Source organism: Polaribacter sp. (assembly GCF_965660385.1).
GTDB lineage: Bacteria > Bacteroidota > Bacteroidia > Flavobacteriales > Flavobacteriaceae > Polaribacter.
This window is the reverse complement of sequence record NZ_CBFHZT010000002.1, coordinates 57672-115342: the sequence shown is the minus strand read 5'-3', so window position 1 is coordinate 115342 and position 57671 is coordinate 57672. Positions and strand designations below refer to the sequence as shown.

51 protein-coding genes and 1 tRNA gene (2 of these 52 cut by a window edge) are annotated in these 57671 nt (G+C 30.9%); 36 read left to right on the top strand and 16 right to left on the bottom strand.

Annotated features, from left to right (window positions below):
• From ACTG3V_RS01390 to ACTG3V_RS01365, 6 genes are all read left to right on the top strand, one after another.
• A protein-coding gene (locus tag ACTG3V_RS01390; protein WP_439130335.1) for an RNA polymerase sigma factor crosses the window boundary here: on the top strand, window positions 1–497 show its 3' portion. 64 nt of this gene lie to the left of the window's left edge; 497 of the gene's 561 nt are visible here — the last part of the coding sequence; the start codon falls outside the window, past its left edge; the stop codon is at window positions 495–497.
• Between the two features lie 2 nt (window positions 498–499).
• Complete coding sequence (locus tag ACTG3V_RS01385) at window positions 500–1726, top strand: Nramp family divalent metal transporter (RefSeq protein WP_439130334.1); 1227 nt, start codon at window positions 500–502, stop codon at window positions 1724–1726.
• Between the two features lie 131 nt (window positions 1727–1857).
• On the top strand, window positions 1858–3390 hold the full coding sequence (pelA, locus tag ACTG3V_RS01380) for a pectate lyase (protein WP_439130333.1): 1533 nt from the start codon (window positions 1858–1860) through the stop codon (window positions 3388–3390).
• A 179-nt stretch (window positions 3391–3569) separates the two neighbouring features.
• A complete protein-coding gene (locus ACTG3V_RS01375; RefSeq protein ID WP_439130332.1) occupies window positions 3570–4250 on the top strand; it encodes a tetratricopeptide repeat protein in 681 nt (226 codons plus the stop codon).
• 1 nt (window position 4251) lies between these two features.
• On the top strand, window positions 4252–4788 hold the full coding sequence (locus tag ACTG3V_RS01370) for a YfiT family bacillithiol transferase (protein ID WP_439130331.1): 537 nt from the start codon (window positions 4252–4254) through the stop codon (window positions 4786–4788).
• 108 nt (window positions 4789–4896) lie between these two features.
• Complete coding sequence (locus ACTG3V_RS01365) at window positions 4897–5235, top strand: tRNA-binding protein (protein WP_439130330.1); 339 nt, start codon at window positions 4897–4899, stop codon at window positions 5233–5235.
• On the opposite strand, the gene ACTG3V_RS01360 is transcribed toward ACTG3V_RS01365, so the two are convergent.
• From ACTG3V_RS01360 to ACTG3V_RS01350, 3 genes are all read right to left on the bottom strand, one after another.
• Entirely contained in the window at window positions 5232–5390 is a 159-nt protein-coding gene (locus tag ACTG3V_RS01360; RefSeq protein WP_439130329.1) for a YqaE/Pmp3 family membrane protein, read from the bottom strand. The two genes, ACTG3V_RS01365 and ACTG3V_RS01360, sit on opposite strands and share 4 nt — an antisense overlap.
• An 85-nt stretch (window positions 5391–5475) precedes the next feature.
• A complete protein-coding gene (locus tag ACTG3V_RS01355; RefSeq protein WP_439130328.1) occupies window positions 5476–7719 on the bottom strand; it encodes a TonB-dependent receptor in 2244 nt (747 codons plus the stop codon).
• Window positions 7720–7794: 75 nt separating this feature from the next.
• A complete protein-coding gene (locus ACTG3V_RS01350) occupies window positions 7795–8199 on the bottom strand; it encodes an HYC_CC_PP family protein (RefSeq protein WP_439130327.1) in 405 nt (134 codons plus the stop codon).
• Window positions 8200–8250: 51 nt separating this feature from the next.
• Between ACTG3V_RS01350 and ACTG3V_RS01345 the strand changes: the two genes are divergently transcribed.
• The 9 genes from ACTG3V_RS01345 to rodA all read left to right on the top strand — a co-directional run bounded on the left by ACTG3V_RS01345 (window position 8251) and on the right by rodA (window position 18612).
• On the top strand, window positions 8251–10647 hold the full coding sequence (locus ACTG3V_RS01345) for a T9SS type A sorting domain-containing protein (RefSeq protein WP_439130326.1): 2397 nt from the start codon (window positions 8251–8253) through the stop codon (window positions 10645–10647).
• Window positions 10648–10708: 61 nt separating this feature from the next.
• A complete protein-coding gene (locus ACTG3V_RS01340; RefSeq protein ID WP_439130325.1) occupies window positions 10709–11161 on the top strand; it encodes a GAF domain-containing protein in 453 nt (150 codons plus the stop codon).
• Window positions 11162–11237: 76 nt separating this feature from the next.
• Entirely contained in the window at window positions 11238–11366 is a 129-nt protein-coding gene (locus ACTG3V_RS01335; RefSeq protein ID WP_439130324.1) for a hypothetical protein, read from the top strand.
• 126 nt (window positions 11367–11492) lie between these two features.
• Window positions 11493–13019 (top strand): bifunctional phosphoribosylaminoimidazolecarboxamide formyltransferase/IMP cyclohydrolase, encoded by a 1527-nt coding sequence (purH, locus tag ACTG3V_RS01330; RefSeq protein WP_439130323.1) that lies wholly within the window; start codon window positions 11493–11495, stop codon window positions 13017–13019.
• Window positions 13020–13091: 72 nt separating this feature from the next.
• Complete coding sequence (locus ACTG3V_RS01325; RefSeq protein ID WP_439130322.1) at window positions 13092–14120, top strand: rod shape-determining protein; 1029 nt, start codon at window positions 13092–13094, stop codon at window positions 14118–14120.
• Between the two features lie 18 nt (window positions 14121–14138).
• The gene (gene mreC, locus ACTG3V_RS01320) at window positions 14139–14966 is read left to right on the top strand and encodes a rod shape-determining protein MreC (RefSeq protein WP_439130321.1); all 828 of its coding nucleotides are present in this window, start codon (window positions 14139–14141) and stop codon (window positions 14964–14966) included.
• Window positions 14959–15462 carry a hypothetical protein gene (locus ACTG3V_RS01315; RefSeq protein ID WP_439130320.1) on the top strand — a complete coding sequence of 168 codons (504 nt, stop codon included), beginning with the start codon at window positions 14959–14961 and terminating at the stop codon, window positions 15460–15462. Before mreC ends, ACTG3V_RS01315 begins: the two co-directional genes overlap by 8 nt.
• Complete coding sequence (mrdA, locus tag ACTG3V_RS01310) at window positions 15462–17351, top strand: penicillin-binding protein 2 (protein WP_439130319.1); 1890 nt, start codon at window positions 15462–15464, stop codon at window positions 17349–17351. Before ACTG3V_RS01315 ends, mrdA begins: the two co-directional genes overlap by 1 nt.
• Window positions 17332–18612, top strand: coding sequence for a rod shape-determining protein RodA (gene rodA / locus ACTG3V_RS01305; RefSeq protein WP_439130318.1), 1281 nt, complete (start codon window positions 17332–17334; stop codon window positions 18610–18612). The genes mrdA and rodA overlap by 20 nt, the downstream gene beginning before the upstream one ends.
• An 81-nt stretch (window positions 18613–18693) precedes the next feature.
• Here the strand turns inward: rodA and rpsT are convergent, their stop codons facing one another.
• The 3 genes from rpsT to proS all read right to left on the bottom strand — a co-directional run bounded on the left by rpsT (window position 18694) and on the right by proS (window position 20613).
• Entirely contained in the window at window positions 18694–18945 is a 252-nt protein-coding gene (gene rpsT / locus ACTG3V_RS01300) for a 30S ribosomal protein S20 (protein WP_439130317.1), read from the bottom strand.
• 33 nt (window positions 18946–18978) lie between these two features.
• A tRNA-Glu gene (locus ACTG3V_RS01295) sits at window positions 18979–19050 on the bottom strand.
• A gap of 87 nt (window positions 19051–19137) precedes the next feature.
• Complete coding sequence (proS, locus tag ACTG3V_RS01290) at window positions 19138–20613, bottom strand: proline--tRNA ligase (RefSeq protein ID WP_439130316.1); 1476 nt, start codon at window positions 20611–20613, stop codon at window positions 19138–19140.
• Window positions 20614–20764: 151 nt separating this feature from the next.
• Between proS and ACTG3V_RS01285 the strand changes: the two genes are divergently transcribed.
• The 5 genes from ACTG3V_RS01285 to ACTG3V_RS01265 all read left to right on the top strand — a co-directional run bounded on the left by ACTG3V_RS01285 (window position 20765) and on the right by ACTG3V_RS01265 (window position 25843).
• On the top strand, window positions 20765–21964 hold the full coding sequence (locus ACTG3V_RS01285) for a hypothetical protein (protein WP_439130315.1): 1200 nt from the start codon (window positions 20765–20767) through the stop codon (window positions 21962–21964).
• 29 nt (window positions 21965–21993) lie between these two features.
• A complete protein-coding gene (locus ACTG3V_RS01280) occupies window positions 21994–23391 on the top strand; it encodes an OmpP1/FadL family transporter (protein WP_439130314.1) in 1398 nt (465 codons plus the stop codon).
• A 102-nt stretch (window positions 23392–23493) separates the two neighbouring features.
• Window positions 23494–24399 (top strand): NifU family protein, encoded by a 906-nt coding sequence (locus ACTG3V_RS01275; RefSeq protein WP_439130313.1) that lies wholly within the window; start codon window positions 23494–23496, stop codon window positions 24397–24399.
• A 2-nt stretch (window positions 24400–24401) separates the two neighbouring features.
• Window positions 24402–25133: a bifunctional demethylmenaquinone methyltransferase/2-methoxy-6-polyprenyl-1,4-benzoquinol methylase UbiE gene (gene ubiE / locus ACTG3V_RS01270; RefSeq protein WP_439130312.1), complete on the top strand. Its 732-nt coding sequence runs from the start codon at window positions 24402–24404 to the stop codon at window positions 25131–25133.
• Between the two features lie 2 nt (window positions 25134–25135).
• On the top strand, window positions 25136–25843 hold the full coding sequence (locus ACTG3V_RS01265; protein WP_439130311.1) for a porin family protein: 708 nt from the start codon (window positions 25136–25138) through the stop codon (window positions 25841–25843).
• 345 nt (window positions 25844–26188) lie between these two features.
• Here ACTG3V_RS01265 and ACTG3V_RS01260 read toward each other — a convergent pair whose 3' ends face one another.
• A complete protein-coding gene (locus tag ACTG3V_RS01260) occupies window positions 26189–26920 on the bottom strand; it encodes a TrmH family RNA methyltransferase (RefSeq protein ID WP_439130310.1) in 732 nt (243 codons plus the stop codon).
• A 69-nt stretch (window positions 26921–26989) separates the two neighbouring features.
• Here ACTG3V_RS01260 and ACTG3V_RS01255 point away from each other — a divergent pair, with 69 nt between their 5' ends.
• From ACTG3V_RS01255 to folK, 6 genes are all read left to right on the top strand, one after another.
• The gene (locus tag ACTG3V_RS01255; RefSeq protein WP_439130309.1) at window positions 26990–29485 is read left to right on the top strand and encodes a BamA/TamA family outer membrane protein; all 2496 of its coding nucleotides are present in this window, start codon (window positions 26990–26992) and stop codon (window positions 29483–29485) included.
• 97 nt (window positions 29486–29582) lie between these two features.
• Window positions 29583–30650, top strand: coding sequence for a class II fructose-bisphosphate aldolase (gene fbaA / locus ACTG3V_RS01250; protein ID WP_439130308.1), 1068 nt, complete (start codon window positions 29583–29585; stop codon window positions 30648–30650).
• A gap of 156 nt (window positions 30651–30806) precedes the next feature.
• The gene (gene accD, locus ACTG3V_RS01245; RefSeq protein WP_439130307.1) at window positions 30807–31679 is read left to right on the top strand and encodes an acetyl-CoA carboxylase, carboxyltransferase subunit beta; all 873 of its coding nucleotides are present in this window, start codon (window positions 30807–30809) and stop codon (window positions 31677–31679) included.
• Between the two features lie 137 nt (window positions 31680–31816).
• Window positions 31817–32086 carry a 30S ribosomal protein S15 gene (rpsO, locus tag ACTG3V_RS01240; protein ID WP_439130306.1) on the top strand — a complete coding sequence of 90 codons (270 nt, stop codon included), beginning with the start codon at window positions 31817–31819 and terminating at the stop codon, window positions 32084–32086.
• Between the two features lie 222 nt (window positions 32087–32308).
• Window positions 32309–34567: a polyribonucleotide nucleotidyltransferase gene (locus tag ACTG3V_RS01235; RefSeq protein ID WP_439130305.1), complete on the top strand. Its 2259-nt coding sequence runs from the start codon at window positions 32309–32311 to the stop codon at window positions 34565–34567.
• Window positions 34568–34715: 148 nt separating this feature from the next.
• Window positions 34716–35840: a 2-amino-4-hydroxy-6-hydroxymethyldihydropteridine diphosphokinase gene (folK, locus tag ACTG3V_RS01230; protein WP_439130304.1), complete on the top strand. Its 1125-nt coding sequence runs from the start codon at window positions 34716–34718 to the stop codon at window positions 35838–35840.
• Between the two features lies 1 nt (window position 35841).
• On the opposite strand, the gene gldC is transcribed toward folK, so the two are convergent.
• A complete protein-coding gene (gene gldC, locus ACTG3V_RS01225; RefSeq protein WP_439130303.1) occupies window positions 35842–36177 on the bottom strand; it encodes a gliding motility protein GldC in 336 nt (111 codons plus the stop codon).
• Window positions 36177–37136, bottom strand: coding sequence for a gliding motility lipoprotein GldB (gene gldB, locus ACTG3V_RS01220; RefSeq protein ID WP_439130302.1), 960 nt, complete (start codon window positions 37134–37136; stop codon window positions 36177–36179). The genes gldC and gldB overlap by 1 nt, the downstream gene beginning before the upstream one ends.
• A gap of 59 nt (window positions 37137–37195) precedes the next feature.
• Between gldB and nadE the strand changes: the two genes are divergently transcribed.
• Window positions 37196–37984, top strand: a complete 789-nt coding sequence (nadE, locus tag ACTG3V_RS01215; protein ID WP_439130301.1) for an NAD(+) synthase — start codon at window positions 37196–37198, stop codon at window positions 37982–37984.
• Window positions 37985–38074: 90 nt separating this feature from the next.
• Here the strand turns inward: nadE and ACTG3V_RS01210 are convergent, their stop codons facing one another.
• From ACTG3V_RS01210 to ACTG3V_RS01200, 3 genes are all read right to left on the bottom strand, one after another.
• Complete coding sequence (locus ACTG3V_RS01210) at window positions 38075–38206, bottom strand: hypothetical protein (RefSeq protein WP_439130300.1); 132 nt, start codon at window positions 38204–38206, stop codon at window positions 38075–38077.
• Window positions 38207–38502: 296 nt separating this feature from the next.
• Window positions 38503–40515, bottom strand: coding sequence for a DNA primase (dnaG, locus tag ACTG3V_RS01205; protein WP_439130299.1), 2013 nt, complete (start codon window positions 40513–40515; stop codon window positions 38503–38505).
• A 286-nt stretch (window positions 40516–40801) separates the two neighbouring features.
• Complete coding sequence (locus tag ACTG3V_RS01200; protein WP_439130298.1) at window positions 40802–42985, bottom strand: glutamine synthetase III family protein; 2184 nt, start codon at window positions 42983–42985, stop codon at window positions 40802–40804.
• A 168-nt stretch (window positions 42986–43153) separates the two neighbouring features.
• Here ACTG3V_RS01200 and ACTG3V_RS01195 point away from each other — a divergent pair, with 168 nt between their 5' ends.
• Window positions 43154–44176 (top strand): glutamine synthetase beta-grasp domain-containing protein, encoded by a 1023-nt coding sequence (locus ACTG3V_RS01195; RefSeq protein ID WP_439130297.1) that lies wholly within the window; start codon window positions 43154–43156, stop codon window positions 44174–44176.
• An 83-nt stretch (window positions 44177–44259) separates the two neighbouring features.
• On the opposite strand, the gene ACTG3V_RS01190 is transcribed toward ACTG3V_RS01195, so the two are convergent.
• Window positions 44260–44808: a DUF4136 domain-containing protein gene (locus ACTG3V_RS01190; protein WP_439130296.1), complete on the bottom strand. Its 549-nt coding sequence runs from the start codon at window positions 44806–44808 to the stop codon at window positions 44260–44262.
• Between the two features lie 258 nt (window positions 44809–45066).
• Here ACTG3V_RS01190 and ACTG3V_RS01185 point away from each other — a divergent pair, with 258 nt between their 5' ends.
• Together ACTG3V_RS01185 and ACTG3V_RS01180 are read left to right on the top strand one after the other, a co-directional pair.
• Window positions 45067–48612 carry a methylmalonyl-CoA mutase family protein gene (locus ACTG3V_RS01185; protein WP_439130295.1) on the top strand — a complete coding sequence of 1182 codons (3546 nt, stop codon included), beginning with the start codon at window positions 45067–45069 and terminating at the stop codon, window positions 48610–48612.
• A gap of 32 nt (window positions 48613–48644) precedes the next feature.
• Window positions 48645–49256, top strand: a complete 612-nt coding sequence (locus ACTG3V_RS01180) for a TonB-dependent receptor plug domain-containing protein (protein ID WP_439130294.1) — start codon at window positions 48645–48647, stop codon at window positions 49254–49256.
• A gap of 150 nt (window positions 49257–49406) precedes the next feature.
• Here the strand turns inward: ACTG3V_RS01180 and ACTG3V_RS01175 are convergent, their stop codons facing one another.
• Both ACTG3V_RS01175 and ACTG3V_RS01170 read right to left on the bottom strand, forming a co-directional pair.
• Entirely contained in the window at window positions 49407–49658 is a 252-nt protein-coding gene (locus tag ACTG3V_RS01175) for a hypothetical protein (protein ID WP_439130293.1), read from the bottom strand.
• A 17-nt stretch (window positions 49659–49675) separates the two neighbouring features.
• Window positions 49676–49969: a hypothetical protein gene (locus ACTG3V_RS01170; RefSeq protein WP_439130292.1), complete on the bottom strand. Its 294-nt coding sequence runs from the start codon at window positions 49967–49969 to the stop codon at window positions 49676–49678.
• A gap of 718 nt (window positions 49970–50687) precedes the next feature.
• Between ACTG3V_RS01170 and ACTG3V_RS01165 the strand changes: the two genes are divergently transcribed.
• From ACTG3V_RS01165 to ACTG3V_RS01145, 5 genes are all read left to right on the top strand, one after another.
• Window positions 50688–51131, top strand: coding sequence for an FKBP-type peptidyl-prolyl cis-trans isomerase (locus tag ACTG3V_RS01165; RefSeq protein ID WP_439130291.1), 444 nt, complete (start codon window positions 50688–50690; stop codon window positions 51129–51131).
• A 52-nt stretch (window positions 51132–51183) separates the two neighbouring features.
• The gene (locus tag ACTG3V_RS01160; RefSeq protein ID WP_439130290.1) at window positions 51184–51711 is read left to right on the top strand and encodes a hypothetical protein; all 528 of its coding nucleotides are present in this window, start codon (window positions 51184–51186) and stop codon (window positions 51709–51711) included.
• Between the two features lie 679 nt (window positions 51712–52390).
• Window positions 52391–52930, top strand: coding sequence for a sigma-70 family RNA polymerase sigma factor (locus tag ACTG3V_RS01155; protein ID WP_439130289.1), 540 nt, complete (start codon window positions 52391–52393; stop codon window positions 52928–52930).
• A gap of 60 nt (window positions 52931–52990) precedes the next feature.
• Complete coding sequence (locus ACTG3V_RS01150) at window positions 52991–53878, top strand: dienelactone hydrolase family protein (protein ID WP_439130288.1); 888 nt, start codon at window positions 52991–52993, stop codon at window positions 53876–53878.
• A gap of 202 nt (window positions 53879–54080) precedes the next feature.
• The gene (locus ACTG3V_RS01145; RefSeq protein ID WP_439130287.1) at window positions 54081–54557 is read left to right on the top strand and encodes an Hsp20/alpha crystallin family protein; all 477 of its coding nucleotides are present in this window, start codon (window positions 54081–54083) and stop codon (window positions 54555–54557) included.
• A gap of 66 nt (window positions 54558–54623) precedes the next feature.
• Here the strand turns inward: ACTG3V_RS01145 and ACTG3V_RS01140 are convergent, their stop codons facing one another.
• On the bottom strand, window positions 54624–57155 hold the full coding sequence (locus ACTG3V_RS01140; RefSeq protein ID WP_439130286.1) for a M14 family zinc carboxypeptidase: 2532 nt from the start codon (window positions 57153–57155) through the stop codon (window positions 54624–54626).
• Between the two features lie 120 nt (window positions 57156–57275).
• Here ACTG3V_RS01140 and ACTG3V_RS01135 point away from each other — a divergent pair, with 120 nt between their 5' ends.
• Window positions 57276–57671: the 5' end (the start) of a class I SAM-dependent methyltransferase gene (locus ACTG3V_RS01135; protein WP_439130285.1), read on the top strand. 435 nt of this gene lie beyond the right edge of the window; 396 of the gene's 831 nt are visible here — the first part of the coding sequence; the start codon lies at window positions 57276–57278; its stop codon lies beyond the right edge, outside the window.

The following is a 57671-nucleotide window of genomic DNA, read 5'->3' as shown; positions in this document are numbered from 1 at the left end:
TTCGATTTTTGCTGGATACGTTTTGGGGAGATGTATTTACTTATCAACTTAAAAGAACAAAAAGCGAAAATGATGCTGAAGATATTGCTATGCAAACTTTCGCAAAAGCTTTTGATAAAATTCATACTTTCGATGATTCTTACGGTTTTAAAACTTGGTTAATTACCATTTCTAAAAATGTACATATTGATTTATTACGTAAAAAGAAAGTATCTATCAATACAGAAACTACCAAAGAACAAGAAGAAAAAGTATATTTAGTGGTAGATGAAAACCCTACCCCAGAAGATAAAATTATTAGAGAACAGAATTTAGCGAAATTATTAAGAGACATTAAACAATTAAAACCTAAATACCAAGAGGTTATTCAATTGCGTTATTTTCAAGAATTGAGCTATAAAGAAATTGCCAAACAAATAAACGAACCCATGAATAATGTTAAAGTTAAATTATTACGTGCAAAAAAGTTGCTAGCTGCTATTATTGAAAAAACATAAAAATGAATAAAAAATCGTTTTTACAATCCATAGGCCCAGGTTTACTATTTGCTGGTGCAGCTATTGGAGTTTCACACTTGGTGCAATCCACAAAAGCAGGTGCTGAGTTTGGTTTTGGATTACTTTGGGCGTTATTGTTGGTTCATATTTTTAAGTATCCATTTTTTCAGTTTGGCCCAAGATATGCAGCTGCAACTGGAGAAACCTTATTAGATGGTTATAAAAAATTAGGCAAAGGTGTTTTGGCTATTTACTATGTCATTAATTTTGCAACAATGTTTACCATTCAAGCAGCAGTAACCATTGTTACAGCTGGTTTAGCTGCTAAATTGTTTGGTTTTACAGACAATTTGGTTATTTGGTCTACTATTTTAATGTGTATTAGTTTGTTTTTTTTAGTAGTAGGTAAATACAAATTATTAGATAATTTAATGAAATACATTATCATTATTTTATCCATTAGTACTATTGTTGCTTTAGCTGTAGCTTTATTTAACTCTAAAGAAGCATTTGATGTTTCCCAAATTTTTCCTTCAGGCACTGTTGAAGTTACCTTTTTAATCGCTTTTTTAGGATGGATGCCTGCACCTTTAGATGTTTCTATTTGGCATTCTATTTGGTCTGTAGAAAAAAGTAAAAGTACATTTGTAAAAATACAACCTAAAGACGCTATTTTCGATTTTAATGTCGGTTATATTGGTACATTAATTCTTGGTATTTGCTTTGTGCTTTTAGGAGCTTTAGTAATGTATAAATCTGGAGAAACCTTTTCAAATAAAGGGGTGGTTTTTGCTAGCCAATTAATTAATTTATACACCAAAAACTTAGGGAGTTTTTCATATATATTTATTGCTATTGCTGCATTTACAACCATGTTTAGCACAACGATTACTACTTTAGATGCGTCTCCAAGAGCCATGAATAGAACCTCAAAATTATTATTTCATAAAGAATTTAAATATGGCTATTGGTTTTGGATTCTCTTTCTTTTTGTGGGTACTTTTATCATCTTACAACTTTATTTAGATGATATGGGAAATTTGGTTAAAATAGCTACGATTTTATCATTTTTAACAGCTCCTTTTTATGCAATTCTTAACTTTATATTAGTAACTGGTAAAAACATGCCAAAAGAACATCAGCCTAATTTATTTACTCGTATTTTAAGTTTTGTAGGTATGTTTTTTTTAATAGGATTTAGCATTTGGTTTTTATTAAATATTTTATAAAAAAAGATATTTTTTGTAATCAAAATCAAATAAAAAATATACTTTTGGAGTAAATTACTAAAATCATGCAATCGATTACAAATATTATCATAAATAAGAGCACTCAAATATTTAAAATATTTTTTATAGCATTGCTTACCTTAAACTTAGGTTGTTCTAGCGAAAGTACAATTGATGATTTACCTGAAAATATATTGGTAGAATCTTTAGCCATTTATGGAGGAAATATTACTAATGGCCTTAGCTCTCAATTAAGTGTTGGTATATTACCTAACAATGCAACAAATAAAGAGGTAACTTGGAGTGTTTTAGAAAATCCTGTAGCTCAAATATCAGAAACAGGTTTGCTAACTGCATTATCTAATGGAGATGTAATTGTAAAAGTAAGCGCAGACGATGATTCAGGAGTTTATGCAGAAAAAAAGTTTACGGTTTCAGGGGTTAAAGGCCCTCCAATTTTAGTAGAAAAAATCACCATAAACGGAAATGATATTACAGATGGGAATCCATTACAATTAACAGTAACTGTTTTACCTAGTGATACAGATAACCCATCAGTTACATGGACTGTATCTGACGAAAGTATAGCCACAATTGATAACGAAGGTTTACTAACACCAATTAAAAACGGAACCATAACTGTAACAGCAACTGCTGAAGATGGTAGTAATGTTAAAGATGAACTTAATATAACTATTTCTGGTATTGCTGTTGTATACCAAACTATTTTAGAAGCTGAAAACATGCTTTTATGGCAAAGAAATAATGGTGGATGGCCAAAAGAACCTTACAATGATTTTTCTGGTTATAAACGCACGCAAACAGCAAGTGAAATTAATACCGCAAACAACACTAAAAACAGAACAGATACAACTATAGATAACGACCATACTGTTGGTGAACTTAGAACATTGTTAAACGCTTATAAAACAACAAATAACCCTAATTATTTAGATGCAGTTTTAAGAGCCTTAGATTATCTTTTTGAAGCACAATATGATAATGGTGGTTGGCCTCAATTTTATCCTGATGATAGTGGTTATAGAGGTTTAATTACTTATAATGACAATGCCATGGTAAATGTTATGAATTTAATGTGGGATATCACCAAAGGAAGAAACAATACAGATCTTATAGACAACAGCTACATTCAAAAAGCAAAAACTGCTTTTGATAAAGGAATTGATGTGATGTTAAAAACACAAAATATTGTAAACGGAAAAAAAACAGCTTGGTGTGCACAACATGATGAGGTTACTTTTAAAGCAGAAAAAGCTAGATCTTATGAGCTTGCATCAAATAGTGGTTCTGAATCTGTTGGGGTAATTAGAACTCTTATGCTTGTAGAAAATCCGTCTCAAGAAATTATAGATGCTGTTACAAGTGCAATAAAATGGTTTAATGATGTTAAACTGCTTGACATTGCAACTGAAAAAACATCAGATGATGTGATTGTAGTTTCTTCACCAGGAAACGTAATTTGGGCTAGATTTTATGATTTAAATACTAACTTACCTTTTTTCTGTGGAAGAGATGGGGTTAAAAAAGCCACTTTAGCAGAAATAGAAAGAGAAAGAAGAACAGGATATTCTTGGTACGGAAACTGGCCAAAAAATATAATTAGCTCTGAATATGCTGCTTGGAAAAATAAACATGGTATTTAATAAAGATATTGATATTGCTTTAGTAATCGTATAAAATTAAAAATATCATCTATTAATCTTTACTCATTGTAAGCTTTTCTCTATAACATAATTATAGAAAAATTCAAAAATCAGAGAAATTATGTAACAAAAACTATAAATTAGTCGTCTAAAATAGTGTATCATTTTAGCTAATCAATATGAAAAAACATATATTTCTTTTAGGCCTAATTGTAGTATTCGTGAGCTGTACCTCACAAAAAAATTCTGAAGATTTTATTAATGCAACCTCTGGTCGCTACTTATTTAATGCAAACGAAATTTTAGAAATTTATTTTGAAGATGCAGAAATGCATGCAAAATGGCGTGGAAATGATAATGTAGAGTTATTAAAAATAAATGACAGCTCTTTTTATATGAAAGCCTTAAACGAAAAAATGTTGTTCGTTAGCAAACCCAAAATGCATATAGAACTTGCTCCTAAAACCGAACATAAAGGGGTAGTTTATCACTTTAAAAAATTAAAAGCTGATGAAAAAACAGCAAGTGAGTATTTTAAGGCAAAAGAATTTGATAAGGCCTTAGCTGCTTTTAAAGAGATACAAGCAAAAGATTCCTTGAATGCTTCAATTCGTGAAAGAAGCTTGAACAGATTAGGCTATGATTTTATTAGAAATAAAGATTATGAATCAGCTTTAGAGATATTTAAAATCAATACCCATTTATATCCTAAAAGTTCAAATGTTTTTAATAGTTTGGGTGAAGCGTATCTTTTAAAGAAAGATACTGCAAGTGCAGTTTTAAATTTTAAAAAATCTTTAAGTATAAATCCTGAAAATAGAAGTTCTAAGCACCTTTTAGAAAGATTAACCAAAAACTAAAATGACTTCAGAAAAATTAAAATATCCAATTGGTTTAGCCAATATTCCAGAAAAAATCACCAAAAAAAATATTGAAAGCTGGATTTCTGATATTGAACGTTTTCCTCACGAACTAGAATTTTTAGTCAGAGATTTATCCGAAAATCAACTTGAAACGAGATATAGAGAAGGTGGTTGGAGTGTAAGGCAAGTAATTCATCATTGTTATGACAGCCATCACAATTCTTATATGCGTTTTAAATGGGCATTGACAGAAGAACAACCAGTTATAAAAGCGTATTATGAAGAACGATGGGCAGAATTGCTAGATGCAAAACATAGTCCTATTTTACTTACTATTGATGCTTTAAAAGGATTACATGCAAAGTGGGTATATTTATTGCGAATGTTAACCGATAAAGATTTAGAGAAATCTTTCATTCATCCTGATGGAAAGCAACCTGTAAGTTTGAAAAAAAATATTGGTATTTATGCTTGGCATTGTCAGCATCATTATGCACATATAGAGCAGTTGATGATTCGAAAAGGTTGGAAATAAAATATTTTATATTTTCAAATTTAACTACTAACAAAATATGATGTCAATTTTATAATTTAAACAAATTACGTGTTGATAAATTCTTCTAATTAATTGAGAATATTATAGATGAAAAAAGAAATAACCTTCGAAAATTTTTTAACTGTTGATATAAGAATAGGCACAATTATCGAAGTGAATAGTTTCCCAAAGGCAAAAAAACCAGCTTATCAACTTAAAATTGATTTTGGTGATCTAGGCATTAAAAAATCGAGTGCACAAATCACAGATTTATATACCAAAGAAGAACTTTTACACAAGCAAGTTACAGCAGTTGTAAATTTTAAACCTCGTCAAATTGCTAATTTCTTAAGTGAAGTTTTGGTTTTAGGGGTGTACAATAAAAGCAATCAAGTAGTTTTATTGCAAGCCTCGAAGCAAATTAAAAACGGAGAACAAATAAGTTAACTTTTAGGGTTATTCAAAATTACCAAGGCTCCAATTACACCAGGAATCCAGCCACAAAGTGTCAATAAAAAAATAATAAGAAAAGAGCCACAACCTTTATCAATCACAGCAAGTGGTGGAAAGATTATGGCAAATAATACTCTAAAAAAACTCATTTACGTATTTTAATTTGATTACATAAATAAGACGTTTTACCATTGATTTTGTTACATATTTCTTAAAATTAGATTTGTTTTAACGCTACAGTATTTTAAATCGTAATCCCGTATAAATTGATCTTCCAAAAATAGGTGCATACACAATTGTGCTGTCAAAATTTGGCCCAAAAGGTGCATCACTTGCCAAAATAGGCCTATTCTGTTGAAGATTGGTAAGGTTTTCACCTCCCAAATAAATTTCAAATGTGTTCGAAAAAACTTTAGTTATTTGTGCGTTAAACAACTGAAATGGTTTTGAAAACTCAGGCAATTGATATTGAACTGGATTTGCACTTGTATTCGGCAAACGTTGTGCCCCTATGTTGTTAAATGTTAAATCAAATTTCCATTGCGCGCCTTTTGTTTTTGCATCTGTTTCGTAAGAAAGGTTTGCAAAAAACCGATCTTGAGGTTGTATGGTTTTTTGTAAATTTCCACTTTTATAGTCTGTAGCAATATCAAAATATTTATACGCTGCTCTAACATTTAAATTTTTTGCTAAGGTGTAATTTACTTCTACTTGAAAACTATTGGCAACACTTTTCCCCTCTAAATCGTAAAAAGATATTTCATTAGGATTTTCCCAATCTACCACAACTTGATTTTGAAAATTAGTTTGATAAAAATCGAAAGTAATATCACCTTTTTTGTCAAATACATTAAATTTTTGCAAATAAGAAACTCCATAATTCCATGCAATTTCAGGATTCAATCCATAGATATTTCCACCTACATCATCAATATCAATTTGTCTTGCGCTTGCAAATAATTGTTGATTTTCTGCAAAGATATTTGCACTTCGTTTTCCTCTACCAAAAGAAGCTCTAAACACTCCTTTTTCCCAAGGTACATAACGTAAGTGCAATCTTGGTGTAATAAATGTTCCTAATAAATTGTGGGTATCTATTCGCAAACCTGCGGTTGCACTAAAATCGTCTAAATTATCAAAAGCATATTCAAAAAAGCCTCCAAAGGAGTTTTCATTTCTATTAAAATTGGTGGTATTTACCAATTCGTTATACTTGTCATAGGTAAAACTAATACCTGTTTTAAACTTGCTTCGAGTATCGCCTATAATTGAATTGAATATGACATTAGAATATAGACTTTCGTGTTGTATATCGTACTTATTTAAACCAAAATAAGAATCTTGTTGATGATTGCTATAAGCCATTTGAAAACCAATACTTTGATAAGGTAACTCAGGAAAAACATACCCTAATTTAGCAGAAGTATCAAATCGTTTGGTATCTATTTCACTACCCCAATTGTTCGTTAAACCTTTATCAATATTAGGATTAAAATTAGTTTCTCCTGTTTGTTTTTCGTCATTTAAAAAACGAACATTTATAAAACTTACCCAACCTTTTTCGGCATCTGTAAACTGCCATCTGTTCATCACATTTATTTGATTCGATAATGGCATGTCTAAAAATCCGTCTTTATTTCTATCAAATTTTTGTCCTCTATAATTTCCATGAACATACAAACCTGTTTGCCATTTTTCAGATACTTTAGTATTAAAATGTGTATTGGCTTCAAAACGTCCCATTTGAGATCCGTAAACATTTACAAACAGTTTATTATCGGTTAAAGGTTTTACCAACTCTGCATTTATTTGCCCAGAAATACTTTCAAATCCGTTTACAACTGAGCCTGCTCCTTTTGTAATTTGAATACTTTCTACCCAAGTTCCTGGAGTAAATGTGAGCCCAAAAACCTGACTTGCGCCTCTAACTGACGGAATATTTTCTTGCGTTATTAACAAATACGGACTTGTTAAGCCCAACATTTCGATTTGTTTTGTACCTGTTAATGCATCAGAAAAACTAACATCTATAGAAGGATTTGTTTCAAAACTCTCTGCTAAATTACAACAGGCAGCTTTTAGCAGTTCTTCTTGATTTACGGTAAACACATTTACTGTTGATAAAAACGACCTTTGTATTGGTTTACGTTCGCTTGTAATAATAACTTCATCTAAATTATTTTGCGGGGTTATAAAATGATGAATGGGTTGTAAACTCGTTATGGTTAACGTATCTGTTTTATACCCTAAATAACTTACTACTAATTTTTTATATTCTTTTTTATAAGCAATGGTAAACCAGCCTTTTGCATTGGTTATAGCACTTACATTTGTGTTTAACCAATGTACAGTAACATCAGCAACACCTAAATTATTTTTAGGATTATCTTTGTCCATAATCATCCCTTTTAAACTGGTTTGAGAGAAAATTATGCATGGTATGAATAGCAATACGCTATTTAAAAAATATTTTTTCATGATGATTTTTAATTTTATAAATTGATGTAAAAGGTTTCATAGCTAGAAACCTAGTTTTAAAAGTCAACTATAAAATCAAATTAAGAAAGATTGGTAAGCTACTTGATAATCAAGTGGAATATCGGGTGGAGAAAAATCTTTATAAAACTGAGTATTTGCTTCATTTACATCAAATTTAAATTGATAAGAAATTGCAAATGCAGTTACAATACATTGTGTATGAAAAGTAATCTTTTCGATATCTTGCAACTGTAATTCGTCTTGTCCTTCTATTTGATGTACCTCATCTTTACAGCAATTTTTCTTTTGGGTTGCTATGGTTTTATTCATTTCCATTCCACAACCCTCTGTTTCCCCAGTAAAGGAAACATCTACTAAAAAATCTCCACAAAAATGTTTTTCTACCGTAAACGAAAATGTAGAAAATAGCATTACAAATGCTAATAATGTAGATGATATTTTTAAGAAAAGATTATTCATTTGTGGCTACAAATTTACATAATTTTGTTTTCATAATTTTTTAAATTTATAATGTTTAGGTATTTATTAACTTTCTTTTTATTTACTTCATTTTCTATAACTGCTCAAACAGAAACATTTTCTGAAAAAAATGTGGGAAGCACAGGCGATTTTACCAATCAACCTGTTAGTTTACAGTCAGAGTTTTCACATTCTCAAACCATTTATTATCAAAAAGATTTAGAGTTTAAAGGCAAGATCAACGAAATACGATTTAGAGCTGCTTTTTCTGAAACAAAAAGAGAAAATATTGGCAACTGGATTGTAAGAATTGGGATTACTGATAAAGAAGAGTTTGCAGTTGGTGAGCCTTTTGTAAACGTAGAAACGTTAACTGAGGTTTTTAATGGAGGCTATGACAGAGATGGTTTTGATGTAATTGTTCGTTTTCAAACTCCTTTTTATTATGATGGCACTCAACATATCATTTTAGATGTTCAAGATACAGATGCTAGTTTTACAACGAGAGCAACTGCTGGCTTTAAAGGAGAAGAAAATTTTAACAATCCGCCTACAAGATCAAAAATGACATTTACACATCAAGGAAAAACAACAGGTGTGTATGAAAATTCGTTTGCAAATACTCGATTTATTGGTAATTTAGAAAGATGCCCAACTCATTTTTCTATTGATAAAGATGTAATTGGAGCAACTACTGCTTCATTTAGTATTGATAACCCTAACAACATCAACGGTTTTAATTATAAAACCGGACTTTTAAATGAACCTGAACCTTCAGATTTTCAAATTACTAACACAAATAATTTCACTTTCAACAACTTAATACCTGGAAAAGATTATATACTGTACTATAAATCAAATTGTGAAATTGCACCTACAGCTTACAAAAAAATATACTTTCATACGCAGCCATTGGCACTAAGTATTCCTGTATTGATTGACTTTGAAACAGAAAGCAACAATTATTATATAGAAAATAATAGTGCTGGTTTTATTAAAGTTTCTGAGGATGCAGGTTTAAATGCGTCAAAAAAAGGTTTACTTTTAAATGGCTCTACAGATTTTTCTGTTTACAACTGGTGGGATGATACTAATAATTTGTGGAGTGATAATGCTGAATTTATAAGTACACTTAATCTTATAATTGATTTGACTGAAAATTCGATTCAACCTGTTTTTAAATTTAACTTACAACAAACCGTTTATGCCTCTAAATTGCATTTAAAAATTGATGGACAAGTTCAAGATTTTGAATATTCAAATACCGATGTTGAGTTTAATACAACCAGAACAATTTCCATCGATTTATCTGACTTTATAGGAAAAAAAGTAACATTACAAATTGAACATTTAGGAAAAAGCCATTTACATAAATCTTATATTGATGATATCTCTTTAATTGAGGCAAGTTGTACAACTCCAAAAAATATGAATTTTTCCACTACAGAAAATAGCATCGCTTTACATTGGGAATCTGACGCAAAGCTTTGGGAAATTGCGTTAACAAAATATGATGAAAGCTTTGACAATACAGGGGAAACCATACATACAGCATCACACAAATTTGATGGTTTAGAAAAAGCAAAACCCTATATTATTTTTTTACGATGTAAATGTGATAATTCTTATTCTCCCTGGATTAAACTCTATAAATCTACCAAATCTGAAGTTTTACAAGTTCCCTATGAAAAGAATTTTCGCACCTCTGATGCTCTGAACAATACAGAATTTGTAATTAATCACAGCAAATACTCTAAAATTTATCAAGACTTTAATAAGTTACTTTTTTTAGATCAAAAATCAAACAACTATGGTTGGGTAGGAAAATTTGAGACCACTGAAAATGAAGCTTGGAACGCAAATAAAAACTTTATAAGCAGTATTTCTTTTTATGTTGATGCTACCAATTTAAAAGATTTAACTGCAGAAATTAATTTTAAACAACATTATTATTTTTCTCCTAATACATCTTGGTTTAGAATTAAAGTTAATGGAGTACAAATAGAAAACAGTTACAATCCTAATTCTGTAAGGTTTGATCCATATACTGAATTGACTTTAGATTTAACCCAATATGTTGGAAACATTATAGAAATTACCCTAGAACAAGTTGGTTTACATGGCCCAACCCATAAAAATTCGACAGCAAACGCTGGCGATTTTACAATACTTAGGTCAATTCATTTTACCAGTGCTACTTTAAGTGTATTAGAACCTCCTTTAACAAAAAGTATGGTTTATCCTAATCCTGTAACCAAAAAGCTATTTGTAAAAACTGAACAAGAAGTAGATGAAGTTTTGATTTATGATATCAACGGAAAATTGCTTAGGACTCACAAAATAAATAAATATCCAATAGATGTTTCCAATATTAAAAAAGGTATTTATTTTTTAAAAATTAAGTTTAAAAATCATACGTTTTTACACCAAAAAATTATGAAAAGATAACGTACTTTTGCAAATCAATAGGTACCTTTAAAAGGTTTTTTTTAATTTATCGAACAAAAAAATGAATATAACTTATTTACAGGAAGAAATTGACAAGATAGTAGCTTCTTCAACTAAAATTGATGAGAAATTACAAGCTATTTGTGATTTTTTAGAAGCTGAAATCTCTTATTACGATTGGGTTGGTTTTTATTTTAAAAATGGTGATAAAGAGGAGTTAAAATTAGCACAATTTACAGGTGAACCAACAGAACACACTATTATTCCATTTGGTAAAGGAATTTGCGGACAAGTTGCAGTAAGTAATGAAAATTTTGTAGTACAAGATGTTTCTGAACAAGATAATTATATTTCTTGCGGATGGAAAGTAAAATCAGAAATCGTAATTCCTATATTTGTAAATGGTGAAAATATTGGTCAAATCGACATCGATTCACATACTGCAAATACATTTTCTGCAAAAGACGAGGAGCTTTTAATGTATATCTGTAAAAAATTATCAGTAATTCTTTAATTTTATTGATTTTTATTTGTTTTTTACTTAGATTTGGTGAGATTAACGCAATTACCTAAACATCAAACTTATAAAAATGAAAAAACAAGAGTCCACAACTGCTCTGGCTACAGGCAATTTATCACAAAATTACAACACTAAAAAAGAGTCCATAGTAGATCAATTTGTAAATTGGTTTAGAGATTTTTTAGAAAACGCTGAGTAAAACTGGTTGTTATCTCCCTAAAATCAATTATTTTTTTTGTTAACTACCCCCCTATTTTGTTATTATTTTTTATTGTAAATTCTTTTATGATTGTGTAGTTTTGCACCCTTAACAACACAACACAAAATGAGCACTTCAAAAACAATTAAATCTGCATTAATTTCTGTATTTCATAAAGATGGTTTAGCACCAATTGTTCAGAAATTAAATGACTTAGGCGTAACAATATACTCAACAGGAGGTACAGAGAAATTTATCAAAGAATTAGGAATTGATGTAGTACCTGTAGAAGATGTAACTTCTTACCCATCTATTTTAGGTGGTAGAGTAAAAACATTACACCCAAAAGTTTTTGGAGGAATTTTAAACAGACAAGACCATGAAGGAGATGTTGCAGAAATGCAAGAATATGAAATTCCGCAAATAGATTTGGTTATTGTAGATTTATATCCGTTTGAAAAAACAGTAGCTTCAGGAGCACCTGAACAAGATATTGTAGAAAAAATTGATATTGGAGGTATTTCTTTAATCAGAGCATCTGCTAAAAACTTTAAAGATACATTTACAGTATCTTCTATGGAACAATATGATGAGTTTTTATCAATCTTATCTGAAAATAATGGTGCAACAACCATTGACCAAAGAAAAAAGTTCGCTGCAAAATCATTTAATATTTCTTCGCATTATGATACTGCTATTTTCAATTACTTTAATGAAGACGAAATAGTTTATAAAGCAAGTGAGCAAACCTCTAAAGTATTACGCTATGGAGAAAACCCACATCAAAAAGGATATTTCTTTGGCGATTTAGATGCCATGTTCGACAAATTACATGGTAAAGAATTAAGTTATAATAATTTACTAGATGTTGATGCTGCTGTAAACTTAATGAATGAATTTATTGGGGAAGCCCCAACTTTTGCAGTTCTTAAACATAACAATGCGTGTGGTTTTGCACAAAGAGACAGTATAAAACAAGCCTATGTAGATGCTTTAGCAGGAGACCCTGTTTCTGCTTTTGGTGGTGTATTAATTGCAAATACAACTATTGATGCAGAAACTGCCGAAGAAATTCATAAATTATTTTGTGAAGTTGTCATTGCACCAAGTTATACTGATGAAGCATTAGCAATTTTAAAAGGAAAGAAAAATAGAGTAATTTTAGTTCAAAAAATTACTGAACTACCAATTCAAAATGTAAGAACTGCCTTAAATGGTTTATTAGTTCAAGATAAAGACGCTAAGACTGACACTTTACATGATTTAAAATACGTTACCAATACGCAACCTACAGAAAATGAAATAAAAGATTTATTGTTTGCTTCTAAAATTTGTAAGCACACCAAATCGAATACTATTGTTTTTACAAAGAACAATCAATTGTTGGCAAGTGGTACAGGACAAACAAGTAGAGTTGATGCATTAAAACAGGCTATTGAAAAAGCAACTGGCTTTGGTTTTGATTTACAAGGAGCAGTTATGGCAAGTGATGCTTTTTTTCCTTTTCCAGACTGTGTTGAAATAGCAGGAAAAGCAGGAATTAAAAGTGTTATTCAACCTGGTGGATCCATTAAAGACCAATTAAGTATCGATTATTGTAATGCCAATAATATTGCTATGGTAATGACTGGAACAAGACATTTTAAACATTAATAAAATTAACAATTTTACAGATTAATTTCACTAAATTTGTAGAAGTACACACTTTAAATAATAAAGTAATTTATGGGTTTTTTTGATTTTATGACGGAAGATATTGCGATTGATCTTGGAACCGCAAATACGTTGATAATTCACAATGGAAAAGTGGTTATTGACAGTCCTTCTATAGTTGCTAGAAATAGAATTTCTGGTAAAATAATTGCAATTGGTCAAGAAGCCAATTTAATGCAAGGAAAAACACATGAAAACATTAAAACCATTCGTCCTTTAAAAGACGGGGTTATTGCAGATTTCCAAGCATCAGAAGAAATGATTAAGGAGTTTGTAAAGAAAATTCCATCAATTAAAAAGAAATTATTTCCACCTGCGTTACGTATGGTTATTTGCATTCCTTCTGGAATAACAGAAGTTGAAAAACGAGCTGTACGTGATTCTGCTAAACACATGAATGCCAAAGAAATCTATTTAATATACGAACCAATGGCTGCTGCTATTGGTGTAGGTATTGATATTATGGAACCGAAAGGAAATATGATTATTGATATAGGTGGTGGTACAACAGAAATTGCTGTAATTGCTTTAGGTGGTATTGTTTGCGATCAATCTGTAAAAGTTGCTGGAGATTTATTTACGAGTGATATTATGTATTACATGCGTACACAACATAATTTACATGTTGGTGAAACTACAGCAGAAAAAATAAAAATTACTATAGGTGCTGCTACTGAAGATTTAGACTCTCCTCCAGAGGAAATGTTGGTACAGGGTAGAGATTTATTGAGCGGTAAACCAAAACAAGTTCAGGTTTCTTTTAGAGAAATTGCGAAAGCTTTAGATAAATCTATTTTAAGAATAGAAGATGCTGTTATGGAAACTTTATCAAAAACTCCACCAGAATTAGCTGCAGATATTTACAATACTGGTATTTATTTAGCTGGTGGTGGCTCTATGCTTAGAGGTTTAGACAAGCGTTTATCTCGTAAAACAGATTTACCTGTTTATGTTACTGAAGATCCATTAAGGGCTGTTGTTCGTGGAACAGGAATTGCTTTAAAAGAACTCAACAAATACAAAAATGTGTTAATGAATTAGCATTATTAAGTCTTAACAATGCAGCAACTTATCTATTTTTTTCAGAGGTTTAAAAATTTTCTGTTTTTTTTATTGTTAGCATTTGTTTCGCTTGTATTAACATTTAATAACCTTAACTTTCATAAAAGTAAGTTTGTAAATTCTGCAAACTACATTACTGGTGGTTTATACTCTAAAGCATCAAGTATTTCTGAATATTGGAATTTAAAATCTGAGAACAAACGGCTTGCTGAAGAGAATACTCGTTTAAAAAACATTATTGAAAAAAATAATTCTATTGTTTTTAATATCGATTCTATTCAAATTGATTCACTAAAATACCATCAAAAATATACTTTTACCTCTGCTAAAATCATCAACAACAATTATAATAAAGATTTTAATTTTTTAACTATAAATAAAGGTGAAAACCAAGGTATAGCAAAAGAAATGGCAGTAATAAATAGTAAAGGTATTATTGGGTTTACTGAGCAAACAACTAGCGAATATGCCAGAGTACAATCTATCTTAAACAGAAATAGTAAAATTAATGCACGTTTAAAAAATAGCAACTATTTTGGCACATTAGTTTGGGATGGTAGAGATTACAATACAGTACAACTTTCAGACATTGCAAGGCAGGCACCTTTAAAAATTGGAGACACTATTGAAACTGGTGGTATGTCAACTATTTTTCCAGAAGGAATTTTAATTGGTACAATTACTAAAATTAATAAAGGAAATACTGCAGATAATACAGTAGATGTAAAATTGTTTAATGATATGAGCAACTTGGGCTACGTAAATGTGATAAAGAATTTAGACAAACTAGAAATAAAATCTTTAGAATTACTGCAAGATGAATAAGCCTTTAGATTTACTTACTTTATTTTTTAGTTTGCTTTTATTACAAGTTTTTGTTTTAAATAACATTCTTTTTCTAGGCTTTATAAACCCATACTTATATATTGTTTTTGTTTTTTTATATCCATTAAAAGAAAATAGAATTCCTTTTTTATTTTACTGTTTTCTTTTAGGTATTTCTGTTGATTTCTTTTCAGATTCTGGAGGAATTCATGCCTTTTCTATAATTACTATTGCCTATTTACGATTATTTTTCGTGAAATTGTATTTCAGAAAAGTAGCTGCAGATTTTCAATTTTTTAGATTAAAGTCAGAATCCTTTGGTAAAATTTTTAATTTTACTGCCACACTAACAGTAATACATCACTTTATTTATTTCTCTTTTGCAAATTTTAGTTTCAATAATTTTTCTAATGTATTGCTAAATACACTTTATTCAAGTATTTTTACACTACTACTATATTTTTTAGGAACAACTATTTTTACTACAAAAGAATAATGCAAAGAAGTTTTTTACTCTATTTTTTAATTAGTGCAGTTGGCCTTATTTTTATTGGGCGTTTGTTTCAATTACAAATAATAAAACATGAAAGCTATGACCCCATTCATAATGCTGCTGTAAAAATTGTTTATGACTATCCTGAACGTGGATATGTATATGATAGAAATGGGAAATTGTTGGTTGCTAATCAACTTTCTTATGATGTTATGGTTCAGCCTAATCAAGTAAAACCACTCGATACTTTAGAGTTTTGTAAATTACTAAAAATAAATAAAGAAGATTTTTTAAAGCGATTTAAAAAAGCTGAAAATTACGCCTCTTATTTACCATCTGTATTTTTAAAACAACTAGCCAAAGAAGACTTTGCTTTTTTGCAAGAAAAATTACACAAATACACAGGTTTTTTTATTCAAAAAAGAATTATTAGAGATTATCCTATAAAAGCAGCAGCAAATGTTTTAGGCTATATTGGTGAAGTAAATGAAGAAAAAGCGCGTAAAAGTGATTATTATCAACAAGGAGAACTAGAAGGAAAAGATGGTATTGAAAGACAATATGAGAATGTATTAAGGGGTAGAAAAGGAAAAAAATACCTGCATAGAAATCGTTTTAATAAAGTTACAGGCTCTTACAAAGATGGTAAATATGACACTTTAGCAAAAAACGGAAAGGACTTAATGTTAACTTTAGATATTGATTTACAAGTTTATGCACAAAAATTAATGAAAGGAAAACGTGGAGGTATTGTAGCTTTAGAACCTTCTACAGGCGAAATTTTAGCATTAGTAACAGCCCCTTCTTACGATCCAAATATGTTGGTAGGCAGAAAACGTTCACAAAATTCTGTTTTATTATTTAACGATACCATAAGTAAACCTAGTTACGATAGAGGATTGTTAGCTGCATATGCTCCAGGATCTCCTTTTAAAATGATGAATGCCTTGGTTGCATTACAAGAAAATGTTATCAATGAACAAACTTCATTTCGTTGTTATGGAGGTTATAGATATGGAAACAGAGCCAATGAGTTTATGAAATGTCACTGCGATATTTATGGTATACCAATTAAACTAAAAACAGCCATAGCAAAATCTTGCAACAGCTATTTTTCGAACACTTATAAACTTATTGTAGAAAAAAACAATATGCCAACTCAAGGATTAAACGAATGGCATAAACATGTTACAAGTTTTGGTTTAGGTAATTATTTAGGTTATGATTTACCTGCTGGTCAAAAAGGATTAATTCCTGATGGCAATTATTATGATAAAAGGTTAAACTATCGTTGGAATGGTTCTTCCATTATATCAAACGCTATAGGTCAAGGAGAAATTCTAACTACACCAATTCAATTAGCCAATTTTACAGCAACAATAGCGAATAGAGGTTATTTTTATACACCCCATATTGTAAAAAAAATTGATTCTAGTTTTATAACCAACCCAAAATATACAAAACCAAAAAAAACTACTATAGATAAAGAACATTTTACACCTGTTGTAGAGGCAATGCACGAAGTATTTAAATCGGGTACAGGTAAATGGAGTCAAGTTAAAGGAATTGAAATTTGTGGAAAAACAGGTACTGCAGAAAACTTTATTATTGTTGATGGCGTAAAAAAACAATTAGATGACCACTCAATTTTAGTAGCTTTTGCTCCAAAAGATAATCCTAAAATTGCTTTGGCTGTTTTTGTAGAAAATGGCGGTTACGGTTCTACAATTGCTGCTCCAATAACAAGTTTGTTAGTTGAAAAATATATCAACGGAAAAATATCTAAAAGAAATAAATATCGAGAACTAAATATGCTCAATAAAAGTTTACAAGATATTTACGACATTCAATTCAAAAAAACAGAAGAACAACTTGCGTCAAGAACAAAATAACATTTTTGCTGGTATAGATTGGCTTTTAGTAATTCTTTACATTATTTTAGTGGGTTTTGGTTGGGTAAATATTTTTGCAGCCTCAAAAACTGAAAACAATATTGAACTATTGAGTTTTTCTACCAAATATGGTAAACAGCTCATTTTTATTTGCTGCACGATTCCATTAATTGTTACAATCCTATTCTTTAATTCAAAATTTTACGAAAAATATGCGAGTATATTTTATTTACTTTCAATTTTTTCCCTGCTTCTCTTATTTCCCTTTGGAAAAGAAATAAATGGAGCAAAATCTTGGTTTAATTTTGGTGTTTTAGGTTTACAGCCTTCTGAATTCGTAAAAGCTTGTACAGCCTTAGCTGTAGCAAAATTATTAAGTGATAGACAATATAATTTTAAATTGATAAAAAATCAGATTAAAGCATTTATCATTGTATTCTTTCCTGCTTTTTTAATTTTTTTACAGCCAGATGCCGGTTCCGCAGTTATTTACTTGGCATTCTTTTTTGTACTAAACAGAGAAGGTTTAACCTTAAACTATATTTTACTTGGTTCGGGTTTTATCATATTATTTATTTTAACGATTTTTTTCGGATTTAAATGGGTATTATTAACCACCTTTTTATTACTTACCATTCTAGTCATTTATTTTTTATATAGAGGAGGTAAAAACTTTTTACGTTTCAATTGGCATAAAATCATTAGTATCTATCTAATTTTAGGAATATTTATAGCGGGTACAGGTTACATTTACAAGAATCTTTTACCCTCTCATCAAAAAGATAGATTTGATATATTACTCGGTAAAAAAGTTGATAAACAAGGTATAGGGTATAACTCTTATCAATCTGAATTAACCATAAGTTCTGGAGGTTTAAAAGGAAAAGGCTTTTTAAAAGGAGATTTGACACAAGGTGATTTTGTACCCGAACAACATACTGATTATATTTTTAGTACAGTTGGTGAAGAATGGGGCTTCTTAGGCTCTAGTTTTGTGATTATTGTTTTTATGATTTTACTTTATAGAATAATTTATCTGGCAGAAACACATACTAACAAATTCGGACGAATTTATGGCTATGGATTAGCCTCAATACTGTTTTTTCACGTCATTGTTAACATAGGTATGGTTATAGGTTTGTTGCCAACTATAGGAATACCCCTACCCTTTTTCAGCTATGGAGGTTCTTCTCTTTGGGGATTTACTATCTTGCTTTTTATTTTTATACGCTTAGATGCTCATAAAAATTATGATTTTTAATAAACGCTAAAAACTTAAACATAAAAAAACTCTGAATGTAAATTCAGAGTCTTTATAATGTTGTATTTAATGTAAATCTTGTTACAAAGTAGCTACGTGCTTAGTTAATTTAGATTTTAAATTAGCAGCCTTATTCTTGTGAATAATATTGTTTTTTGCTAATTTATCTAACATTGAAATTACGTTTCCTAGTTTTCCTTCTGCTTCAGTTTTATCTTCAACTGCACGTAAATCTCTTACAGCATTTCTTGTAGTTTTATGCTGGTACTTGTTACGTAATCTTTTAGATTCGTTACTTCTGATTCTTTTTAATGCTGACTTATGATTTGCCATAATTTCTTTACTTCTTGTTTTATTAAAACTTTGTAGTCCGTACGGGAATCGAACCCGTGTTACCAGGATGAAAACCTGGCGTCCTAACCCCTAGACGAACGGACCATTGTAATTAAGTATCTCTCAATTGCGGATGCAAATATACAACGTTTTTGAAACTCTGCAATCTTTTTTTAAAAAATTTTAAAAAAATTAATATGCTTTCGCAAAAAGTACTCTTTTTGACGAAGGTTTTCCTGTTAATACACACTCACCTGCTTCTTCTAAAGCATCATTTGGTATGCATCTAATCGTTGCTTTTGTATACTCTTTAATTCTATCTTCTGTTTCTTCTGTTCCATCCCAGTGAGCAGAAACAAAGCCTCCTTTTTTAATTGCTTTCTTAAATTCTTTAAAATCGTTTACAACTGTAGTATACTCAGTTCTAAAGTCTTTTGCCTTGGTAAATAAATTATCCTGTATTTCCTCTAAAAGATGCTCTATAAATTCAACAGCATCTTCTTGGGCTACAGTTTGTTTTTTAAAAGTATCTCTTCTAGCTATTTCTAAAGTTTTATTTTCTAAATCACGGTTACCTATAGCAATTCTTACAGGGACTCCTTTTAACTCATATTCTGCAAATTTAGCTCCAGGTCTAAATGTATCTCTATTATCAAACTTTACGGAAATTTGTTTTCTACGCAAATCTTGTACAATCTCATTTACCTTTTCTGATATCGCTTCTAACTGTTCATCGTTCTTATAAATAGGCACAATAACTACTTGTATTGGAGCTAATTTAGGAGGCAACACCAAACCATTATCATCTGAATGTGTCATAATCAATCCTCCAATCAAACGAGTAGAAACACCCCAAGAAGTAGCCCAAACATATTCTTGTTTTCCTTCTTTAGAAGTATATTTCACGTCAAAAGCTTGGGCAAAATTTTGTCCCAAAAAATGACTTGTTCCTGCCTGTAAAGCTTTACCATCTTGCATTAATGCCTCTATGGTATAGGTATCTTCTGCACCTGCAAAACGCTCACTATCAGACTTTACTCCTTTAACAACTGGCATTGCCATAAAGGTTTCTGCGAATTCAGCATATACATCTTGCATTTGTTTTGCTTCAGTTATAGCTTCATTTTTTGTAGCATGTGCAGTATGGCCTTCCTGCCATAAAAATTCGGCAGTTCTTAAAAACAAGCGTGTTCTCATCTCCCAACGCACAACATTTGCCCATTGATTAATCAATAAAGGTAAATCTCTGTAAGACTGTATCCATCCTTTATAAGTATTCCAAATAATTGCTTCAGATGTTGGTCTAACCACCAACTCTTCTTCTAACTTAGCTTCTGGATCTACTCTTAGTTTCCCGATATTATCTGGATCATTTTGCAAACGATAATGAGTAACTACAGCACATTCTTTTGCAAAACCTTCTGCATTTTTCTCTTCTGCTTCAAATAAACTTTTGGGCACAAATAATGGAAAATATGCATTCTGATGACCAGTTTCTTTAAACATCCTGTCTAACTCAGCTTGCATTTTTTCCCAAATTGCAAAACCATAAGGCTTGATTACCATACATCCTCTTACAGCAGAGTTTTCTGCTAAATCAGCTTTAACAACTAATTCGTTATACCACTTAGAATAATCGTCAGCTCGTTTTGTTAAATGTTTACCCATACTTTTTACTTTGGCACAAATATTGTTATATTTAAAGTGAAATTTGTGTTAAATACTTTATTTTTTTACAAAGTGATACAAAACTACTATAATTTAGAGTTTTTAAAGCAAAATTTCATCAATAAAAATAGAACCGCAAAAACATATAATTATGAAACTACATTATAAAAACATCAACTTTATTCAACTGATATTATTTGTAACAGCAAATGTATTATTAGTTTCTTGCGGAACATATCAAAGCGTATATAATAATGATGGAATTTATGGCGACACTCCCTCTTCAGAACAGCAAGAGAGGAAAGTAGTTGTTGTAAATGAAAGGGAATATAATGATTATGAAGAAAATTATTTTTCAAGAAAATTAGATGAATTGCAAAATATTGAAGATGAAGAAATCTTTACAAATGTAGACGACTACAATTCAAACAATATTTATGAAGATGAAGTTGATGAAAACTTGAATTATGATGCCAATCAACCTTGGGGATATGAAGATAATGATGTTGTTGTAAATGTAAACGTATTGAATGATCCGTTTTGGGGTAACAGGTTCAATAATTGGGGCTGGGGCTTTAACAATGGCTGGGGCTTCAATAATGGTTGGGCTTATGGTGGTTGGAATTATTGGGCGGATCCTTTTTGGGGTGGTTCATTCTATGGAAATCGATGGGGAGTCAACCGTTTTTGGGGAGGCAACCCTTATTGGCACCCATATCATAATAACTGGGCTTGGAACAGAGGTTTCTTTGGAAATCGTTGGAATAATCAATTTTGGAATAATAATAGATTCTACAGAAATAACTACTCAAGAAGAGGCATTGCACATTATTCTAGAAACAGTGGTTTAAGCACTAGAAGAAGTTTAACTACAAGTAGACGTAATAGTTATTTAACCAGAAAATCAATTTCTACTAGTAGAAGAGGTAGCAGCACAATCAACAGAAGACTATCTACTACAAATAGAAGAAGTCGTGTTACCACTAACCCATCAAGAAGAAGTTCTACTACAACCCGAAGTTCGTCTACAGTAAGGAGAAGCAATACACCAATTAGAAGAAGTTCTTCAACTAGAAGCACTAGTTCTAGGTCAAGAAATTACGAGCCTAATGCAAGAAGATCATCTACAACAAGCAGAAGTAGAAGTACAACACCTACAAGAAGATCTTCCTCAACCAGTAGAAGACGAAGTGCTACACCTACAAGAAATTCGTCTTCAAGTAGCAGAGCTAAATCTTCTAGTACTAGTAGCTCTAGATCTTCATCAACGAGAAGTAGCAGCAGTAGATCATCCAGAAGTTCAAGTACCTCAAGAAGCAGTTCATCTTCTAGTAGAAGAAGAGGAAATTAATATTACGTTCTTTAGAAAATTCAACAAATATGAAAAAAATATTTATCACAGCGATTTTATTCGCAGTAGGGTTTACGTCTTTTTCTCAAAATTTGAGATACCAAGATTTAGGAGTTTTATTCTCTCAAGACGATGCAAATGGTACTGCTCGTTTTACAGCAATGAGCGGTGCTTTTGGAGCTTTAGGAGGTGATGTTTCTGCCATAAACATTAACCCTGCTGGTTTATCTGTCTTTAATTACAGCATGTTTACAGGTACTTTTAATTCAAGAAGTCAAGATATAACAGCTTCTTTTGGTGATGCCGCTTTTAATGATAGAAGAACTTTAATAACGAACAATGAATCTTTAAATTTATCTCAAGCAGGGGCAGTGCTTGTTTTTGATAGTGCTTTTAGTAAGCAATGGAGCAAATTTGCAATAGGTTTTAACTATAGAATTACCCAAGATTTTTCGGGAAGTTTCTCTGCTGGAGGAAATGAAGCGGTTACCAGATTTGATAGTAGTCCAAGAGATGAATATATATATAATTTTACTGAAGGTCAATTCTTTGACAATACCTATGGTGGCGAAATTTCTGAATTAAACTTTGCATTTTCTGCTTTACATCAACAAAGATTACATATAGGTCTTGGATTAAATTTTTATGATTTAAATTTCACACAACAATCTGTACTTACAGAATTAAATAGTGATGTTGATTTTAATATTTTAGATGTTGAACTATTTCAAGATAACATTACCACAGGTACTGGTTTTTCAGCAAATGCGGGCTTTATTTACAAAGCAAATCAAGCATTTAGATTCGGAGTTTCTTACCAAACCCCAACTTGGTACACAGAAATTATTCAAGATTCCAACTACAACCAAGATAGTAACGTAGATATTGGTGAAACTACTTTCTTTCCAGGAAATGGTGAATCTTTCTCAGAATTTAATGATTTTCAATTAATTTCTTACAGATTAAGAACACCTAGTAAGTTAACAGGAAGCGCTGCTTTTGTTTTTGGAAAAAACGGATTATTGAGTTTAGACTATATCAACAGAAATTACAGTGGTATCAGACTATCTAATGGAGTTTTTACCAATGAAAATCAATTTTACCAACAAAATCTTAGAAATACACATAGTTATAATGTTGGAACTGAATGGCGTTTTGATAATTTTAGTATAAGAGGTGGTTATAATTACGAACAATCTCCGTTTATAAATACTAGCTTAACGAATAACACCATTAGTAACTTTTCAGATATTGAAGGATATTCTTTTGGGGCAGGTTATAATTTCGGAAACTTTAAAGTAGATTTTGCTTTTACTGATAATAACAGAACTGCTGCTTACAACTTTTACCCAGGACTTACTGTGAATCCTGCTAGTTTAAACATTGATAATAGAGTTTTTACAGCTACAGTTTCGTTAAGTTTATAATCGAAAATATTTATAGTAGAGACCTTGTATTTGCAAAACATACAAGGTCTTTTTTATTGCAATTCAGTTTTTTGCTGTAATTTTGCAACTCATTTTAAGATTATGCAAGCCACACAAATTACCATACAAGAAACCACAAACAATACCATACTAAAATTTAACAGTACAAAAATTTTAATTAATGGTGGTAGTTATGAATTTTCGAATATAGACGAAGCTAAAAACTCACCTTTAGCTCAGCAATTATTTTATTTACCTTTTGTAAAAAAGGTGTTTATTACTGCCAATTTTATTGCCATTCAACGTTTTGATATTGTGGAATGGGCAGATGTTCAGGATGAAGTTGCAGAACAAATTCAAGCTTATATTGCTGATGGAAATACTGTTGTAAATGAAGAAGTTTCATTAACAAAAAAAGAAGGTATTGAAGTATATGCAGAAGTTACTCCAAACCCTGCTGTTATGAAATTTGGCACCAACAAAGCATTAACACAAACTGATGTTGAGTTTAAAAATATTGAAGAAGCAAGTAAATCATCGCCTTTAGCGCAAGCTATTTTCAACTTTCCGTTTGTAAAAGAAGTTTTTATTTCTGACAACTACATTTCAGTAACCAAATACGACATGGTAGATTGGAACGAGGTTTTCTCTGAAGTTCGTTCTTTTATACGTGAATATTTGGTAGATGGTAAAACCATTATTAAAGCGTTACCAAGCCAAACTCTTAGCACTAAAGAAGAAAAGGCAACACCAGAAATAACATTAGAAGGTGTACCTGCGCAAATTGCAGATATTTTAGACGAATATATTAAACCTGCGGTTGCTGGTGATGGAGGAAATATTGCCTTTAGATCTTATGACGAACAAAACAAGGTAGTAAGTGTAATTTTACAAGGTGCCTGTAGTGGTTGCCCTTCTTCTACTGCTACTTTAAAAAACGGAATTGAAACCTTATTAAAAGAAATGTTACCAAATCAAATTAACGAAGTGGTAGCTATTAACGGATAAAAATGTCAGCAGAAAAAATAAATCCTTATAAAGATTCTAATCTCAGTAAAAAAGAACAAGTTGCCCAAATGTTTGATAACATTTCTGGAAATTACGATGGCTTAAACCGAGTAATTTCTTTAGGAATTGATGTAAAATGGCGTAAAAAAGTAGTTAAAATTGTTGGTAAAAATAACCCAAAACAAATTTTAGATATTGCTACAGGTACTGGAGATTTGGCTTTAATGATGGCTGATTTGAATCCTGATAGAATTGTGGGTTTAGATATTTCTGCAGGAATGTTGGAAGTTGGTAAGCATAAAATTGCAAAAGCCAATTTAAGTGATAAAATAGAAATGATTGTTGGAGACTCTGAAGCAATGCCTTTTAAAAATGCTACTTTTGATGCAATTACAGTTTCATTTGGCGTTCGTAATTTCGCAAATTTAGACAAAGGCTTAAAAGAAATTGCAAGGGTTTTAAAACCAACAGGAGTTTTAGTAATTTTAGAAACATCAAATCCTGTAAAATTTCCTTTTAAACAAGGGTATAAACTATACACGAATCTTTTTTTACCAACAGTTGGCAAACTGTTCTCTAAAGACAAAGCTGCTTATTCATATTTATCTGAATCAGCAAATTCTTTTCCTTTTGGTAAAGCTTTCAACAATATTTTACAAAAAAATGGGTTTACCCATACAAAAGATACTCCTGTAACCTTTGGAGTTGCCACAATTTATACAGCAAGTAAATAAAAATGATTAAAAAAACATTTCTTTTTGGTTTTTTATTGATGATATCTGTAACGTTTTTTGCTCAAAGAGAACGTGTAGAAAATTTACCAACGTTTGATGATCGAAAAATTCACTATGGTTTTTATTTAGGTTTAAATCAAAATGATTTTAAATTAAACATTAGAAATAGTAATATTTTTGATGCGGGTTATACTGTAGAACCTACATATGGTTTTAATGTTGGGCTTATTGCAGAATTACGATTACACAAAAATTTAAGTATTCGTTTAGAACCTGGTTTAATGACCAATTCTAAAAACATAATTTTTAATCATCTTACAAATGCTAGTAATCCAAGAGATAGTATTCGAGAGGTAAGTTCCACATATTTACATGTTCCTGTTATTTTAAAATTTAGTACAGATCGTTATAAAAATATTCGCCCTTATGTTTTGGCTGGTGTTTCTTACGATCATAATTTTTCGAGTAACGAAGCCAATCAAGATGATAATTCTGCAGGTCAATTTAGAATGAAAACCAGCAATTTTATGTACGAAGTTGGTATGGGTATTGATATTTACTTATCATTCTTTAAATTTTCACCATCAATTCGAGGTGTTTTTGCCATCAATAATGAAATTAAATATGATAATGACCCCAATAGCCAATGGACATCTCCTGTAAATTTTATGGGTACTCGTGGCTTATTTCTAAATTTAGCTTTTGAGTAGGGGTAGTTTTAAAGTTGTAAAGTGAAAAGTTGGAGAATTTTTTACTGATTCTTAACGTAATAAAATAAATTTATTTGTTTTTGCGCCAAGTTTATTATTTTCTTTAAATAAGCTACTCAACACAAAAGCTAAAGACAAAATAGCTGAATAAAATATCTCTTCACTGGTAATAATAAACTTATGACCAGTTCCCTTTTTAATAGAAAGTAAAAAAACCAAGCAAAAACCATTACTATTTGATAAATTATCAAATGTAATTATTAAGTTAGATTATTAATTTTTAGAATTATTTTACTCATTAAATATATCTACGCAAAATAGCTCACTGAAAACTGCTACTGATTACTAAAAACTGCGTTTAAACTCACTCAATAAAATAGCAGTTGCAGTAGCCACATTCAAACTTTCGGTTTCTTGTGTGTTCCCAAATCTAGGAATTGAAATTTTGTTTTTCACTAGCTTTTTTATGGTTTCTGATACACCATTTGCCTCATTCCCCATAATTAAAATAGCTTCTTTTGGCAACTTGGCTTGGTATACATTTTCACCATTCATATCAGCTATAAAAGTAGAAATTCTTGTTGCCGCTAAAAAAGATTCTAAATCCAAATATTTTATAGAAACTCGAGTTAAAGACCCCATACTTGCTTGTACTACTTTTGCATTGTAACAATCTACAGTATCTTTTGAACAAATTAATTCTGTTACCCCAAACCAATCACATAAACGAATAATTGTTCCTAAATTTCCAGGATCGTTTATCGCATCTAAAGCAATAATTAAACCTTTATTGTGCAAAGGCTTTTCATTAGGTATTTTAAATAAACCTAAAACTTTATTTGGAGATTTTAAATTGCTAATTTTTTGCAATTCTTTAACTGATATTCTTACAATGCTATCTTCAGAAAGCGAAGTTTTAAAATCATCAATAGCAAAAAGCGTATCCACCTCAAAAGGAGAGTTTAAAAATTCGTTTACCACTTTTACACCTTCAGCCATAAATAATTGATGCTTTTGTCGATACTTTTTTTGCGATAAACTTGTTATGACTTTAAGTTGATTTTTTGAGAGACTCATTAATTGCTGCTAAATGAAAATAAACCGTTGAAAAATACTATTTTTGATTTCCTTTGGAGTGCTAAAATAATGAAAAAACTTACTTCCTTTTTTTTATTTATTGTGTTTTTAGTTGCATGTAATTCTACAAAACATGTAACTGATGGCGAACATTTACTTACCAAAAATTATATTTTTATTGATAGCATAAAAACCAATGGCGCAGATTTGCAAAAATACATTCTTCAAAAACCCAATCCTCGTTTTATGGGATTGCCATTAGGACTGTATTTTCATAATTTAGGAAATCATAACAAACCCAAAACACCAATTGAATGGGCAAAAAAAAATCCAAATTCTTATAATATTGTAAAAAAGATATTTTCCGAAAAACAAAGTATTGCTTACGCCAATTCTTTCATCAATCTAAATAAATGGTTTTTAAATTTTCAAACCCCAGAGATTGTAAAAGAACTAAAAGTTACCAGAACAGCAGATAATTTAGCTGCGTTTTATAAAACACAAGGTTTTTTCAAATCTTCTGTAAGTTCACAAATCAAAAGAGATTCTATACATAAAAAGGCAACAGTAACCTATTACATCAATAAAGGCAAGCCAACTATTTTAGATACTATTAACATAAAAATAGAATCTAAGGTGTTAGATTCTATTTATCAAAATTCTGATTTAGAAAGCTTATTAAAAACTGGTAAACAATACAAAGAACAAATCTTTAGAAATGAAGCGGCTAAAGTAGTAAAGCTATTTAGAAACAACGGAATTGATAATTTTACAGAATCAGCTTTAGGTTTTTATGTTGATTCTTCAAGAACAGATTACAAAACTAATATAGATTTTATAATTTCTGGAAATCGATTGATTGAAGAAAATGGTCAATACAAAGAAAAGCCTTATAAAATTAGAAAAATTAAAGAGGTAAATGTTTATACAGATTATTCTTTTACAAAAAAAGGCGAAGCTATTAAAGACACTTTAACTTATAAAGGCATTAAGTTTCTGGCTCATAATAAGGTAAAATACAATACTAAATATTTATCGCAATCTTTATTTTTAAAGCCTAACGATATTTATAAAGATACCTTAATCAATTTAACAAGAAAACATTTAAAATCATTACAAAATTTTAAATCTACCAACATTAATTTTTCTTTAATTGATGGTTCTGATGATGAGTTAAAAATGGATATTTTGTTATCTCCTTTAGAAAAATATACACTGGGTTTAGAGACAGAATTAACACACTCTAATATTAGAAATATTGGAACTTCTGCAAAATTTTCACTCACAAACAGAAATACATTTAAAGGTACAGAACTGTTAAAGTTATCGTTTTTAGGTTCCTGGTTTAACTCTAATACTGGACCAGGTTGGGAAATTGGTGCAGATGCTTCTGTAGAAATTCCCAGATTTGTAGCTCCATTCGGTTTAACCAAATTAGTACCCAAAGAAATGTCTCCAAGAACTTATTTTTCTTTAGGTTCTAGTTTTCAAAAAAACATTGGTTTAGATAGGCAAACATTTACTTTTTTAACCGACTACAAATGGCAATTCAACCCTAAAAAAACAATTCAGTTAGAGGTGTTAAATACCCAATACGTACAAAACCTAAATGTAAGTAGTTACTTTAGCATATATAACTCAGAATATCAAAGCTTAAATCAGGTTGCTCAAAGTTTTGATAATTTCAATTATAATAATTCTAATAGAGAATTAGATTTACCAAATGAAGCATTACGTTTTATGAATGCTGTTGCAAATGACCCTAATTTTAGAAACTCAAACCCTGAAGAATTTAATAACACTTTAAATATTTTAGATCGTTACAACATCATTACATCAGATTTCTTAATTCCAACAATTGCTTACACCTACATCTATAATGGACAGCTAGATTTTAGAGATAATGACTTTTCTTTTTTTAGAATAAGACTTGCCAACTCTGGAAATATTTTAGGATTATTATCAGATAAAACAAACACTAAAAACAAAAAAACATTTTTAGAAATTCCACTTGCACAATATTTTAAAACCGATATTGAATATAAAAAGTTTTGGACAATTGGTTCAGGGAATTCAGTTTTTGGTTTTCGTTCTTCTATTGGTGCAATTTTTACGTATGATAATTCAGATATTCCATTTACAAAAAGCTATTTTGCTGGGGGTTCTAATGATATCAGAGCTTGGCAAACCTATGAATTAGGTCCTGGAAGCAGAAAAACAGGTTTAGAATTTAACATCGGTAGTTTAAAATTTTTAACCAGTGCAGAATATCGTTTTGATGTGGTAAGCATGCTAAAAGGAGCATTATTTATTGACGCAGGAAATATATGGGACATTTCTAGTTCTGATTTTGTAGAGGAGGATGCCAAATTTAAAGGGTTGTCATCATTAAAAAATATTGCTGTAGGGTCTGGCATTGGTGCAAGACTCGATTTCAATTTTCTAATAGTACGTTTAGATGTTGGTTTTAAAACCTACGAACCTTATTTAGATGGTAACAAATGGTTTAGAAACTATAATTTTAATAGTGCAGTTTACAATATAGGAATCAACTATCCTTTTTAAGACGGTAACGTTTTCGTTATTTTATAACATCTCTTTACTGTTAAAACTACATTTTTTATTATTTTTACATCTATAAATAATTATTAAATATAATATAATGAGTCATAATATTAAACCTGGTGTAGCAACTGGAAAAGAAGTTCAAGAAATTTTTAATTACGCAAAAGAAAAAGGATTTGCTTTACCAGCAGTTAATGTAATTGGTTCTAATACAATAAATAGTGTTTTAGAAACTGCAAAAGAATTAAATTCTCCTGTAATTATACAATTTTCTAACGGAGGTGCACAATTTAATGCAGGTAAAGGATTATCTAACGAAAATCAAAAAGCAGCTATTGCTGGAGGTATTGCTGGTGCAAAACATGTAAATGAATTAGCTGTAGCTTATGGTGTACCTGTAATTTTACATACAGATCACTGTGCTAAAAAATTATTACCTTGGATTGACGGATTATTAGATGCTTCTGAAAAACATTTTGAAGAAACAGGTAAACCTTTGTATAGTTCTCATATGATTGATTTATCAGAAGAACCTATTGAAGAAAATATTGCCATTTGTAAAGAATACTTAGCTAGAATGAGTAAAATGGGTATGACTTTAGAAATTGAATTAGGTATTACAGGTGGTGAAGAAGATGGTGTTGATAACTCTGATGTTGATGCATCTAAATTATACACACAACCTGAAGAGGTTGCTTATGCTTACGAAGAATTATTAAAGGTTTCTCCTCAATTTACAATTGCTGCAGCTTTTGGTAACGTACATGGTGTATATAAACCAGGTAATGTAAAATTAACTCCAAAAATTTTAAAGAACTCTCAAGAATTTATTACCAAGAAATATGGTGTTGAAGAAAATCATATTGATTTTGTATTTCATGGAGGTTCTGGCTCTACTTTAGAAGAAATTAGAGAATCTATTGGCTATGGTGTTATTAAAATGAATATTGATACCGATTTACAATTTGCGTTTACAGAAGGTATTCGTGATTACATGCAAGGTAAAGCAGATTATTTAGCAACACAAATTGGTAATCCTGATGGTGCAGACCAACCTAATAAAAAATATTACGATCCAAGAAAATGGTTACGTTTAGGTGAGGAAACTTTTAAAGCTCGTTTAAAGCAAGCGTTTGCAGATTTAAACAATGTAGATACTTTATAATTTTATAAATAAAATTACTAAAAAAGCATTTTGATACTTTCAAAATGCTTTTTTTTTATTTGCTACAAATACTTCATAAAAAATCTTTTACATTTGTACTGCGTTTCTTTTTTGCAGAAACGTTTTAAACAAACATAATTTTAAACAATCGAATCTATGAGTGCTTGGTTTAAAAGAACTGATAAAGGAATACAGACTGCCACAGAAGACAAGAAAGACACTCCCAAAGGTCTTTGGTATAAAACACCTAGTGGTAAAATTATAGATACAGAAGAACTTAAGAAAAATTTATACGTAAGTCCTGAAGATGGTTATCACGTAAGAATCGGTAGTAAAGAATATTTTGAGCTGTTTTTTGACGAAAATAAATTCGAAGAATTAAATGAAAAACTAACTTCTAAAGATCCTTTAAAGTTCGAAGACACTAAAAAATATCCAGACAGATTAAAAGCTGCACAAGAAAAAACAAAATTAAAAGATGCTGTAAGAACAGCTGTTGGTAAATCTTTAGGTAAAGATTTGGTAATTGCTGCTATGGATTTTGCCTTTATTGGTGGCTCTATGGGTTCTGTGGTTGGTGAAAAAATAGCAAGAGCAATTAATTATTCCATCGAAAATAAGATTCCTTTTTTAATGATTTCTAAATCTGGAGGAGCAAGAATGATGGAAGCATCACTTTCTTTAATGCAATTGGTAAAAACATCTGCTAAACTAGCACAATTAGCAGAAGTTAAAATTCCGTATATTTCTTTATGTACAGACCCTACAACAGGAGGTACAACAGCTTCTTACGCAATGTTAGGTGATATTAATATAGCAGAACCAAATGCACTAATTGCATTTGCAGGACCAAGAGTTGTTAAAGATACAACTGGTAAAGAATTACCAGAAGGATTCCAAAAATCTGAATTTGTTTTAGAACACGGTTTTTTAGATGCCATTTACGAACGTAAACAACTAAAAAAACAAGTAAATTTATATATTGATTTAATTCAAAATTTACCAGTTAGAAAAGAATCACAAGCATAAAAATATACAATTTCTCAAAAATTTAAAACCTATAAAAGAAAATCTTTTATAGGTTTTCTTTTAAAAAATAATTCTATCTTTGCAGCTGCAAAGCAAACAGCTATGCAATACATAAAAATCATTTAAATAATATTGGCATGTACTTAACTAAAGAAGTAAAAGAAAGCATCTTCGAAAAACACGGTAAAGGAAAAAATGACACGGGTTCTTCAGAAGGTCAAATTGCGTTATTTACGCACAGAATCAACCATTTAACTGAGCATTTAAAAAACAATCGTAAAGATTTTAATACAGAGCGTTCTTTAGTAATGATGGTAGGTAAACGTAGAAGTTTATTAGATTATCTAAAGAAAACAGATATCACAAGATATCGTGCAATTATCAAAGAATTAGGAATTAGAAAATAATTTCTTAAAAAGAGGCACTATAAACGTGCCTCTTTTTTATTTAAACTACTACATTAGCATACTCTTTTTCATAAGAGAGCTCAAATTTTCTTCGAGATTAACAAACTCATAGAAAAAGAAAAATCAAAAGAACTAACAATCCTTTTGAATTTCCATTGGAAAAAAACATACAACTGCAACACAACAACAAACAAAGTAAACATTAAGAATTTTTAAAAATTTATGATTCCAAAAGTATTTAGAGAGGTCATTGACCTTGGAGATGGAAGAACCATCTCATTAGAAACCGGTAAATTAGCGAAACAAGCGCACGGTTCAGTTGTTGTTCAATCAGGTAAATGTATGTTGTTATGTACAGTTGTATCAAATTATCATCAAGCAGATGTAGATTTTTTACCATTGACTGTAGATTATAGAGAAAAATTTGCTGCTGCAGGACGTTATCCTGGAGGTTTCTTTAAAAGAGAAGCAAGACCAAGTGATGGAGAAGTATTAACCATGCGTTTAGTAGACCGTGTTTTACGTCCTTTATTCCCAAAAGATTATCATTCAGAAACTCAGGTTATGATTCAGATGATGTCTCATGATGATGATGTTATGCCAGATGCCATGGCTGGTTTAGCGGCTTCTGCTGCTATTCAGTTGTCAGATTTACCATTCGAATGCCCAATCTCTGAAGTAAGAGTAGCAAGAGTAAATGGTGAATTCGTTATTAACCCAACAAGAGCACAATTAGCAGAAGCTGATATTGACATGATGGTTGGTGCTTCTGCAGATTCTGTAATGATGGTAGAAGGTGAAATGGATGAATGTTCTGAAGAAGAAATGGCAGAAGCAATTAAAGTTGCGCACGAAGCTATTAAAATTCAGTGTGCTGCACAGGTTGCATTAGCAGAAGCTTTCGGAAAGAAAGAAGTTCGTGAATACGAGCCAGCAGTAGAAAATGAAGAATTAGAAGCCAAAATAAAAGAATTAGTGTACGATAAAACGTACGCAATTGCAAAAGCGGGTTCTGCAAAGCACGAAAGAAGTGCTGCATTTAGCGAAATTAAAGAAGAAGTTGTGAATTCTTTCTCTGAAGAAGAGCAAGCTGAATTCGGAAAACTAATTGGTAAATACGTTGCAAAAGCACAAAAAACTGCCATTCGTGATTTAACTTTAAAAGAAGGTTTGCGTTTAGACGGACGTAAAACTACAGATATTAGACCAATTTGGTGTGAGGTAGATTATTTACCATCAACCCATGGTTCATCAATTTTTACAAGAGGTGAAACTCAAGCTTTGGCTACAGTAACTTTAGGTACTTCTAGAGAGGCAAATCAAATAGATATGCCATCTTTTGAAGGTGAAGAAACATTTTACTTACACTATAACTTCCCTCCTTTTTCAACGGGTGAAGCTCGTCCAATTAGAGGAACATCAAGAAGAGAAGTTGGTCATGGTAATTTAGCACAAAGAGCATTAAAAGGAATGATACCTGCTGATTGTCCTTATACAGTAAGAGTTGTTTCTGAAGTTTTAGAATCTAATGGATCTTCTTCTATGGCAACAGTTTGTTCTGGTACAATGGCATTAATGGATGCTGGTGTACAGTTAAAGAAACCTGTTTCTGGTATTGCTATGGGATTAATCTCTGATGGTGAAAACTACGCAGTTTTATCTGATATTTTAGGTGACGAAGATCACTTAGGTGATATGGATTTTAAAGTAACAGGTACTGCTGATGGAATCACTGCTTGCCAAATGGATATTAAAATCAAAGGATTAAGTTACGAGATTTTAGTAAATGCATTAAAGCAGGCAAGAGATGGTCGTTTGCATATTCTAGGAAAATTAACAGATACTATTCAAGCTCCAAATGCTGATGTAAAAGCACACGCTCCAAAAATGATTACCAGACGTATTCCTAATGATATGATTGGTGCATTTATTGGCCCAGGTGGAAAACATATACAAGAATTACAGAAAGAAACTGGAACTACAATTGTAATTACTGAAGACGCTGTAACTGAAGAAGGCATCATTGAAATTTTAGGAACGAAACCAGAAGGTATTGAGCAAGTAATTGCAAGAATAGAATCGATGTTGTTTAAACCAGAAGTTGGTAGTGTTTACGAAGTTAAAGTAATTAAAATGTTAGATTTTGGTGCTGTTGTAGAATATACAGAAGCTCCAGGAAACGAAGTTTTATTGCATGTAAGCGAATTGGCTTGGGAACGTACAGACAATGTTTCTGATGTAGTAAATATGGGTGATATTTTAGATGTAAAATATTTTGGAATAGACCCAAGAACTCGTAAAGAAAAAGTATCTCGTAAAGCTATTTTGCCAAAACCAGAAGGTTATGTTGCAAGACCACCAAGAGATAACAATCGCAGCAGAGACAATAATAGAGGAAGAGACAATAGAGGCAGAGATAATCGAGGACGTGATAACAGACGTGATGATCGTAAACCTAGACAGGATAAAAAAGAGGATTAAGTGAGTATTGAACTTGTTTCAGTATCTTAATCAGAATGTTTATAAATCGCCAATTAATTTTGGCGATTTTTTTATGCTTTTTTGTTTCTTTGTAAAACAAATAAACCTCTCAAATTTTATATGAATGTGAGGTTTTTTAAACTCATTTTTGAAAAATCACAACATCACATATCTCTCATTAGGCACAAATCAAGGTAATAAACTTGACAATCTGCAGAACGCAATTTATAAGATTACAGATGACGTTGGTACTGTTTTAAAAATTTCATCTGTGTACAAAACGGCCTCTTGGGGTTTTGATAGTAATGATTTTTTTAACATTTGTATTCAAGTAACTACAAATCATCAACCTAAAAAATTACTTGAAATTTTACTGGCTATTGAGTCTGATTTAGGAAGAAAACGTAAAGAAACGCAAAGTTATACTGACAGAAATATCGATATTGATATATTGTTATATGATGATGAAATTATCGCTACTGAAAAATTAACAGTACCTCATCCAAAAATGTTAGAACGTAAATTTGTTTTGGTTCCTTTGGCTGAAATTGCAAACACTATTATTCATCCTATTGAAAAAAAAAACATAGGCACTTGTTTACAAAATTGTACTGATGATTCAGAAATTAATAGGATTGATAAAAAATTAGAAAAACCAATTCCGCTTTCAGAGAAATTCAATTATATTGCTATTGAAGGTAATATTGGTGCAGGGAAAACATCTTTAGCGAACATGATGGCTAACGATTTTAATACCAAATTGGTTTTAGAGCGTTTTGCAGATAACCCTTTTTTACCAAAATTTTATATTGATAAAGAGCGTTATGCTTTTCCTTTAGAAATGAGTTTTTTAGCTGATCGTTACCAACAACTCTCTGACGATTTAGCACAATTAGACTTGTTTAAAAATTTTGTAATTTCTGATTACTACATTTTTAAATCCTTAATATTTGCTCAAATCACTTTACAAAAAGAAGAGTACAAACTCTACAGAAAAATGTTTGATTTGATGTATAAAGAAATTACAAAACCAGATTTGTATGTGTATTTATATCAAAATACAGAACGTCTTTTAGAAAATATCAAAAAAAGAGGCAGAGCTTACGAACAAAATATTGAAGCCAATTATTTACAGAAAATTCATGATGGCTATAAAAGTTTTATAAGCACACAACAAAAATTAAATACACTAATAATTGATGTATCAGAAATGGATTTTGTAAATAATGCAGAAGATTATCAATCGATCATTAAGCAGATTAAAGAGGCTTAAACTACTTTTTTAATTCTAATTTATCCGCAAAATATTCACAAAAATCGCGCATAGTAGCACTCATCTTAGTATCGTCTGTAGCCCTTTCAAAAGTATCTGCCATAGATACTAATGTTTGATGGTAAAATTGTTTCATTTCATCAACAGGCATATCTTTGGTCCACAAATCCATTCGTAAAGTATCTTTTTGTTTATGATCCCAAACAGAAATCATTACTGCTTTGGAAGCTTCATTATCAATTCCACCATCTTTTGCAGACCAAGAAATTGCTTCTGGAACCTTATTTTCATCTAAACCTATGTTGAATTTTACCTCAGAATTGTGTTTAACAGCCATTACTTTTTGGGTTTATATTTCGATTTATTGAAGATTTCATCTTCATCCGTTTTTAATAATTCTTGCAAAGATACATCATTATGTTTCATATATGCCCTAACAATTTGCCAACCTAACCACACCCCAATTCTGCCTGGCGATAAATTATCTTGCTCCATATAAAACTTAGAAAATGGGGCATTTTCTAAAAAACGTTTGTTCAATTCTGTAGCTGTACTAAACAGTAACTTTTTATCGATAAAATACATCCAAACTTGTTCTTCATTTGCAACTGCCCAATTTAATTTTTCGGCTGTATACCCAATTTTTTCTTGATCGGATAAAGTTGGCAAATACCTATCTAATACATACATCTTTTTTCCTTCATAAATCATTTTATCAATAAACCTTCTTTTGTTTAAAAGTGGCAGTTGTTTACCAATAATAGCCTCAGCAACGTCTACTATAAAATGTTCGTTGGTATTATTTTCTTTGATGTATTTGGGGAAATCTGCATAAAATTGATGGTCTTCCCCTAAATAAACATCTAAAGAAACGAGCAATAAACTGTCTGCATAAATTACTCTACTTTCATAATCTATATTACTTAATATGGTAACCACATTGGGCGCTTCAAATTTTGGGTCATAGTATTTGATATGTTTAAAAAGTGATTCAAGTCGATTTTCTTGTTCTGAAAAATCTTTATATATTCTTTGAGTTTCAGCAAATAATTTTTGTTCGTCTTTATTATTAATTTTAGCCAAAGACAAACTATCTGTAAACTGTTTTGGAAATAAATAAGGATATTTTTCTTTTATTTTAGGTAAGGTTTTTTGATTTGCATTGTAAAAATCAACATCATATCTTTTTATAGAAAAATCTACTTTTATTTTAGAAACATCTATTTTAGGCTGCTTTTTATCAATACATGAAAAAAATAGACACAAAACCATTAAAACTGCAAAAAAAAATCTCATATTCTTTGTATCTTAGTAACTCCAATTAAGAACGATAAAAATACTAAAATAGTTTATTAATGAATACCGAAAAAGTAGCTGAATATATTATAAATTGGTTAAAAGACTATGCAACCAATGCTAAAGTAAAAGGATTTGTAGTTGGAGTTTCTGGCGGAATTGATTCTGCATTAACCTCTACTTTATGTGCTAAAACTGGCTTACCAACTTTATGTGTAGAAATGCCAATTCATCAAGCACCAAGCCAAGTTTCTAGAGCAGAAGAACACATTAAACAATTAAAAGAAAGATTTGACAATGTTACCGAAGTTCGGGTAGATTTAACCAAAACTTTTGAAGATTTTAAAAGTAGTGTACCTACTGATGATAATGAAGAAAGAGTAAATTTAACTTTAGGAAATACAAGAGCACGTTTAAGAATGACCACTTTGTATTATTTAGCTGGTATTCACAGTGCTTTGGTGGCTGGTACAGGAAATAAAGTTGAAGATTTTGGTGTTGGTTTTTACACAAAATATGGTGATGGTGGTGTTGATGTGAGCCCAATTGCAGATTTAATGAAATCTGAAGTATATAGTTTGGCTGCTTATTTAGGGGTACCCAACTCTATACAAATTGCGCAACCAACTGATGGTTTGTGGGGTGATAATAGAACTGATGAAGATCAAATTGGTGCTTCTTATGACGAACTAGAGTGGGCAATGCAAATGCAAGATGCAGGTAAAACAGCAGATGATTTTTCTGGAAGAGAACAAGAAGTATTTAAAATTTATATCCGATTAAATACAATCAATCAACATAAAATGCAACCAATACCTGTTTGTGAAATTCCAGGAGAAATAAAATAGTTAGCAATTATTTATTTTAAATATACATCAAAAAAAAACACCTTTAACTTTATAAAGCTTAGGTGTTTTTTTTAGTTTTTGGTTAAATCTTTATAAAAGATTTGCAGCAATCATCATTTTCTTTATTCTTTGTTGTGCTCTTCTTTTTGATCCTTTAGAAATCTCAAATGGTAGAGAAATAAACATCATAATGATTTTTAAAATTTGTACTAGTTTTTTCATAATCTACTTTTTTGTTCTTTTTCTTGGGTCAAATGTACATAAAAAGAATTAAATCTGTCAAATTAATTTACAGGAAAAACCCTTACTTTTTAAATTTAAAACAAATATTAATAATTGAAAATCAGTCTATTTTACTAAAAACCCCAACTAAACAAAGGGTTTTGCAAACATAAAATTTGTTACGAAAACATGTTTTTTTGTTACCAAGAATTTCCCTTTTTATGAATATCGTAAATAAAATTGAAAAAATTGAAAATTTAATATCACTATATTAATCTAATACTTTTCTAAATTTACTAGACTACCCTATTTAGTTTTTCAAAAAGTCTTATTTTTAAATCTGTATAGTTTTTTATTACCTCTAAGTCTATATTTTTCGATGTATTTTCTGAAGCTTCTTTCATTAAATCAGTAATTTTTTCACCAATTAAAATTCTTCTTAAATTAAAAATAGCATCATTTACTGCTTTTTTTAATACCTCTACAGCTTTTGTTACAAAGATATTTTTACTCTCCCAATTACTCAATTGATGCTTTTCCTCATCCATTAAAATAGAAGTAACTGTTTTTGCAATTTCAGTATTGTTGTGGTTGATTAATTGTTCTATTTCAACTTTTTCAGACTGATTTAACTGATGAATAATTTCGGTATAAATTTCTTGAAAAATGGTATTGGAAAATTCAATTTCATCATCTTGTAAATGCAAGTAAATTTCTGCAGAAACCGTATTTTGATATTTTCTAACCTCAATAGTTTCTTTACCATCTTCATCTACAGTAATAATTTCTTCAGCAAACTCAACCTCTTCATTCCCAAATAATAATAAAATTCTAATAATTTCATTTTCTAAAATAGATAACTGATTTACTTTTTGAGAAGCAACATTTGTAGCCTTTACTACACCCATTTGTGCTTGCTCTTGCTCTATAAAATATTCTGGTGGTGGCTGATTAGGGTCTTGTTGTGGTTGATTTTGACTTTTTTTTGTTTTGCTTTTTTCTTGAATATTCTTTTTAAGTAATTGTGCCAATTCACTAAATAAAACACGTTCTGAAATTTCCATAATTCTAGAACATTCTTGTACATACACTTCTCGCTGAATAGAATCTGGTATTTTAGATATGCTTGTTACAATATCTCTAATAACACTTGCTTTTTTTACAGGGTCGTTGTCTGAATCTTTTAAAAGTAGTGAAACTTTAAAGTTGATAAAATCTTGCGCTGAATTTTCTAAGTAGGCTTTTAGCTCGGCATCTGAATGTGATTTTGCAAAACTATCAGGATCTTCACCATCAGGAAATTGAACTACTTTTACATTCATACCTTGCTCTAAAATCAAGTCTATACCACGAATTGAAGCTCTAATTCCTGCTGCATCACCATCAAATAAAACTGTAATATTTTTAGTGAGCCTATTGATTAAACGAATTTGATCTGAAGTTAATGCAGTACCAGAAGAAGCCACTACGTTTTCTACTCCAGACTGATGAAAAGAAATAACATCTGTATAACCTTCTACCAAAAAACAATTGTCTTGTTTGGCTATTTCTTTTTTGGCTTGATAAATTCCGTAAAGGATTTTACTTTTATGATAAATTTCACTCTCAGGCGAGTTTAAATACTTGGCAGCTTTTTTATCTGATGTTAAAATTCTACCACCAAAACCTAAAATTCTACCAGACATTGAGTGAATAGGAAACATAACTCTACCTTTAAAACGATCGAATTGTTTGTTTTCTTTAACAATGGTTAATCCTGTAGCCGCTAAATATTTAAGATCGTACCCTTTACTTAAAGCTGCATTTGTAAAATTATCCCACTCATCAATACAATATCCTAAATCGAATTTTTTTATGGTTTCATCTCTAAAACCGCGTTCTTTAAAATAACTTAAACCAATTGCTTTGCCTTTATTAGAGTTGAGCATGATATCATGAAAGTAGTCTTTGGCAAAATTTGAGACCAAAAACATACTTTCTCTTTCATTCATTTGTGCTTTTTCTTCGGATGTTTGCTCGGTTTCTTCAATTTCTATATTGTACTTTTTAGCCAACCATCTTAAAGCTTCTGGGTAGGTATAATGTTCATGCTCCATTAAAAATGAAATGGCATTACCACCTTTTCCTGTCGAAAAATCTTTCCAGATTTGTTTTACAGGTGACACCATAAAAGAGGGTGATTTTTCATCTGCAAACGGACTTAATCCTTTAAAGTTACTTCCTGCTTTTTTGAGTTGTACAAATTCACCAATTACCTCCTCTACTCTTGCAGATTCAAAAACTCGGTCTATAGTACTTCTTGATATCATTATTTAGTTTATTGGAAAGTGCTACAAAGATAAGAAAGAAGTAAACTTTATAAAAAAGAATCATTTCTCTAGTTTTTAAAAAAACGATTGGTTTACTTTTTAAACTTCATAGGCTGTTTTGCAAGATGCGTTAGGGATTGAATGGCCTGTTTGAGCTCTTTTTTTATGTTAATTTAAATTCATTTTTTTATAGAAAATAAACTACACAAAATTAAGATAGCTGTTACAATACATTTACCAAAAAAAAAGCGAGTAATGAAAGCCCGTTAAAACGCCCAAATACAAATTATCTTGTAAATAACAACTCTCTATATTTGGTTAATGGCCATAAATTATCATCTACCATGGTTTCTAGTTTATCACAATGATATCGAATTTGTTCAAAAAACGGTTGTACTTTATTGCAGTAAGCTTTTGCAGATTGTAAGCCTTTTAACTTGTTTGCATTTCTACGTTCATTAATCATTTTTAAAGTTAAGCCATTAATTTCAGTGATGTGTTTAGAAATAATCATGATTAATTCAATTTGTTCTTTGGCTATAGTTTTGTACTCTTCTCCAAAAATTTCTTTTAAATTCTTGGTATTTTCTAACAATGTGTTTTGGTAATTAACTGCTGTAGGCACAATATGATTTCTAGCCATATCTCCTAAAACACGACTTTCAATTTGTAAACGCATAGTATACTCTTCTAAGCCAATTTCATAACGTGCTTGTAACTCTACCTTATTCATTACTTTCATTTCTTTAAACAAGTCAATTGCTTGTTTAGAAACTTTTACTTGTAAAGCTTCTGGGGTTGTTTTATGATTACTTAAACCACGTTTTTTAGCTTCCTTTTCCCAAGCTTCTCCATAACCATCTCCCTCAAAACGAATATTTTTAGAGGCTTTAATATATTCTCTTAAAACATTAAAAATTGCCTCATCTTTTTTAAGGTTTTTATCATCAATTAAGGTATCAACTTCTTTTTTAAACTCTTTTAATTGCTTGGCTACAATAGTGTTTAAAACCGTCATTGGCTTTGCACAATTTGACCAAGAACCTACTGCTCTAAACTCGAATTTATTACCCGTAAAAGCAAATGCTGATGTTCTATTTCTATCTGTATTATCTAATAAAATTTCAGGAATTTTACCAATAATATTCAATTTTAAATCTGTTTTTTCTTTAGGTGATAACTTTCCTTTAGTAACATTTTCTAACTCATCTAAAACTCTTGACAATTGGCTACCAATAAAAACCGAAATAATAGCTGGTGGTGCTTCATTTGCACCTAATCTATGATCGTTACTTGCAGATGCTATTGAGGCTCTTAACAATGCTTCGTTTTCATAAACTGCTTTTATGGTATTTACAAAAAAGGTTAAGAACTGTAAGTTTTTCATAGGTGTTTTACCAGGGCTTAGTAAATTTAACCCTTCTGAATTGCTCAATGACCAGTTGTTGTGTTTACCAGAACCATTGATACCAACAAATGGTTTTTCGTGAAACAAAACTTTAAAGTGATGACGTTTGGATACTTTTTCCATCACATCCATCAACAAAGAATTATGGTCTACAGCCAAGTTGGCTTCCTCAAAAATAGGCGCCAATTCAAACTGATTTGGTGCCACTTCATTATGTCTTGTTTTAACAGGAATACCTAGCAACATACATTCTTGTTCTAAATCTTGAATAAAACTCATGGCTCTAGCTGGTATACTACCAAAATAATGATCGTCTAATTGTTGCCCTTTTGCGGGTGTGTGCCCCATTAAAGTTCTGCCTGTCATTAAAATATCTGGCCTAGATAAAGCTAGTGCATCATCAATTAAAAAATATTCTTGTTCCCAACCTAAAGTAGCATTTACTTTCGAGGCATTTTTATCAAAATATCTGCAAACCGCTGTTGCATGTGTATCTATAGCTTGCAAGGCTCTTAATAAAGGCGTTTTATTATCTAAAGCTTCGCCTGTATACGCCACAAAAATTGTTGGAATACATAAGGTGGTTTCATAAATAAATGCTGGTGATGTAGGATCCCAAGCTGTATAGCCTCTTGCTTCGAAGGTATTTCTAATTCCCCCATTTGGAAAACTTGAAGCATCAGGTTCTTGTTGAGCCAATTGTTCGCCATCAAATTTTTCCATAGCTAAACTACCATTTATCGACTCAAAAAAAGCATCGTGTTTTTCTGCTGTTGCTCCTGTAAGTGGTTGAAACCAATGTGTATAATGAGTTGCCCCTTTAGCAATTGCCCAATCTTTCATGCTTACAGCAACTTGATCTGCAATTTTACGATCAATTTTAGTACCTTTTTCAATAGCATTTGTAACACTTTGGTAAGCAGCTCTAGTAAGATACTGCTGCATTGCATGCTTATTAAAAACATTTTTGCCAAATAAAACTGATCTTTTTTCATCTTCAGTTACTTTCACGGGTTGCCTATGTAAGGTTTCTTGCAAAGCAGAAAATCTAATTGTTGACATATTGGTAAAATATTTAAATTATTTTTAATTTTAAACAAATATACCCCTTAAAAATTAGGGATAAAATTATTTTTTAGTGCTTTTTAATATTTAACCCTTCATTTTTTTGATATCTTATTAAAATATTTGATTTTTGTAACACAAACATCACGTAAACAATTATTTATTATGGCAAAAATTAAATTAGAATATCTTTGGTTAGATGGATATTATCCTACGCAAAACCTTAGAAGTAAAACCAAAGTTGAAGAACATGAGAATTTCCAAGGAACAATTGAAGAATTAGACAATTGGTCTTTTGATGGATCTTCTACAAGACAAGCTGAAGGTGGATCTTCTGACTGTTTATTGAAACCTGTAGCTATTTACCCAGACCCTGATAGAAGAAATGGTTATTTAGTGATGACAGAAGTATTAAATGCTGATGGTACACCTCACGTTTCTAACGGAAGAGCTACTATTGATGATGAAGATGATGATTTCTGGTTTGGTTTTGAGCAAGAGTATTTTATAATGGATACAAAAACTCAATTACCTTTAGGTTTCCCTGTTGGTGGGTATCCTGCACCTCAAGGAATGTATTACTGTTCTGTTGGAGGTAGAAATACTCATGGTAGAGGTTTAGTAGAAGAGCATGCTGATTTATGTATTGATGCTGGTTTAAACTTTGAAGGTATTAACCAAGAGGTTGCTTCAGGTCAATGGGAATTCCAATTATTTGCTAAAGGAGCAAAAAAAGCTGGTGATGAAATTTGGGTGGCTAGATACTTATTACAAAGGTTAACTGAAAAATACGGATACTATATTGAATATCACCCTAAACCATTAGGAAAAGATATGGATTGGAATGGTTCTGGTATGCACGCAAACTTCTCTAATTCAACTTTAAGAACTTGTGGATCTAAAGAAACTTATGAGAAAATTTGTGAAGCATTTAGACCAGTTGTAAAAGAGCATATTGAAGTTTACGGAGAGTTTAATGACCAACGTTTAACTGGAGATCACGAAACTGCTGCAATAACAGATTTCTCTTATGGAGTTTCTGATAGAGGAGCATCAATTAGAATTCCGATTATTACTGTAGAGAAAGGTTGGAAAGGTTGGTTAGAAGATAGAAGACCAGCTTCTAATGGTGATCCATACAAGATTGCAGGTAGAATTATTAAAACTGTAAAATCTGCTGATGTATAGTTAGCAATTTTTTAAGATAATTAAAAACTCCGAAACGTTAAACGTTTCGGAGTTTTTTTATCTATGATTAAATTGATATTGATTTATTTGTCATCTTTTTCTGGAGGAAATTTAGAAACAATTTCTTTTACAAATAGTTGAATTCTTTCCTCTTTCTTTTCAACATTATCTATTTTTAAAGCTCCTGTTCCAATTCCTTGCCAAATTAATTCTTTTTTGTCTTTATCAATAAAATCAACAAACAATGTGCCCTCTGTATATTCATTTATATTAATATTGTTGTTATTGAGTCCACCCCACATCCAAGGATTCCAACCCCAACCCCAGCCCCAGCCAAAATTGTTATTCTGATTCACATTTACCTTTCTTCTCGATTTTGTAAAAAAGCTTACCAACATATCAGGATTATTAGATTTTGTAAACCCTTGTGCCACAAGTTCTGCTTCAAGAGCCCTTAAAACCCTCTTTTTATCTAGGGTAGAAATGGCTGCCTTGTCTATTCCTGTTTTATAAAAGGCAAACGTTTTGTATTGATTAAAATCTATAGCCGTATCATAATCTGTAACAACTTTTACGGTATTACAAGAGGCAAATACAATTATACTCCAAGTTAAAATGATTACTTTTTTCATAATATGTAGTTATTTTTTAATAAAGATGCTTAATATATAGCAATTTATTTATAATAATATCAATAAGTATGCCACATACAGTAATAAAACTCAAAATCTTAATTAGACTTTAAATGATTAAATATGCATTGAAATATAGTTAAATTTTTTATAAAAAACATAAATTACTAGAGATTCACTTTTTAAAACCTTTAAAGATTTATAGTTTTTTTTAAGATTTTCGTAAATTGCATGCATAAAATCAAACAAATATTACGAATGAAACAAACACCACCCTACAAACCCAAACATAAAGTACGTATCGTAACAGCAGCTTCTCTCTTTGATGGGCATGATGCCGCTATAAATATTATGCGAAGAATTATACAATCTACTGGTGTTGAAGTGATTCACCTAGGGCATGATAGAAGTGTTGATGAAGTAGTTAATTGTGCCATTCAAGAAGATGTAAATGCAATTGCTATGACCTCTTATCAAGGTGGGCATAATGAATATTTTAAATATATGTATGATTTGTTACAAGAAAAAGGAGCAAGTCATATTAAAATATTTGGTGGTGGTGGTGGTGTAATTCTTCCTGAAGAAATTACAGCATTAATGAATTATGGAATTACGCGTATTTACTCTCCAGATGATGGACGTGAATTGGGTTTGCAAGGAATGATTAATGATTTGGTACAACAAAGCGAACAAGCCCATCCTACCCTTCCAAAAGGGAAGGAACTCAAATCTGACTCAAGTAATTTTGGAAAAGTTTGTAATGAAGATGGTGATTGGTTGTTAGAATTAGGAAATGAAAAGGTTTTAGAAAATCTTAAAAATAAAGACGTAAATACAATCGCAAGATTGATATCTCTTGCAGAGAACAATCACAAAGATTTCGAACAGATTTTCAACAAAGATTGGAGTTGTTCCACTTTAGGCAAGTTAGATGGGGCTTGTCCTGTTCTCGGAATTACTGGAACTGGTGGTGCAGGTAAATCGTCTTTAGTTGATGAACTTGTAAGACGATTTTTAATTGATTTTCCAGAAAAAACTATTGGTATCGTTTCTGTTGATCCGTCTAAAAGAAAAACTGGTGGCGCTTTATTGGGCGATCGAATTAGGATGAACGCTATAAATAACGAGCGTGTTTACATGCGCTCTTTGGCTACAAGACAATCTAACTTGGCATTATCGAAAAATGTAAATGAAGCAGTACAAGTTTTAAAAGCAGCTGAATTCGATTTAATTATTTTAGAAACCTCTGGAATTGGACAATCAGACACAGAAATTATTGAACACTCTGATGCTTCCTTATATGTAATGACACCAGAATTTGGTGCTGCAACGCAATTAGAAAAAATTGACATGCTAGATTTTGCTGATTTGGTTGCCATCAATAAATTTGATAAAAGAGGTGCCTTAGATGCCATACGTGATGTTAAAAAGCAATACATGCGCAATAACAATTTATGGGATGTTCATATGGATGACATGCCCGTTTTTGGAACCATTGCTTCTCAATTTAATGATCCAGGAATGAATTCGTTGTATAAAGCAATTATGGATAAATTGGTTGAAAAAACTGGAGCAGATTTAGTTTCTAAAATGGAAATATCTTCTGCAATGTCCGAAAAGATCTATGTGATTCCGCCAAAAAGAGTACGTTATTTATCTGAAATTGCGGAAAACAATCGTAGTTATGATGATAAAGTTGATGCACAAGTTGTTGTTGCACAAAAATTATATGGAATTTATCAAACGATATTATCGTTAACTGATGTCATTTCGACTGAAATGGAGAAATCTCTTTTAACAAAAACTGGACTTAATGAAGACGAGATCCTGAAACGAGTTCAGGATGACGAAAATCAATTTTTACAGTTGCTTTTCGCGCAATTCGAAAAAGTAAAACTCAACTTAGATCCTTACAATTGGGAAATCATTTTAAACTGGCAAGAGAAGGTTCAGCAATATAAAAACCCTATTTATACGTTTAAAGTGCGTGATAAAGAGATTAAAATTGAAACACACAGCAAGTCGCTTTCTCACTCAAAAATACCAAAAGTGAGTTTGCCAAAGTACAAAGCTTGGGGAGATTTATTGCGTTGGAATTTACAAGAAAACGTTCCAGGTGAATTTCCTTATACTTCAGGATTGTATCCTTTTAAAAGAACAGGAGAAGACCCAACAAGAATGTTTGCAGGCGAAGGTGGCCCAGAAAGAACCAACAGACGTTTTCATTACGTAAGTTTGGGTATGGATGCCAAACGTTTATCCACTGCTTTTGATTCTGTTACTTTATATGGAAATGACCCAGAACATAGACCTGATATTTATGGTAAAATTGGTAATGCAGGGGTTTCTATTTGTTGTTTAGATGATGCCAAAAAATTGTATTCTGGTTTCGATTTAAGTCATCATATGACTTCTGTTTCTATGACAATTAATGGTCCTGCACCCATGCTGTTAGGCTTTTTTATGAATGCTGCTATTGATCAGAATTGTGAGAAATATATCAAAGAAAATAATCTTGAAGCTGATGTTGAAGCAAAATTCAAGGAAATTTATGACGATAAAGGTTTAGAAAGACCAAAATATCAAGGAAATTTACCAGAAGGAAACAATGGTTTAGGTCTGATGCTTTTGGGTTTAACTGGTGATTTGGTTTTACCTGCTGATGTTTATCATCAAATAAAAAAAGATACTTTAGCACAAGTTAGAGGTACTGTACAGGCAGATATTTTAAAAGAAGACCAAGCACAAAATACCTGTATTTTTTCCACAGAATTTGCCTTGCGTTTAATGGGTGATGTGCAAGAATATTTCATTGAAAAGCAGGTTCGTAATTTCTATTCGGTTTCTATTTCTGGTTATCATATTGCAGAAGCTGGTGCTAACCCAATTACTCAATTAGCACTAACATTATCAAACGGATTTACCTACGTAGAGTATTATTTAAGCCGTGGAATGGACATCAATAAATTTGGACCAAACTTATCGTTTTTCTTTTCAAACGGAATAGATCCAGAGTATGCAGTGATAGGTAGAGTAGCTCGTAAGATTTGGGCAAAAGCGATGAAGTATAAATACGGTGCAAACCCAAGAGCACAAATGTTAAAGTATCATATACAAACTTCAGGGCGTTCTTTGCACGCACAAGAAATTGATTTTAATGATATAAGAACTACACTACAGGCCTTATATGCAATTTACGACAATTGTAATTCGTTACACACCAATGCGTATGATGAAGCGATTACAACACCTACTGAAGAATCTGTACGTAGAGCCATGGCCATTCAGTTAATCATTAATAAAGAGTTAGGTTTAACTAAAAATGAAAACCCGATTCAAGGTGCATTTATTATTGAAGAATTAACAGATTTAGTAGAAGAAGCTGTATTAAAAGAATTCGACAGAATTACAGAAAGAGGTGGCGTTTTAGGCGCTATGGAAACCATGTACCAACGTTCTAAAATACAAGAAGAGAGTTTGTATTACGAGACTTTAAAACACAATGGAAAATTTCCAATTATTGGTGTAAATACTTTTTTAAGCTCTAAAGGATCACCAACTGTGCAACCTGCAGAAGTCATTCGTGCCACAGAAGCCGAAAAGCAACAGCAAATTAAAACTAAAGAATTGTTGAACAAAGCGAATCCTAAACGAGTGTCCAATCAAATTACAATTTTACAAGAAGCTGCCATACAAAATGAAAATTTATTTGATAAATTGATGGAAGCTACCAAAGTGTGTACTTTAGGACAAATTACAGAAGCATTGTTTAAAGTTGGTGGTCAGTATCGTAGAAATATGTAACTTTACTTTTATTATAAATTCAATCTATAAACATGGGAAAAAAAATTATCATTTTAATTGGTTTTTTGTTTTTAAACATCAGCATCAATGCGCAATCTAATAAAATTGTTATTAAGGTTAAAGATGAAAAAAACAGATCTGTTGCTGGTGCAACAATTTTACTAGATAATAAAAAACAAAACGCTGTCACAAATTTAAATGGAGTTTTTAAAACTACCTTAAAATTTACCCCAAAAACCATCAGCGCTTTTCATCCAGCAATAGGTATTGTTAAAGTTAAATACGAGGGTGAAAAAAAGTTAGTTATAATGATTCGTAAAGGAAAAAATATAGCTTTAAACAATGACTCCTCAAATCAAATATCTGGAGAAACCATTCAAATCAACTCGATATATGACTATGTTAGAGGAAGAGTTTCTGGAGTTAATGTAACTTCTGACAATGTAATAACCATTAGGGGTTACAATAGCTTACAAGGTAATATGACTCCTCTTTTTATTCTAAATGGTACTCAAATAACGCAAGACGTTTTTGGTAGAATAATACCTCAAGAAATAAAAAGAATAACTGTTTTAAAAGGAAACGATACCGCAATTTATGGCATTAGAGGTGCTAACGGTGTTATTGTTGTTGAAACGAAATAAAATGATGTTTGATTTAAGACTGCGCTAATTTCGGTTTTTTTTCTTTTAGCCTTTTATACTAGTGTTTCATAAAAAATAAAAGTAAACAAACAAAGCCCTCAATAATGTTGAGGGCTTTGTTTATTTAGCAAATTGAGTGTTATTTTGGTCTTAACTTTTAACTAATTTACCTAAAGATTCTAACAATTGAGGTTCGCCCTCAAGCGCAATTTTTGCAACCGCATAAAAATTACTCATCCATTTTTCTAATTGTTTAAAAGCATTGTTTTTTGTTTTTGTTGCGTTTTGGGCATTTCCTTTAGTTTGTATATATGCTGCTCGCAAATCTTCTAATGTTTGTATTGCTTCGAGTTGTGCTGTTACATGCGCTGCTGTAATGAGTAAGCTAGCTAATTTTGCCAATACTTCTGGTTGTGTATTTAGGTATTGTAAAACGAATTAATGGTTTCTAACCATTTTACATAGGTTCTTGGTAAACTACCTTTTAAGCCTAATTCTTTAAAAACAACAGGGTCTGATTTAAAAATAATTTTTGCCTTTTTACGATCTGTACTATAGGTAGCATCTATATTTTTACGTTGGTCTTCAAAAGCTTGGTAGGCTTTAATTTTTGTATCTTCTATTTCTTGATTTTGGTTGTACAAGTTTCTAGCATTATTTAGTAGTGCTTTACCCTCATCTACCTTAGCAGTATTGTAACCCAAAGCCTCCATAAGTGGCTTAATTATAGGTTGGTTTCTACATTGGTTAATGCGATTCTTGTAATTTCTAAAATTTCGATTTGTGAACGTGTGTTTTTAAGTGCCATAGCAATTTATTTAAGTTAATGTTTATAATTCTTTTTCTAGGTAAGCTTACAATTGCATTTAATTAGCTTATAAATGAATTGCGTGTGGTTTCTTACCCTATAAATTTATTTACATTTTACCAAAATTAAAACACATTGTTAATAAGATAGGTTACATTGTTAATAAAACCATTTACATTTTTGTTGAGTAGTATTACATTTTAATAAAGTTGTTTTACAATTACTTAAAACACTAATACAATTTATAATATTAACCCTACAATTAGTACAAACTTTATTGCAATAACATTAAACCATATTGCAATACTATAGTTTTATAACAATATTAATTATTTTTTAGAGCACTGTAGTTTACAAAGTAAAGTTGTTATATTCGTTGGTGAAAAATAGATATAATTACAAAAAATAAATATGAAGAAATATTTTGACGATTTTGACAAAAAATATAACCACATAGAATTTATTAATTCTATTTCTTTTGTAAAATATGGCTTTATCTTCACTATACATAAATACTAAACATAAATAAACACTTTGCCATTGCTCAAAATTTTTGTTTAAAAATGAACATATCAAATTTAAAAGAAGTTTTAGTTCATCTATATTTGCAAAAAACATAATCAATGAAAAAAATACTCTTATTTTTTATTTTAGCGATGTCAATTTCATGTTCCAATGATGAAATTACAGACTACACAGCACAAAACGAAGCAGATATTCAGGCGTATATCAAAGAGAGTCCGTTAAACTTTAAAAAAACAACTTCTGGTTTGTATTATGCCATAGGTGCTACTGGCAGTGGAGTTTCACCAACCTTTAACTCTGATGTTACTGTTGGGTACAAAGGTTATTTTTTAAATGAAAGTATTTTTGACCAATCTACAGAGGCTACTTTTAATGTGGGTGGTGTTGTACCTGGTTTTGGTGAAGCTGTACAAATGTTAAAACCTGGTGGAAAAGGTACGTTTATTTTGCCTTCTAATTTAGGGTATGGCACAAGAGGCCAGGGAAGCATAAAACCTGGTGACGTTATTGTTTTTGATATCAACTTAATTCGAATTAACTAAACTTTTTTAATACCAAAATCGGTATTATCTTAAGTCTTAAAAATTAATTAAAATGAAAATTTTAGGAATAGGCTCTAGAATACAACATGCAACTTTTGGTTTGGGTGTAGTTACAAATGTTACCAGCAAACACTATTGGGTAACTTTTATTGAAAACGGATTAGAAACTATAGCTATAGATAGCGAATTTGAAATTATTGAGGCTGTTGAAGATGAAGTAGATACCATTAGTTTTTATGAGGTTGAAAAATCGTTAAAGCATCTTTTACAAAAATGGTCTGATGTTACTGAAATTGCCCCTATTGCAGATCGATGGAAAAAAGGAACGTTAATTTTAAGACCAGCAGACAGTAATTTGGCAGATAAGGAAATTCCTATTGATACGTTTTTTCATAAAATAGTGATGGTAAGAGATCGTATTCGAGTGATGGAACAAAAAATAAATGCTAGTAAAACTTTAGACGATCAAGATAAAATTGATTTACAGCAATACATAACTAGAATTTATGGTAGCTTAACTACATTTAATGTGCTGTTTAAATTAAAGTCGGATAATTTTGTAGGTTCTCGATCTAAATAGTTTTGTCACTTTTGATGAAAATAAATCTGTACATCTGTACTATTGAGATTTCTCCACAAGGTTGAAATGACAAAGCCTTATGTCATTCCGATTGGAGCAATATCGGAATAGAGGAATCTCGTACTGAATCATGAGATTTCTCCACAAGGTTGAAATGACAAAGCCTTATGTCATTCCGATTGGAGCAACAGCGGAACAGAGGAATCTCGTACTGAATCATGAGATTTCTCCACAAGGTCGAAATGACAAAGCCGTATGTCATTCCGATTGAAGCGACAGCGGAATAGAGGAATCTTGTACTGAATCATGAGATTTCTCCACAAGGTCGAAATGACAAAGCCTTATGTTATTCCGATTGAAGCGACAGCGGAACAGAGGAATCTCGTACTGAATCATGAGATTTCTCCACAAGGTTGAAATGACAACAAAAAAAAGTTTTCACATAATATTGCATCTTTTTTAAAGTTTTATGGTCTATTATACGAACATTAAAACCAATATTATGAAATATAAAAACGAATGTACTTGTAATTGCCAAGGTTGTAAAACTGGAGATTGTAAAAATTGTACTTGCACAAACTGTACTTGTACTGATTGTAACTGTTAGTGCTTTTCTTGTTTCAGTCTCTTATCAAAAGAAACTGAAGCAAGTACAATTTAATTTTTTACAAAAAAAATTATGACTACAAAACAAGTTTGGACATCTTATTCAGAAGATTTAAAACGATTTATCATCAGCAAGGTAAAAAATAATGCTATTGCTGATGATATTTTACAGGATACTTTTATTAAAATCCACACCAAACTTCACACCCTTAAAGACACTAAAAAACTAAAACCTTGGTGTTTTACCATCGCTAGGAATTCTATTTTAAACTATTGGAAAAACACAAAACAAAACTTTGAAATTGCAAATTTTGAGGAAAAAACTTCTTGGGTTGAAGATTACCATACAGAACAAGATTGTTTACAAGGAATCTTAAAAAAGTTACCCAAAAAATATAGCACTCCTTTGTTTTTATCTGATATTAAAGGCTTAAAACAGCAAGAAATTGCAAATCAACTCAACCAGAGTTTATCAACAACAAAATCGCAGATTCAAAGAGCACGAAAATTAATTGCCAAAGGTTTTATGGATTGTTGTGGTTTTAAAATGAATGAAGATGGCTTTTTAGTTGGTGAGATAAAAGCTAAAGAAGATTGCAAAGTTTGTAACTAACTGAATTTATTCTTCTTGTGTTTTTTTAGTTATCTTAGTTGAAAATCTAATTTCAACCAAATGGCACAGCTCAAAAAAGAAGACATCAGTCAAGAAGTATTTGATTTATACGATGATTATGCTCACAACAAAATTACAAGAAAACAATTTTTAGAAAAACTATCTATGTATGCTGTTGGTGCCATAACCTTACCAGCGTTATTGAGTTTTATTTCACCTAATTATATCGATTCTATAATTGTTGCTGAAGATGATCCTAGGTTGGTTTCTAAAATGATTACCTACGACTCACCTAAAGGTGGAAAAAAAATTGATGGTTTGCTATCAATTCCTAAAGATACTCATGGAAAAATACCTGGAATTATAGTTGTACATGAAAACAGAGGATTGAATCCTTATATAAAAGATACTGCTAGATTTGCTGCTTTAGAAGGGTTTATTACTTTAGCACCAGATGCATTAACTCCTTTAGGAGGTTACCCAGGCAATGATGATGAAGGCAGAACAATGCAACGAAAAAGAGACCGTTTAGAAATGCTAGAAGATTTTATTGCGGCTTATCACTACGTAAAAAATCATAAAAATTGTACAGGTAAAGTTGGTGTTGTTGGTTTTTGTTTTGGTGGTTGGATTGCGAATATGATGGCTGTTCAAGTTCCTGATTTAGGGGCTGCTGTTCCTTATTATGGAAGGCAACCAAATGATGAAATGGCTGCTGAAATTAAAGCGCCTTTATTATTACAATATGGCGAATTAGACAAACGTGTAAATGCAGGTTGGCCTGCTTTTGAAAAAGTACTAAAAGCAAATAATATTGAACACACAGCACACTTTTATCCGAATGCAAATCATGGTTTTCATAATAACACTACTCCACGATTTGATAAAGATTCTGCTGAATTGTCTTGGAAAAGAACCATTGCTTTTTTTAAAAAACATTTAGCGTAAATTAACCCAGCAGACAGAAAATTATGACAAATTGACATATAAAGTAAAAAAAATGTTAAGTTAAACATCAATTTTTCAATTCGTTTTCTATTTTTTTTAGAAATCAGTTAAAATCAGCATTTTGGTATTTTATTTGCCTATTATTCTGTGAAGTTTTCAACTTCGTTATTTGAAATAATGTTTAATTTAAAATTTTATAATTATGAGCAATTTAAAAACTGTTCCTATGAATGGAAGTTTGTCAAACAAAAATTCAAATACAAATTTTCCAACTTGGAATAACTGGTTAGATGATGTTTTTAACAAAGAATTACCTTCTGTATTTACCTCAAATTTTAATGGTGGTGTTAGTATACCAAAGGTAAACATTAAAGAGACTGCAGATTCATATTTTGTAGATATGGCTGTGCCAGGTTTAAAAAAATCAGATTTTCAAATTGATTTAGACAACCAAGTTTTATCTATCTCTAATAAAGATGCAGAAGAAACTGAAGATAAAGATATTCAGTTTACTCGTCGTGAGTTTCATTATTCATCGTTTAAAAGAACATTTACCTTACCAGAAACTATAGATGAAGATAAAATAAAAGCAGTGTATAACAATGGTATTTTAAGTATTCAATTGCCAAAAAAAGAAGAGGCAAAACAAAAACCAGCTAGAACAATTCAAATTTCTTAGCGCAATCTTTCAACAAACTAATACTTATATGAGGCTGGTTTTATCAGCCTCATTTTTTTATTTCATTTATCTAGGCACTCTAATCTCACTTCCTAAAAACATCGCATTAAAAAATAACTTATTAGTTCCATACCAAGCACCTCTAAAATTAGGATTATCTGCGAATAACACAACCCTTCCAGAACCTATAGCACTTACTAATAATGAGGCAGAAGGCTTTATAAAGTGTTCTAAATTACGTTTAGAAACAAATCCGTCTATATGAGGATTCTCAGTATATTTTGCTACTGTTGCAAAGGCACTTTTACTTGGCGCTAAAAACACCAAATTGTTTTTATAAACTGGAACTTTTGATGAACGATATCCAAAACCTAAAGGATGCGTAACATCTAAATCTACTTCAAAAATAACCCCACCAATTCGCTCTCTTCCAGCATGTTCTGATGCTTCTACATAAGGTAATCTTTTTACGGTTGATGTATCTTTTGTCTTCTTTTTTTTGGTGAAACGTTCTTTCACTATTTTTTTGTCAATGGCCCATTTAGATGCTCCAGCAATCGTAATTAAAGTATTTCCTTTAGAAACCCAATTTTTAAGATTTCCTATTTGTATCGAATCTAACGTACTGTAATTTCCAGATACCATTACCAAGGTATTGTATTTATCTAAATTGGCTCTCCTAAAGTTTTGCATTCTAATTTTAGTAATGGGCATATGAACTCTTGTATCTAACAAATGCCACACCTCTCCTGCTTCATAAGAACTTGTTCCTTCTCCTATTAACAAAGCTGCTTTAGGCTGTTGTAAAACTCTAAAATTGTTACTTCCTAAATCAATTCCTTTTACGCTAAATCCACTATTTGTTCCATAAACAGGAATATTAAATTTTTCTTGAGCTAATTTTATAATTTTATAAACGGCATCACTTTTAAGTTTTTGCTTACTAACAGGAATCAATAAACTCCCATAATTAAAACTTTGTTCGCCTTGAGAAGTATTTATCGAAAAAGGTTTGAATGCTGAGGCAACTTTTAATCCTTTTGATTGCAGATAGTATAAAGCTGCTGGTGTATTGTAATCATCCCAATTAACAATATAAGCATACTCGGCTTTTGCAATTGGGGTGGTATTGATTAATTTTTCTGTGGATGTAATTTCAGTTCCTAATTTCACAGATTTTACACCTTTGTATTTGATATTGTAAAAATTAGCAACACTCCAAGCAGAGGCATCATAAAAAACACTATCTCTGTATTTATTGTAGGTTTCAAACATAGTTTGCACCATTCTATGTTGTGGCTGTTTTAACGGAACTGTATATTTATCTCCATTTTTATAGACCTTAATTTTATGCGTTAACAATTGGTCTATAAATGCTTTTTCTCTGTTTTTATCATATTTCTCTTCAAATTCATAACCAGCAAAACCCGATTTTGCTTTTTTTGTTACTGCTGTTTTGAAAAATTTTTGTTGATATTCTCGTAAAAATGCTTTATTCTCAACTGCTGCTTTTATAGTTGCAAACGTAGATATATATTGATTTCTAATGGTAAAGGGAAAGGTTATTTTTCCATAATCTGTATCTTGAACATGACCTCTAGAACTTGCTTGCTCAAACAACAACGCCAAACCACCTTGCAAATCGGGATAAGAAGATCCATAACCAGGATAGGTACCATCAAAAGATTCTTTGGTGTAATACAAAGAACCTACATCATCTAGAGCCTTTGAAAAATACTTTGCAAATAAATTATTTAAGTCTTCATAATTTTCTTTTGGCATAATTGGATCCCAAGAACCAATTGGTTTCATTGGCTCAAAAAAATGATGACTATTTGTACCCATTTCATGAAAGTCGGTTACCACATTTGGATACCAAGAATGCATCCATTTTAGTTTTCCTTTACTTTCAGGATGCACTCCTAACAACCAATCTCTATTCAAATCAAACCAATAATGATTGGTTCTTCCTCTTGGCCAAGCTTCTGTGTGTTCTGCATCAATATTATCAGAAACTAAATTTTTAGCTTGATATTGATTCGCCCATTGTGTGTGTCTATCTCTTCCATCTGGATTAATGGTTGGATCAATAAAAATAACGGCATTATCCAAATAATTTAAAACTTCAGGACTATTAGAAGCCACCAATGTATAGGCAGTTAATAACGCTGCTTCAGCACTTGATGGTTCATTTCCATGTACATTATAACCCAAATTTATAATTACTGGAACCTCATCATAATTTTTTACATTTTGATTGGTATCTACAAAAGCCAGATGTTGTTTTTTTATAGATGCTAAATTCTGTAAGTTTTTGGGTGATGATACAGCAAACATCACCAATTTTCTTTTTTCATGAGTCATACCATAAATTCCAATAGATGCTCTTTCTGAAACTTCAGCCAATTTTGTAAGATAAGCCACAATTAAATCATGCCTTGTATGATGATCCCCAATTCCATAACCTAAAAATTCTTTAGGAGTAGGAATTTTTTCATCAAAAGGTGCCTTATCTTTAAAATAATAGTTTTGCGCTGTTAAAGTTTGTACAAAAAGAAAAGTGATGAAGAAGGTGAAAAAAGAGCTGCTGATTTTCATAATATAAAGAGTTGGTTTCTTGGCTAAAAATAAGCATAAAATTACCAAAACATCACTTTCTACTTCTCATTTTTTACCAATTTTAAAATTATTAAACTACATTTGATTAGAATTTAATTGATGAAAAAAACACCATTAATCAGTAAAAAGTTAGAGAATTTTTACAATAACGCTTCCGAAGAAACTCGTCTTGAAAAAGGCATGGGTATTTTTGAGTTTGAACGTATTAAAGCGTTGATTTCGCAACATATTTCTAAACCAAACTCAACCATTATCGATGTTGGTGGTGGAACAGGAAAATATAGTGAGTGGTTGGCGAAACAAAATCACAAAGTACACTTAATAGAACCTGTTACCAAACATATAAAACTAGCCGAAAAAAGAGCAAAAAAACTACAACATCAATTTTCGGTTACCAAAGGAATTGCTCAAAAATTACCTTACAAAAATAATACTGCAGATTTGGTAATTTTACACGGCCCTTTGTATCATTTGCAAAAAAAAGAAGATAGAGCT

Excerpts from the sequence above, each read along its gene's own strand:
- ACTG3V_RS01385 (WP_439130334.1), top strand. The coding sequence starts at position 500 with ATGAATAAAAAATCGTTTTTACAATCCATAGGCCCAGGTTTACTATTT.
- ACTG3V_RS01375 (WP_439130332.1), top strand. The coding sequence starts at position 3,570 with ATGAAAAAACATATATTTCTTTTAGGCCTAATTGTAGTATTCGTGAGC.
- ACTG3V_RS01370 (WP_439130331.1), top strand. The coding sequence starts at position 4,252 with ATGACTTCAGAAAAATTAAAATATCCAATTGGTTTAGCCAATATTCCA.
- ACTG3V_RS01365 (WP_439130330.1), top strand. The coding sequence starts at position 4,897 with ATGAAAAAAGAAATAACCTTCGAAAATTTTTTAACTGTTGATATAAGA.
- ACTG3V_RS01360 (WP_439130329.1), bottom strand. The coding sequence starts at position 5,390 with ATGAGTTTTTTTAGAGTATTATTTGCCATAATCTTTCCACCACTTGCT.
- ACTG3V_RS01355 (WP_439130328.1), bottom strand. The coding sequence starts at position 7,719 with ATGAAAAAATATTTTTTAAATAGCGTATTGCTATTCATACCATGCATA.
- ACTG3V_RS01350 (WP_439130327.1), bottom strand. The coding sequence starts at position 8,199 with ATGAATAATCTTTTCTTAAAAATATCATCTACATTATTAGCATTTGTA.
- ACTG3V_RS01345 (WP_439130326.1), top strand. The coding sequence starts at position 8,251 with ATGTTTAGGTATTTATTAACTTTCTTTTTATTTACTTCATTTTCTATA.
- ACTG3V_RS01340 (WP_439130325.1), top strand. The coding sequence starts at position 10,709 with ATGAATATAACTTATTTACAGGAAGAAATTGACAAGATAGTAGCTTCT.
- ACTG3V_RS01335 (WP_439130324.1), top strand. The coding sequence starts at position 11,238 with ATGAAAAAACAAGAGTCCACAACTGCTCTGGCTACAGGCAATTTATCA.
- purH (WP_439130323.1), top strand. The coding sequence starts at position 11,493 with ATGAGCACTTCAAAAACAATTAAATCTGCATTAATTTCTGTATTTCAT.
- ACTG3V_RS01325 (WP_439130322.1), top strand. The coding sequence starts at position 13,092 with ATGGGTTTTTTTGATTTTATGACGGAAGATATTGCGATTGATCTTGGA.
- mreC (WP_439130321.1), top strand. The coding sequence starts at position 14,139 with ATGCAGCAACTTATCTATTTTTTTCAGAGGTTTAAAAATTTTCTGTTT.
- ACTG3V_RS01315 (WP_439130320.1), top strand. The coding sequence starts at position 14,959 with ATGAATAAGCCTTTAGATTTACTTACTTTATTTTTTAGTTTGCTTTTA.
- mrdA (WP_439130319.1), top strand. The coding sequence starts at position 15,462 with ATGCAAAGAAGTTTTTTACTCTATTTTTTAATTAGTGCAGTTGGCCTT.
- rpsT (WP_439130317.1), bottom strand. The coding sequence starts at position 18,945 with ATGGCAAATCATAAGTCAGCATTAAAAAGAATCAGAAGTAACGAATCT.
- proS (WP_439130316.1), bottom strand. The coding sequence starts at position 20,613 with ATGGGTAAACATTTAACAAAACGAGCTGACGATTATTCTAAGTGGTAT.
- ACTG3V_RS01285 (WP_439130315.1), top strand. The coding sequence starts at position 20,765 with ATGAAACTACATTATAAAAACATCAACTTTATTCAACTGATATTATTT.
- ACTG3V_RS01280 (WP_439130314.1), top strand. The coding sequence starts at position 21,994 with ATGAAAAAAATATTTATCACAGCGATTTTATTCGCAGTAGGGTTTACG.
- ACTG3V_RS01275 (WP_439130313.1), top strand. The coding sequence starts at position 23,494 with ATGCAAGCCACACAAATTACCATACAAGAAACCACAAACAATACCATA.
- ubiE (WP_439130312.1), top strand. The coding sequence starts at position 24,402 with ATGTCAGCAGAAAAAATAAATCCTTATAAAGATTCTAATCTCAGTAAA.
- ACTG3V_RS01265 (WP_439130311.1), top strand. The coding sequence starts at position 25,136 with ATGATTAAAAAAACATTTCTTTTTGGTTTTTTATTGATGATATCTGTA.
- ACTG3V_RS01260 (WP_439130310.1), bottom strand. The coding sequence starts at position 26,920 with ATGAGTCTCTCAAAAAATCAACTTAAAGTCATAACAAGTTTATCGCAA.
- ACTG3V_RS01255 (WP_439130309.1), top strand. The coding sequence starts at position 26,990 with ATGAAAAAACTTACTTCCTTTTTTTTATTTATTGTGTTTTTAGTTGCA.
- fbaA (WP_439130308.1), top strand. The coding sequence starts at position 29,583 with ATGAGTCATAATATTAAACCTGGTGTAGCAACTGGAAAAGAAGTTCAA.
- accD (WP_439130307.1), top strand. The coding sequence starts at position 30,807 with ATGAGTGCTTGGTTTAAAAGAACTGATAAAGGAATACAGACTGCCACA.
- rpsO (WP_439130306.1), top strand. The coding sequence starts at position 31,817 with ATGTACTTAACTAAAGAAGTAAAAGAAAGCATCTTCGAAAAACACGGT.
- ACTG3V_RS01235 (WP_439130305.1), top strand. The coding sequence starts at position 32,309 with ATGATTCCAAAAGTATTTAGAGAGGTCATTGACCTTGGAGATGGAAGA.
- gldC (WP_439130303.1), bottom strand. The coding sequence starts at position 36,177 with ATGGCTGTTAAACACAATTCTGAGGTAAAATTCAACATAGGTTTAGAT.
- gldB (WP_439130302.1), bottom strand. The coding sequence starts at position 37,136 with ATGAGATTTTTTTTTGCAGTTTTAATGGTTTTGTGTCTATTTTTTTCA.
- nadE (WP_439130301.1), top strand. The coding sequence starts at position 37,196 with ATGAATACCGAAAAAGTAGCTGAATATATTATAAATTGGTTAAAAGAC.
- ACTG3V_RS01210 (WP_439130300.1), bottom strand. The coding sequence starts at position 38,206 with ATGAAAAAACTAGTACAAATTTTAAAAATCATTATGATGTTTATTTCT.
- dnaG (WP_439130299.1), bottom strand. The coding sequence starts at position 40,515 with ATGATATCAAGAAGTACTATAGACCGAGTTTTTGAATCTGCAAGAGTA.
- ACTG3V_RS01200 (WP_439130298.1), bottom strand. The coding sequence starts at position 42,985 with ATGTCAACAATTAGATTTTCTGCTTTGCAAGAAACCTTACATAGGCAA.
- ACTG3V_RS01195 (WP_439130297.1), top strand. The coding sequence starts at position 43,154 with ATGGCAAAAATTAAATTAGAATATCTTTGGTTAGATGGATATTATCCT.
- ACTG3V_RS01190 (WP_439130296.1), bottom strand. The coding sequence starts at position 44,808 with ATGAAAAAAGTAATCATTTTAACTTGGAGTATAATTGTATTTGCCTCT.
- ACTG3V_RS01185 (WP_439130295.1), top strand. The coding sequence starts at position 45,067 with ATGAAACAAACACCACCCTACAAACCCAAACATAAAGTACGTATCGTA.
- ACTG3V_RS01180 (WP_439130294.1), top strand. The coding sequence starts at position 48,645 with ATGGGAAAAAAAATTATCATTTTAATTGGTTTTTTGTTTTTAAACATC.
- ACTG3V_RS01170 (WP_439130292.1), bottom strand. The coding sequence starts at position 49,969 with ATGGAGGCTTTGGGTTACAATACTGCTAAGGTAGATGAGGGTAAAGCA.
- ACTG3V_RS01165 (WP_439130291.1), top strand. The coding sequence starts at position 50,688 with ATGAAAAAAATACTCTTATTTTTTATTTTAGCGATGTCAATTTCATGT.
- ACTG3V_RS01160 (WP_439130290.1), top strand. The coding sequence starts at position 51,184 with ATGAAAATTTTAGGAATAGGCTCTAGAATACAACATGCAACTTTTGGT.
- ACTG3V_RS01155 (WP_439130289.1), top strand. The coding sequence starts at position 52,391 with ATGACTACAAAACAAGTTTGGACATCTTATTCAGAAGATTTAAAACGA.
- ACTG3V_RS01150 (WP_439130288.1), top strand. The coding sequence starts at position 52,991 with ATGGCACAGCTCAAAAAAGAAGACATCAGTCAAGAAGTATTTGATTTA.
- ACTG3V_RS01145 (WP_439130287.1), top strand. The coding sequence starts at position 54,081 with ATGAGCAATTTAAAAACTGTTCCTATGAATGGAAGTTTGTCAAACAAA.
- ACTG3V_RS01140 (WP_439130286.1), bottom strand. The coding sequence starts at position 57,155 with ATGAAAATCAGCAGCTCTTTTTTCACCTTCTTCATCACTTTTCTTTTT.